We start from the raw sequence: 56,614 nt of genomic DNA, 5'->3' as shown, positions 1-56,614 counted from the left end.
CGGGGGTCTGTTTTGCCGCACTCGGAAATACCGTCGTCTGTGTAGATCAGAATGAGGATAAAATTCATCAGCTGCGTGCAGGTGGGGTGCCGATTTATGAACCGGGATTAAAGGCTCTAATTAAAGATAATGTAGAACAAGGCCGACTAAGCTTTACAACAGATACGGCTGCTTCGGTGGAGGCAGCCGAAATTGTTATTTTGGCGGTCGGCACGCCTTCGCTGCCAGGCGGAGAAGCGAACTTGTCCTATATTGAAGAAGCCGCCTGCGAGGTGGCAGACGCCATGAATGGCTACAAAATAATTGTCACCAAAAGCACGGTGCCTGTCGGAACGAACGAACGTATTCAAAATTGGATTGCGAGCCGCACAAACTATCCGTTTGGTGTGGCTTCGGTTCCTGAATTTTTACGTGAAGGTTCAGCAGTCATAGACACCCTACAGCCAGATCGAATTATCATCGGAGCTTCTGATCCGCATGTGTCCACTGTGCTGACTACACTGCACGAGTCGCTAACGACAAATATCGTAACCACGGATATCCGTTCGGCGGAGATGATCAAGTACGCGTCGAATGCTTTTTTGGCGACCAAAATTTCGTTTATTAATGAGATTGCAAATATTTGCGAAAAGGTGGGCGCAGACGTTACACGCGTGGCACACGGTATGGGACTGGATCAGCGGATCGGTTCCTCCTTTTTGTCTGCCGGTATCGGCTATGGGGGTTCCTGTTTTCCCAAGGATACACAAGCTCTGATCCAAATTGCAGGTAACGTGGACTATGAATTCAAGCTGCTAAAATCTGTGGTGGAAGTGAATCAGGGGCAACGTTTTAACGTGATTCGTAAACTGAAAGAGGCGCTGGGTGATCTGGAGGGAGCTACAATTGGTATATGGGGACTGGCCTTTAAACCGAATACAGATGACGTAAGAGATGCCCCGGCGCTGGATATCATGCAGTCGCTGCTGGAGGCAGGGGCGCAAATTCGTGCATATGACCCGATCGCGACGGCTAACTTCCGCAAACTGCTGGACAGCTCGGAAGTAACGTGGGCAGATAGCGCACGAGAAGCGGCAGAGGGATGTGACGCACTGTGTCTATTGACGGAATGGGAAGAATTTGGTGATATCGGGTTGGGTGAACTGAATGAGCTTATGAAGTATCCAATTATGATTGACGGACGCAATGTGTACAGCGAGGAGCAAATCAGACAATCCGCCTTTACATACTATTCTGTCGGCAGGCCACAGATGAACAATCTGGATGTAGATCGTCATCAGTCTGTAGTGAATCCGTAAAGGGGAGGCTGCGTATGAAACGATGGCTGAAGGTGACATTGGGGGCTGCGGCGTTATTGCTCGTAGGGGCTACTGCCTACACCGCTTATGTATATCATTCCTTTAAAACAGCGGCGAATGCGATGTATCATCCGCGCAGCATCGTGCAGCCTGGGGCGGTTTCTACCTTTGCAACGGGCGGAGCAGGGCGATCTGTAGGTACAAACACTGGATCAAGTACACCCAATCCGGCAGCCATCTCCCAGTTCAAGCCGTTCACCGTGCTGGTGCTGGGTGTAGATCGGCGGCCTCACGATCCAGGACGATCGGATACGATGATCGTCTTGTCTGTTAACCCTGCCGAAGGCTCTATGTTGATGTTCAACATTCCGCGTGATACGCGAACAGAGTTGATCGGCAAGGGGCGTGAGGACAAAATCAATCACGCTTTTGCTTTTGGGGGCGTGGATATGTCGATTCGTACGGTTGAGCATTTTTTGAACCATCCGATAGATTACTATGTGCAGATGAACATGGAAGGGTTTGCGAAAATGGTGGACCTTATGGGGGGAGTGGAGGTTCATAATCCACTTGATTTTCAATATGAGGGCCATCATTTTGCGCAGGGTAATTTGAACTTGAACGGGGCTGAGGCGTTGGCCTACGCTCGTATGCGATTCGATGATCCACGTGGGGATCTCGGAAGAAATGCCCGCCAGCGGGAGCTCCTCAAGCAAATTCTGGCCCAGTCCATCAGCAAGGAAGGTCTGTTGAGGGTAAAGCCGATACTGGAAGCAGCGGGGGAGCAGATTCGCACAGACATTACCTTTGACGATATGACCACTTTCCTGACCCGGATCGGTCCGTCCCTCAAGCAGACGGATACCGTTGAACTGAAGGGACATGGGCGTAAAATTAACGGTGTATATTATTACATTGTGGAGGAGCAGGAACGCCAGCGTCTCCATGAAGTGCTGGAGAAGCACATGCTTACCACGGCCATATCGCCTTAGGTAAGCCTTATGTAGACGGGTGCCCTATTTGGGAGGTCACCCGTTATTTTCTTCTAAAGACTTCTAAACAAGGCTTGTCCCACATACATCTGTAGAGAATTCGGTATAGTCCAACAGAGGGAGGGGCAATGTGTGCTGTTTAGAAGGAGAGCGGCTTCGGCGTTCGTCCGTAAGCTATTATATTTTGCCATCATATGTGGATTGTTATGGCTGCTGTGGTTGGGTCTGCGTGGGGTGATGTCTACAGGCGAGGGCGATCAAGCGGTAGAAGCACTGAACGAGTTCTACACTATGGAGCAATCGGGAAATTTCGGGGGATCATGGGAGTTTTTTCATTCGCAAATGAAAAAGAAATTCGAGAAATCTACGTATGTACAGCAGCGTGCGCACGTTTTTATGCAGGATATGGGGACGGATACGTTTACGTTTGAACTGGGGGAGCCGCAGGCTGAATATGACATTCGTACCGATCCGAATGGAGAAGAGTTAGGGAAGGTTTACCGTATTACGGTCACTCAGCATTACAAGACCCGATTCGGTAATTTTGATATCGTACAGCCTTGTTATGTGACACAGGAAGATGAGAAATGGCGGGTGCTTTGGATATACAAGGACAAGGAATAGAGGTTGCGTGGTGTTTCTAAAAGGTTAAATATGGTACAATACTTCCAAAACCGGAAATGTACAGTAAAATGGATAACAGCTTCACTCCGGATGGAAGGAGTTTCATAGTATGCAGCAAGCGACAGGACAGGTTCCCGTCATACGTATGGAGGGTGTGAGTAAAATCATTTCCTCAAAAGCGATCGTGGATGATCTGACGCTGGAGGTTCCAGCGGGCCAGGTATTTGGTTTCCTCGGACCCAATGGTGCGGGAAAAACGACTACCATCCGTATGATGGTTGGCCTGATTTCGATCAGCAAGGGCGATATTCATATTTGTGGAGACAGCATTAATACCGATTTTGAAAAGGCCGTTTCCCATGTCGGCGCAATTGTTGAGAACCCGGAGATGTACAAGTTTTTGACAGGCTATCAAAATTTGCAGCATTTTGCGCGAATGTCTCCTGGGGTGACCCAAGAGCGCGTGGATGAAGCGATTCGTTTGGTGGGACTCGGAAACCGAATTCATGACAAAGTAAAAACCTACTCGCTCGGGATGCGGCAGCGACTTGGGGTAGCTCAGGCAATTTTGCATCGACCGAAGCTGCTCGTGCTGGACGAGCCGACCAATGGCTTGGACCCGCAGGGTATTCGAGAACTGCGAGATTATTTGCGTCAATTGACCCGTACGGAAGGAATTACCGTGTTCGTATCAAGCCATTTGTTGTCCGAGATGGAGCTGATGTGCGACCGTGTAGCCATTATTCAGAGCGGACGGCTGGTTGATATCAAGCAGCTGAAGAATACAGGGGAGGAAGTGCAGACGGCAGAAATTGCTTTTGAGGTAAATGATGCCGAGCAAGCTTATGCGCTTGCTGGAGCAGGGCGCGTCGAAGGCAATCAACTGCTGCTTCACTTGGAGCGGGAACAGATCGCAGAGATGAACAGCCTGCTGGCTGCAAACGGAATTAAAGTATATGCGATTCGCCCGATTGCCCGTACGCTGGAAGATCAATTTTTGGAAGTGACGGGAGGCGGGTTCATTGGCTGATTTTTTCAAGTTGGTACATAACGAAAATCTGAAAATTTACCTGCGTGTGCGCACATGGATTATGCTGGGTCTGCTGGCGGTCATCACGGCTGCGATTCCGATGCTGATTTCCCTGGTTTCCGATCAGGTCAGTGTGTGGGATGGGATTGCGTTGACGACGTTGTTTACATTTTTCCTCAATACGACGTTTACGGTCATTGTAGCCGCTGATTCGGTGGCTGGTGAATTTACTTGGGGAACGATTAAGTTGTTACTCATCCGACCTTGGACTCGCAGCAAAATATTGTTGTCCAAGTATATATCCGTGATTTTGTTCAGTTTGCTCGGAACGATCATTTTGATCTTGATGGTTACGCTGTCCTCATGGCTGATGTTATCCAAAGATGCACCAGCGGGTTCTGTTCCGCTGTTCAGTGATCCGATATCTTATGTAACGCTGAACTTCTTGTATAGCTATATCGCCTTATTCGTGACGATGGCCTTTGCATTTATGCTATCCGCAGTTTTCCGTTCCAGTGCCTTGGCGATTGGGCTGTCGTTGTTCATGATGTTCACCAAAACAGTCTATAACTCTATTGGCTTGTTCAGCACAGATCGTTATGAATGGACCAAATACGTACTATTTACACATATGGATCTGAAAAAATATCTAGATATGCCGCCGGGAACAGTAAGTTCCAGTCTAACCTTTTCGCTCACCGTGCTGGCCGCCTATTATGTGATTTTTATCGCCATTGCCTGGGTGGTTTTCGTAAAACGGGATGTTTCGACCTAAATGGAAGTGCCATAGAGTAACACAAAGGACGTTCAAATGCCTAGCATTTGGACGTCCTTTTTATTATTTCAGGAATTTGCAAAATATTCATTTTACGCTATTTTATCCTGTATCTATGTTATTTTTGCTGCACATTCTGAGCGTAGGGGTATATTGTAATCTATTTTCAGCAACAATCAATCAATAGGGTCATTTTGCGTTTAAAGAGGTAGAGAGAACAGAACAGAGGGGGGCCGCATGATATGCTGCAAAATAATCGTTTTTTTCGTCTGACTACTGGTATTGTCATGCTATTACTCATCATTTACTTGGGTACCAAAGTAAGCTTTATATTCAGTCCTCTCGTATCGTTGGTCAGCTTGCTGGTTGTACCGTTGATGCTATCTTTTTTCCTCTATTATTTATTGAGGCCGATTGTAGATGTAATGGAACGTAGAAAAATCAAACGATCTATCTCCATCTTGCTGATTTATTTGGTCATTGGAGTGTTATTGTTTGTTTTCTCATGGGGTGTGTGGCCTACGCTGCGTGATCAGGTAACCAATTTATTTGAAAATGCGCCGAAGCTCATTAAAAGTCTGGTTGATCAATTGAGCCAATGGCGGCATAATCAATCCTTGAGACAAGTGCTGCCTCCGGGTGAAGACCCGCTGTCACAACTGTCAGATACGTTGAACGAAGCTTTTTCGACACTGTCTGATTACTCGGTAAAGCTAGTATCGTTCGTATCCTACTTTTTTATCGTATTGGCTACTTTTCCCATATTGCTCTATTACATGCTGAAGGAAGGAAGCAAGTTTGGCCCTAAAATGCTAAACTTCTTTCCTAAAAAATATCACAAAGACGCGTTGGAGGTCATGGAAGATATCGATAGCGCGCTTAGCAGCTTTATCGTGAGTCGGGTGCTGATCAATGTCGCGTTGGGTGTGATGATGTTCCTTGGATTTTTAATTATTGGTTTGCCTTATGCCTTGCTGCTCGCCGTTATTTCGATTTTTCTTAATTTTATTCCCTATGTGGGGGCAGTGGCTGCTTCTATACCTGTAGTTATTATTGGATTTCTCGAATCACCTTCGATGGCGCTCTGGTCGCTGGTCGTGGTGATTGCTGCACAGCAAATTCAGGATAATTGGCTGTCACCTATAGTTTTTGGCAAACAGCTGGATATTCATCCGTTGACTGTCGTTATTTTACTGTTGGTTGGTGGCGACCTGCTCGGGATTCTGGGCATCATTTTGGTGATTCCATTGTATATGTGCGGAAAAATTGTCATACGTAAGGTGTACCAATTATTTTTGGAACGCAGAGTGGAGGATATTATGGAATGAATGGAGTGTATACTGATTTTACCCTGCTTCGGATTGCAGATCGGCTTGGCTGTCCTCCCTGTTTTTGCTGAAACTAGATTGGGTTTCGTCGTTTGACTCATCCGTAGAAGTTGACAACTCTACATCCTTTGTTCGGTTCATTTGACTTGTGCCGTCCAGTACACCGCCTTCAGATATGACCAATGCAGCGGTCGCCGTATTTCCGTACAGTTCACCTGTCGGCGTAATGGTCAGTCGTCCTTCTGTAGTAATGCTGCCGAACACCTTACCGGCAAGAATGACGTCTTGTGCGATGATGTCCGAACGTACCACAGCAGATTCTCCAATGACGACAGTACGAGTGCTGCGGATATCGCCCTGAAAATGACCGTCAATCCGAATATTGGCCTCTGCCTCAACTGTACCTTCAAAGCTGGTGCCATTAGCGAGCAGTGTATCCATAGCTGGGGCGGAGAGCTTTTTTTTGGATTCCTTGAACATGATGGTTTTCCCCCAATCTTTTATTGTAAGGATTTTGAAAAGTCCTCATTGTACATACAGTAATGGATCGACAGGTTGGTTATGCTTGACGATCTGAAAATGCAGATGAGGTCCCGTGCTTCTCCCGGTACTTCCTAACAGACCGATGGTCTGTCCTTTGTGGACACGATCTCCTGGAGCCACCTGCATGCCGCTCAGGTGCATATACCAGCTCTGGAGTCCGTCAGAATGCTGGATGATGATGCACTTGCCGCGGGCTCCGCTAGAAGCAGCCTCCAAGACGGTGCCTGCTCCTGCTGCATAGACAGGATCACCGGTTTGTCCGGCAATGTCCACGCCTGAATGAAAGGCAGATCTACCCGTAAAAGGGTCGCTGCGATAGCCGAAGCTGGAGGTCATTCGCCGTGAACCAACAGGCCAAACGGAGGGATTCCCTTGTTCGGCAAGAGCCAGCCTACGGGTCTGGAGTAGCTGTGCGGCTTGTTTGCGCTCCAGATTCTGCTGTACGGCATTTGCTTGCTGAATAGAGCGGGGAACCGTACGTTCCACCGTGTCCAACAGAGATTCGATCTCCTGAAAATCATCCATTGCCTGGCGAGTTAGGAGGGCAGTATTTTCATGCACTGCGATCAGTTCACCTCCAATATGGCCGGAAGCATCCCAGGAGAGCGGCGTCATGGTCTTTTTATGGTTACTTGTGGCAGATGAGTTTCCGTGTTTACGAATGAATTGCTGCATTTGTTGTTCCAGCTCTGTTACGCGCTGAAGGCGTTCACGAATATTGGTGGCTTGATTCGTCAGCTCCATGACTTCCTGCCGTAGTCGCCCAATGGCTGCATCCTTGTCCGCTACCGTGACCTCCATCTGCAAACTCTGGACAGCAAGATTCGTTTCCATTTGGGAGATAATATGGGAAGAACGGATTTGCAGCCCAATCACGAGTGTAGAGATAGACGCGATCACAAGAGTCGGGACGAGAATGACAGCGGCAGTAGAGCATTGTAGCTGCTTGGGCGGTTGCTGTGCATCCCGAATAACAAGCAGGGTCATCCGGCGATTTAGGCTTCCTTTTTTCATAATCGCTCCTTTCCGGACATCGCTCCTATAGTGCTTGGTTACTATCTATTCAGCTTAAGAGGCAAACATGTCAAAAAAATTGGAGCTTAGTATAAAACGTAGATGAGGATTTTGCAAAATCCTAAGATATATAAGGAGGCTTAGACATGCTGTGGTTGCTGTTGGTTTTAATTGTTTTTATTTTTCAGACCGGGACGATCCTGCTCTTTGAATTTCGCAAGCCGTCCAAAGCGGTAGCCTGGCTCTTTATTTTGTTTTGCTTCCCGCTCATTGGCTTTGTCGTGTACTACTTTGTTGCACAGGATTATCAGAAGCGCAAAATGGTCCGAAAAGGGGGATCGCAGCTGTTTCGTGAATTTCGCGAGCGTCTGTGGGCGCAATCCAAAGTGATTGAACATGTGGAGCAAATGCATAATCCTCATTTCAAGCATCAGGAGCGCCTGTTTAACCAGTTAATTCGCATGTCGGAAAACCCGTTGACTGGATGTAATCGCACACGTGTGCTGACGAACGGTGAAGAAACCTTCGAGGCTATGCTGACAGCGATGGAACAAGCCCAACATCATATCCATGTGGAGTTTTACATATTTCGGGCCGATGAAATCGGAAGAAAGTTTCAAGAGGTCATGATCCGCAAGGCACGTGAGGGAGTAAAGGTACGATTCGTTGTGGACGGTGTAGGAAGCTATAATTTGCCTTATTCCTTTATTCGTACCTGTAGTGAGGCGGGAGTGGAATTTCATTATTTTCTACCTCCGTTTTTCGCCACGTTGGATCGCCGGATCAACTATCGCAATCACAGGAAAATCGTGGTGGTGGACGGCATGATTGGATTTGTGGGTGGGATTAACATAGGCGACGATTATCTCGGAAAATACCCCAAAGTGGGATTTTGGAGGGATACGCATTTGCAGATTGAAGGAGATAGCGTCTATTTTCTCCAAAATGCATTTCTTAGCGACTGGAAGCTGGCTTCAGGGGAGAGATTGATGGATGTGAATTTATTTCCTCCACATACCTGCACCGGGGATGAGGAAGTACAGATTTTGAGCAGCGGTCCCGATCAGGTATGGGATACGATTCAGGAAATGTGTTTTGGTGCGCTCACGGTTGCCAAAAAGCGGATTTGGATTACGACGCCGTATTTTATTCCTGATCCGGGGATTCATGAGGCGCTCAAGCTGGCAGCAGTCAGTGGCGTAGATGTGAAAATCATTATTCCCTACCAATCAGATTCGAAGCTGGTTCATCTGGCGTCTTTATCCTATGTGCAAGAACTGTTGGAGACAGGGGTGGAGTTCTACCAATATCGAAAAGGATTTATTCACGCCAAAGTGGTGATTGTCGATGATTTACTCGGCTCGGTCGGGACCGCTAATATGGATATGCGCAGCTTTTTCTATAATTTTGAGTTGACCGCTGTAGTTTTTGCTAATTCAGCGCTGGAACGGCTTTCGGCAGATTTTGCAGAGGACATTTCCAACTCCTCACGCATTGATTTGAACGTGTTCCGCAGACGGCCTCGATCTCAGAAAACAGCTGAAATTCTAACTCGCATGCTCTCTCCACTCCTTTAAAGGCGATTTTCGACGTTTTTATCGCTATAATCCCACTTTATTGTGATTTATGTGCTCTTTGCTAACTTTTTTGCGCAAAATCGCAGTTTTATGGTATACTATTCATATAACACAAGCGCGGTAAAGGAGAGGGGACTGCGGATAGCAGCCCCTTTTTCGGTCCAATATACCATACTGTAACGGGGGGATTTATATATGAGTGTAGTGAGCAAGGAAGTCCAAAATCTGTCTGAGATCACAGATGTGACCGGAGAGTTGACCAAGATCAGCAAAATTCCAGCTAATCCGAAGAACAAAGCAAAACGCCTGTTTCAGCGTGCGGCCATGATTATTTTCGGTGCGGCGCTTATGGCAGTGGGCCTCGAAATATTTCTGGTTCCTAACGGCGTTATTGACGGAGGCGTTACAGGTATTTCCATCATGGCCTCCAAGATTACTGGCTATCCACTCGGCATTTTCCTGACCCTGTTGAACCTTCCATTTTTACTTATCGGCTATAAACAAATCGGTAAAACCTTCGCTTTATCCACATTATTCGGCATTATTGTGATGTCCATCGGTACCGCGTTACTTCACAATGTAAGTGCATTGACTCCTGGCGAACCGCTGCTCGGCGCTATTTTTGGGGGCGTCATTCTCGGTGTTGGGGTGGGTCTTGTAATTCGGTCCGGCGGCTCGCTGGATGGGACAGAGATCGTAGCTATTCTCGTCAGTGAAAAAACTCCTTTTTCGGTCGGTGAGATCGTACTGTTCGTTAATATCTTCATTCTGGGAAGTGCAGGTTTTGTGTTCGGTTGGCCGAATGCCCTGTATTCCATGATTGCTTATTATATCGCCATGAAAATGATTGATATTACAATTGAGGGTCTGGATCAGTCCAAATCGGTCTGGATTATTAGTGAAAAATACCGTGATATCGGGGATGCCCTGACAGACCGTCTTGGACGGGGCGTCACTTATCTGGAAGGTGAAGGCGGCTTTACGGGCGAAAGCAAGAAAGTGATTTTCGTTGTCATTACCCGACTGGAGGAAGCGAAGCTGAAGAGCATCGTTGAAGATTGGGACCCGCACGCTTTCGTTGCGATCGGTAACATTCACGATGTGAAGGGCGGACGCTTTAAGAAAAAAGGAATACACTAGCGCAAGGGGACAATTTCTCAGCCTAATGGCTGCGGGGTTCGTCCCCTTTTTTGTTCTTCCAAGCATGGATCAGGTTCGGTGTGCCTTGGTGCGCATATGCTTGAGGACGTCTTCTACGGGCTGGGGAGGAACCTTGTCGATTAAGTCGCCTACCTGGTTTAGTCGTTCCTCAATATTCAGCAAATGGTAGTCAAGTGGTGAGACATCTTGCCGTACCTCTTCCCAGGTTAGCGGAGTAGAGACCGTAGCACCGGGGCGTGCCCGCGGGGTATAAGGAGCGGCCAGAGTTTTCCCCTGATAATGCTGCAAGTAATCAAAATAGATGGCTGTTCCACGATCCTTCTTTAACCGTTCGAGTGTGAACAGATGCGGGTGCTTTTCTGTCACAAACTGCCCGACTAATAGCCCAATGCTGCGAAGTTCATCGAAGGTTATGCCTGTACGGATCGGAACGATAATTTGTACACCTGTAGCCCCGGATGTTTTGGGGACGGAATCCAAACCAAGCGAAGCCAGTACTTCACCGACAATAGAGGCGGCCTCCATAATACGTGGCTCCACCTCTCTGGATGGATCAAGGTCTATCATCCATTCACAGGGCAGCTTGCTTCCCGTTTCATGCAGAGAGGGATGGAATTCCAACGCAGCTTGATTACCAAGCCAGAGAAGTTGTGGCAATTTGCCGAGCACAATATATTCAATACCATCATGCAGAGCGGTTTCAATATAGTCTGGCCGAGGACGTGGGGCATTTTTTTGGTAAAAAAAATCACCATGAATCCCATGTGGCCAGCGGATGACGGTCAGCAGACGATGATGGCAATATTTGAGCAGGAAGGGAGCCAATACCGCGAGCTTGCGAAGATATAGCGCCTTAGTCACGCCTGCTTCAGGCCACAGCGGTTTATCTGGGTTTGTGATAGGAATTTCCTGACCTTCAATGGTAATTGTACCTTTAACAGCTTGTCCCATAGTGCTATCCTCCTTTGGCTAATATGCAGCAAAATCTTTATTTATAGGCTGATTGTTGAGCTCATAGATCTACATATGGTTTAACATGAACGTGAAGTGCTGAATTTATCCATCAAAGGGATTGACAAGATACACTATGTATCATAAATTTATAATAAAAAATACGATATGTATCTATTAAAGGGACTTGAGCAGAGGTAGAGGAGGAGTTTGCTTGATTGAAAAGCAAGGCGGAGGGCTGGTATTCCTGTTAAGTGTCCCTCGGAGTGGAAGCTCGCTGCTTACCGCCATTTTGCAAAACCATTCCCGCCTGTTTGCCACGCAGGAAATGTGGTTTCTGCTCAGTTTATATGATCTTCCTCAGTCACATGCACGGCCATATGGAGGAACAGGGATACTTCGGCAATTTTTTGAAGGTATGGTCCCCCCCGATGTATTGGAGCAGGCCTCCCGTTCGTATGCACTTGAAATATATAATGGTCTGCTTCAAGGAACAACAGCAGATATGCTTATCGACAAATCCCCGCGTTACTATACGGTTTTAGAATTTATAGACCGTTTATTCCCTGCTGCCCGCAGGCTGTGGCTTATCCGGAATCCTTTGGCCATTGTGGCCTCATTCAAAAAGGTTAATCAGCTACGGCATGGACGTTTTCAACTGCTGGAGGAACTGGGGGGTCCGCATTTTAATATGAAAATGACGGATATTACGGTTGGTTTATTCCGTTATGCTCATTATTTTGCTACACCTCATCCACTTGCATACCCGCTTAGGTATGAACAACTCGTATCCAATCCAACGATGGAGATCGAGAAGCTGTGCGGTTTTCTGGGAATCAAGTATGAGCTGGGGATGGAAAAGTACGGGGACTTTGTGGATACGCCCAAATCCAGTCTTTTTTATAGTATGGGAGCGGGTGATCCCTTCGTAGGAGAGCATGAGCAGGCGCATCAAGATTCGGTACATAGCTGGCAACACTTGTTGAGTAAAACGGAAATTGAGCTGTATTGCAGAAGCATTGGGTCCCGCATGTTTAAGCAGCTTGGTTACGCGGAAGAGCTGGAGCAGGCTGAGCAGATGACTGGAGTCCGCTTTGAGGATGAGCCGGATATAGAGTTGCTGAGTCGACGTACACAACAATTCCTCCAGCAAAGCGGCTTTGAATGGAAGGCAGCTTATCGGATGCTGCAAGAACAGGATGCAGATAACAGAGAACTCGTGATAAATGCAACCCGTCATGCTGCATCTCAAGATCCGGCAAGGATGCATGTGGACCAGATCGTGAACGATCGGCGGATTCAATCCCTGGAAAACAGGTTGGCACATAGCTATGAGGAGCGGAACCGTCTTATCGCTCAGCTCCAAAGCTATCAACGCCCAAATCAAGGTCTCCGATATCGCAGCCTCTTTGCCCGTAAGCTCGGGCGCTTGGCGTCTGTAGTGTTATCAAGTATAGGAAAAGAAAAAGGGGGAAGAACGTGAGTGCGATTGCCGGAATCTATAGCTTTGGGCATGAGTCCGTATGCACCGAAGAAGGCGGGAAAATGATGCAAGCCTTGCGAAAATATCCCGCTGACCGCGTATGCGCTTGGTGTGAAGGCTCTATTTTTTTGGGTTGTCATGCCCAGCATGTGACCCCGGAATCTGTTCATGAGCGTCTTCCCTTCCATGATGAGCTAAGAGATTTGGCAATCACAGCGGATGCAATTATTGACAATCGTTCCGAGTTGTTTGAACGGCTGGGAGTTGAGCAGGAACGGCGACAAGATATCACGGACAGCGAGCTGATTTTGCTGGCATATGACAAATGGGGAGTGGATGCAGCCGGTTATCTGATAGGTGATTTTGCCTTTGTTATTTGGGATGCCAAGGAACATCGATTATATGGTGCTCGAGATATGACAGGCAATCGTACGTTGTACATCTACCAGCATGACCGAGGATTCGCGTTTAGCACGGTAGTCGCTCCGCTTTTGGCCCTGTCCTCTCTGCGAAAAGAATTGTATGAGCCATGGCTGGCCGAATTTTTGTCCATCCGCGCCATGCAGGAATCCGTCGATATCGGAACGACCGCATACAAGCATATCAACCAGCTTCCTCCTGCACATTGGTTCACTATGGAGGAGGGAAAGCGAACCCTTCATAAATATGCATGTCTGGATGAGGTAGAGCCACTGCGGCTCAAAACAGGGGGCGAGTACATAGAAGCTTTCCGCGAGGTGTTCACACAAGCGGTCACTGCCCGACTACGGACGCATCGCGCTGTAGGGGCTGCCTTAAGCGGAGGGCTGGACTCTGGAGCGGTTGCCAGCTTTGCCGCGCCATCGCTGCACTTGCAACAGAAGCCGCTGCATGCCTACAGCTATGTGCCTGTTCAAGATTTTACAGACTGGACACCGCCTACATTGCTGGCGAACGAACGAAGCTATATTCAGTCTACGGCTCGCTATGTGGGCAACATTCACGAGAGTTATATGGATTTTGAGGGAAAAAGTCCGTTTTCAGAAATTGATATTTGGCTGGAACTCATGGAAGCACCCTATAAATATTTTGAAAACTCCTTCTGGATCAGAGGTTTTTACGAAAAAGCACAGGAGCACAATGTCGGTGTACTGTTGACCGGGGCACGAGGCAACTTTACCGTATCGTGGGGCCCTGCACTAGACTATTATGCCCGGCAGTTTCGTCGTTTGCACTGGTTGCAATCCTTTCAGGGATTGTGGCGGTACAGTAAGCTTACGGGCAGGCGCATGTCACATCTACTCCCCGTAATGTTGAAAAAAGCGACTTCACTTGAATCTCATTCATGGTTGCGGCGTAGCAATCGAAGTCCCGTTCCTTCCCTGATTCACCCGGAGTTTGCCAAACGGATGCATGTAGAAGATATTCCTGTATTGAGCGGAACAGGTTGGATAAAAAATGCCGATCAGACGAGAAAAGAGAAGTTCTCAAATTTGGCGATTGCCAACAAAAATGGTGTGGTCGCGACCAAACTTTCACTACGTTATGGCCTATGGGAACGTGATCCGACCGGGGACAGCAGGGTAATTCGTTTTTGCTTATCGGTGCCTTTTGAGCAGTATGTGCAAAACGGTCGGGACCGTGCCCTCATTCGTAAAGCCATGCGTGATCATCTACCTGATGATGTTCGGTTGAACCAGCGGGTACGCGGCGTGCAGCCTGCCGATTGGCTACATCGTATGCTTCCTTGCTGGGATACGTTTATGGGGGAGCTTCAACTGATGTGTCATGATTTACGAGCGGCTGAATATCTCAATATTGAGTTAATAAAGACGGCTATGGCGAAACTTCGCCACCCCCGCCCTGAACAGGCGTCTGATCCAAATATACGACTACTAATGCATAGCCTGATCGTGTACCGTTTTCTCTGTGGATTGAACTGATTCAGATTGATCTGGGCGGACAGTTCGTCATTCGTTGGAGGGGAGGTGATGAAATGAGTAAAAAAGAATGGCAGGAACCGACGATAGAGGTGTTGGATATTAGTCAGACCATGGCGGGGAAAGGCTGGAGACAGATTGATTGGGTGTCCGACCACGATGCCGATATTTATAATCCAAGCTAATAGATGGTTATACATGCAGCCGGTGTTGGACTGGAAGCCAGACAGCTCGGCCGATAACGATTGAATGAACGAAAATAGCATAATCCATTGGACTCGTATTCAATACAGAGCCGTCTTTATTTCTTTCGGGTTAGAAGTTTTGCCCAAGAAATAAAGACGGGATTTTTAAGGACAGAGGAGTGAGTCCTACCGTGCATGACAGGAGTGCAAATGTTAGTTGGACGAAATATACAGCCTTTGGACTCAGGATTGCCAGTGAACTGAATCTGCCTGAGCTACTCCTGGCAGCACCGGAAGCAGTAGAGGATGTAGTCATTCGACAGGCTGATTTGACTACATGGAGTGGTCAGCTGGAACAGGCCAATTTTGTGATGCTGGATGAACGATTTATGTTCCAAATACCAGGCACGGCCATTTATGCCGTCAGGGAAGGCAAGGAAATCGAGGTAAGCATATTCTCCGGGGCCGATCCTGACACCGTGCGGCTATTTGTGCTGGGTACATGCATGGGTGTTCTGCTGATGCAAAGACGAATATTACCTATTCACGGAAGTGCGGTCGTCATTGGGGGGAGGGCCTACGCATTTGTGGGTGAATCGGGTACGGGGAAGTCGACACTGGCGGCTACTTTTAGGCAGGCAGGTTATCAGATGGTTAGTGATGACGTGATTGCTGTAGAAGCTACGGCTTCCTCAGCCATCGTGTATCCAGCTTATCCGCAGCAAAAGCTGGGGTTGGATAGCTTGCTCCAACTGGAGGCTTTACGGGAGAACAAGCATGCACGCACAATAAATCACATACGGTCCCTAACGGATGGCAATTCTGTAATGCCACAATACAGAGATTTTCGTATGCTTGCAGATGAGCTGAATAAATATGCCGTACCCGCCGTAGATGAATTTTTTAACGATCCGCTGCCCTTAGGAGGCGTATTTGAGCTAGTGGCAGATTCACCAATCCGTGCGTTGATGCGCGAAGGGGAGTTAGTGGCAGTTACGGAACAGCCCTTGAACGTTCTGGAGTGCTTGCATACATTACTACAACATACATATCGTAGGGTGATTATTCCGCGAATGGGTTTGAGTGAATGGTCGTTTGATACAGCGGCTAGGATGGCTCGTAAAGTAGAGGGCTGGCGGCTGCTGAGGGATAGTTCCGTCTTTACTGCGTCCGAGGTTGTACAACGGGTACTTGATATCATTCGTAAGGAGGAAAAGAGTTATGGGAGCCACTAATCCAGCTAAAGATCAGTATCGCGTCATTTACGGTGAAGAGGTCTACGTCAGTGATATGGACGGGGAAAAAGTGATGATGAGTATTAACACTGGTAAATATTACAACTTAGGCTTCACAGGAGGACGAATCTGGGAACTGGCAGAATCCGGTCCTTCACTTGGCGATATCGTAACTGTCCTGACCAACGAATATGAGGTGGACGAGGAACAGTGCAGACAGCAGGTACATACCTTTGTGGCTGAGTTGGAGCGGGAAGGACTGTTAAAGCTTCTACGGGAGTCGGTATAATATGCGGATACAACGGCTTCTTCTCCTGTCTCCAGAGGTCAGGAGATTGTTGCCGGAAGCTTGGCTGGAGCTGGGATGGGCGAGGCTGCGCCAGCGTCGTTCTTTTGGGGATTACTCAAGGGTTTGGGGTATATGTACGGAAGAAACTCCATGGCAGTGTGATGTCAGGCAGGAGAAGTCCATTCAGCAGATCTCGCACGCTGTGGAGCTGGCAAGTCGTTATACTCCTTGGCGCAGTAGTTGTCTTGTACAAGCCGCAGCGGCGATGACGTTGCTGGGACGTAGAAAACTGGACTGCACGCTGTATCTGGGCACAGCTAAAAATGCCGCTGGACGTTTGGCCGCACATGCATGGGTACGTAGCGGACCGATTTATGTTACGGGGAAACGGGAGATGGAAGCATTTACGGTGGTGGGGATATTCGGAAGACGTGCTGTGACGGATACAAATACAAAAATGGGGGATAAAGGTAGTTCTTTGCTTTAATGCGATGAGACAAAAGAAGTCCAAAGAATCGAAGGAGAAGAATGCATGCCCACCAAGTCTGTTTTGGAACTTGCGAATTGGAATGAGGATCAGGAATTAACGTTGTTACTCTCTCTATTAGGGAAAGACTTTTCTCATTGGCAGGATAAGACTGCTGCTACCCAGCTGCGTGAGATGGATTGGGTCCGCTTTTTACGTCTGATCGAGCACCATCGAGTGGTACCTACGGTGTATCTCCAACTGAAAGCATTGAATCATCCGTTCATTCCCGCAGAATTGTTGCGAAACCTTCAGGCGCAATATCATCGAAACACGCTTCGCATGCTTCATCTTCAAGCAGAAGCCGGGCGTCTGACCAGGCTGCTCATAACTCATGGAATCCGTGTGCTTATGCTGAAGGGTCCTGCTCTGGCACAGCAATTGTACGGGGATGTTTCTCTGCGTACCTCCAAGGACATCGATTTACTCATTGCCCCTGACGATATGGATGAGGCTGAGCATTGGATGAAGGAAGCCGGATATGCGTCCAAGAGCGGAGAAGTGCGTGTCCTTGGCAGTTGGAAATGGAAGGACCATCATGCATCCTACCTCCATCCGCAAAAACGGGTAGAGATAGAGTTGCATTGGCGTCTTCACCCGGATGGGGGTGGGGAACCCTCTTTTGACGAGCTGTGGAGCTGTCGGCAAATGGGTAAAGCTACAGGAGCCAGTCGGATGGTATCGTTGGCACCTGCCGACAACAGGATTGCCATGACGTCCTGTATGTATACGCTTGGCAGCGAGCATCAATTTCTGTACTTGAGTGCGCATGGTGCGCGTCACGGCTGGTTCAGGCTGCGCTGGCTGGTTGACATCGACAGGCTTGCGGCATGTGCTGTCGATTGGGAGGCGCTACTGCCGATGATGCGCCGCTACGGGGGCCTGCCTGCTGGCGGGCAGGCCTGGGCGCTCGCCGCTGCGCTGTTGGGTACGCCGATACCAGAGCCGATGCGTCCGGTATCGGCTACCCGGCAGGCGCACAGGCTCGCGCTGAGCGCGCTGGCCTTCATGCAGGCCAGCGTTCCCGCACCATACCCGATTGCCCACGGGTCGGGTACAGGTAGGCTTGCTCCATCAGAGCTGCTGCGCAGCAGAGCTTTGGCGGAGCAAGCGGAGGCCGCCCCTCTGGATGGCGGTCCTTCATTGTGTAGTACCTGTGGCGAAGCAGCCATGCTTGCCACCGGTGGCGTTGCTAGCATCACAGAAGATGCCAGTAACGACGACTATAGCCCGATGAGCACCGCTACCAGTTGTGCCCCCATTACTCCAGCTGCCGCCTCCAGCCAAGTCATGACCAGAAACACGGCGGCTGCCCATCAGCCGGTCAGCCGCACTTACTTGCTTTCCTTAAAAGAGCCAAGACACAGACTAAGTTACCTCATCAGCCGTTTGTTTCCTTCTACGGGGGATTCGGCCGTTTTTCCACTGCCTCGCCAGCTGCATTTTTTGTATATCCCTTTACGTCCATTTCTTTGGCTGAAGCGGCGATTTTCAAAGCACTGACTCGATAAGGAGTGTGCATTATGGTTCACCTGCGATTATATATGACAAAGCTGTATAGCGTGAACGGCGGTGCGTTATTTCTCAATATTGGATGTATGATCATTGTTAGCCTGCTGGAGGGTTTTGGCATTTATATGCTTGTTCCTATGCTGGCGGCCATCGGCGTATTTGTCGGTCATTCAGGGATGCCATTTCTGTCTGATGGATTGGATCATTTTTTGGCGTTCATTCCTAAAAGCTGGCTGTTGCCGGGGATGTTGATGGTTTTTGTAGTGCTGCTTACAGGGCAGGCTTTGCTTCAGCGTTACCAATCCATCCTGAATTCGCGGATTCAGCAGCGTTTTATGCGTTCTCTGCGAGTAGACGTGTACACTTCCTTTATGAAGGCGCAGTGGGCTTTTTATTTGCGTCAGCGTAAATCTGATTTTAGCCATGTGATGACGACTGAGCTGGCGCGTGTCAGTCAGGGAACGAATTTGCTTCTTCAACTGACTACAGCCGTCATGTTTACGCTGATCCAGATTGCGCTGGCTTTTTGGTTATCCCCCTCTTTAACCGGACTGGTATTTCTGAGTGGATTGGGGCTGTTTGTCGTGTTCCGCCGCTCCATTCGAAATGCCAAACAATTAGGTGATCGTACGACTGAGCTATCGCAGGTTTATTTTGCTGGAATTACGGATCACATGAACGGCATGAAAGATATTAAAAGCAATCTGTTGGAAGCGGCGAATATCCATTGGTTTCGCTCCCTGACACAACGAATGGAGGATAATACGACCCAATTTGTCCGGCAAAATGCGACCACACAGTTTTTTCATCGTACAGCGGCAGCTGTTTTTGTCGCTTGTGTCATATTTATATCGTTGCAGTGGCTGCATGTTACATCTGAAAAACTGATTGTGCTGATTCTTATATTTTCCCGCTTATGGCCCCGATTTGCCCTTATTCAAGCGAGTCTGGAATACATCATGTCTATGATTTCCGCTTTTGAAAGTGTCACCAAGGTGCAACAGGAGTGCGAAGCTTTCTCCGATCCATCGGTATTCAATCTATCATCTGCAGCTGTACGGCAACCCCTGTCCCTTCGTCATGGAATTGAATGCAGCCATCTGGGTTATCGCTACGATGGTGCAGCAGAGCCTGCGCTGCATCGTATCAATTTGTTCATACCCGCGCGGGGAATGACAGCCATAGTAGGGAAATCGGGAGCAGGTAAAAGTACAATGGTCGATGTCCTGATGGGTTTTTTACGTCCAACTGGGGGGCAGATTACAATAGACGGGCTTGTTCTGGACGACGAATTGTTGCCCCAGTGGCGGCAGTCGTTTGGCTACGTGTCACAAGACCCATTTTTATTTCATGCGACTGTCCGCGAAAATTTGATGCTGGCAGATAAGGATGCTAGTGAGCAGCAACTATGGGAGGCGTTACATTTTGCAGCCGCAGACAGCTTTGTATCCAGACTGCCCGAAGGGCTGGACACGGTCATTGGAGATCGCGGGATTCGTCTGTCTGGAGGAGAACGTCAACGGCTAGTATTAGCACGGGCTGTCTTGCATCATCCTCCGGTACTTATACTAGATGAAGCGACAAGTGCGCTGGATGGTGAGCATGAAGCTGCAATTCAGGCAGCACTGGAACGGATGAAAGGTCAAATGACGTTGATCGTCATCGCTCACCGCCTGTCAACCATCAGACATGCAGATCAAATTGTCGTACTGGATCAAGGCGAGGTCATACAGCAGGGGAACTACCGCCAACTGGAACAAGAGGAGCGGGGGGCGTTCAGTCAGCTACTATCGTATCAAAGCAGTCTCACCGCCACCCCTTAGCCAGACTTTTCTGTAACTCAGCTTAAGTTTCTTTACGTTTGGCAGTGCTTCTTTTCTTTTTGACTGGAGTCGGAGAGATGTTCTCGCCTGCAACAGCCTGCTGTGCTGTTGGGGCTGCTGGTTTACGCGCAGGACGTTTTTTCGCAGCAGGGCCGGGATCGGTAACGACAGGTTGCACTGCCTCGATGCTGGCCTGAAGGGCGGCCATTAAATCTACTACGTTGGTCTGAGGTTGTGTTGGGGCGATTCGCACCTCTTCACCAGCCACTTTATGCTGAATGAGATCCAGCAGACGCTCGCGGTACTGATCCGTATACTTCGCTGCATCAAAAGGTGTAGATAGCTGCTCGATCAGCATTTTTGCCATAGTTAGCTCCTTCTCTTTAACCTCCTCCTGCCCCGGTAAGTTAGGAACTTGAGCAATGGGGCGAATTTCATCTGGGTAAAACATCGTCTCCACCGCCAAGCATTCATCCAACACCCGAATAGCCGCCAGGCTGCTTTTAGAGCGGATGGAGATTTGGGCAATCCCGATTTTCCCGGTATCCTTCATCGCATTCATGAGCAGCTTATACGCATTGGAGCCAGCTTGATCCGGGGACAAATAATAGGTTTTCTGAAAGTAAATCGGATCAATTTCCTGCAAATCCACAAAATCCAAAATGACAATATTTTTATCCGCTTGTCCGCTAACTTGCTCCAGTTCCTCCTTGTCGAACATGACAAATTTTCCTTTTTCATATTCGTAGCCTTTTCCAATTTCCTCCCACTCAACCTCTTTATCACAAACGGGACACTTTCGTACATAGCTAAGTGGGCTTCCACACTCCTTGTGAATATAACGCATGGAAATGTCCTTATCCTCCGTCGCTGAAAACATTTTAACGGGCACATGAACCAGCCCGAAGCTGATTGCGCCTTTCCAGACCGTATGCATACCGCCAGTCCCCCTTTTCTTAAATCCGCATTTTGCACCTTCGATTCCGGTCACCCCGGGATATGAGCATATGATTTTTCACTTAGTATGCTTCGTACAAGTGATTGTATGAGGTGCAAATGAAGACTGCGATTTACTTCTGCTTGCGCATGGTTACAGCAATTTTGGTGCATAGTAAGGCATATCCGATTCAAAAGGAGGTACACAATTTATGTCCGGAAAATCCTTTCCTCGGCAAATCAGGCATCGTGTAGGTCAAAACCATGTCGCCTTTCGGGGACCCGCCGGAGGAGAACAGGATGCATTGCCGCCAGAGTTTGCTCTTTCCCATGGAATCCAACCGCCTTTTCCCATAGCTGTGGCTCATGTGGATTTGGAGGCTGTAGTTTCAACTTCGCCTTCTCATAGCATCCCTTCATTAGATGTTGAACGGATTATAGATGAAGACTAGGTGAACTATATTTCTGAATGAATGCAGACAACAACAATCAGGAGGGGAAGAATAGCATGAACGTGGAACGAGCAAAAGCTATTTATGATTCGCCCGATACCATTGCCGTACAATTGGATGGTAAACCGATCTGGATTGAGCATGTAGACGAAGCGAACGGTATGGCCACTGTACAGATAGGCAGCAGACCCACCAATACCCAAACCGTCCGTGTGGATCGTCTGGAAGAACAATAGAAGAGGAGCACCAAAACAGATTTTTTCCATAGTATGGGGTATAGCTGTAGAAAGATCTTAGACAGCTGTAGTCTTTCATCGCAGAATGCTGCTTGAAAGGTCCCACTCCAACAAAAAAAGGCTCGCAATTGCTCAATGAGCAATTAGCGAACCTTATTTGTAATAATAAATGCGGTCGAGGGGACAAGTTAAGCGCCAGACCAGTTAATTTGAAGGTACAGCTGGTTCCTTTCTATGACCTTTATACTGCTATGGCCCTCAAATGTGGTGAAACCATCAGTTTAGCCTCTGTTGCTAATTGAACATCTTCCACCGACAAACCCGGAGCAATTTCTTTTAGCATCAGCCCTTGACCCGGAATAACATCGATGACAGCCTTTTCGGTTACTATGGTCTTTACAACATTTACAGCAGTCAAGGGCAGCTTACATTGTTCCAGTATTTTCGGAGCTCCATTTTTGTTCACATGCTCCATGGCTACAATCACTCTCTTGGCTCCGACCACCAAATCCATGGCTCCCCCCATGCCTGGCACCTTTTTCCCTGGGATCATCCAGCTTGCAAGGTTGCCTTTCTCATCGACCTCCAGAGCACCCAGCACGGTGATATCCACATGCCCTCCGCGGATGATGGAAAATGAAAGTGCACTGTCAAAAAAGCATGCTCCTTCCATAGTTGTAACGTAGTTTCCGCCTGAATCGATACAATCGAGCCTTTCTTTTCCCTGAGCCGCTTTGGGGCCTACACCGAGGATTCCGTTCTCCGCCTGCAGCATAATATGAATGTCCTCGGGGATATAGTCCACTACCATTGTAGGCAATCCGACACCAAGGTTGACCACTTCACCATTTTTGAATTCCTGGGCTATTCTTCGAGCAATAAATTCTCTGTTATTCATGCGTTTTCACCCACCTTTACAATTGCGTCGACAAATATTCCGGGAACGTTGACATGATTGGGGTCAATTTCACCCGTCTTTACGTATTCGTCTACCTGAGCAACTACATACTCTGCCGCTGTAGCCATAACCATATTGAAGTTACGTGAAGAGCCGTTGATGACAAGATTCCCCGCTTCATCAGCCTTATGGGCTCTAATTAATGCCACATCGGCTTTGAGCGGCAGTTCGAGCAAGTATTCCTTTTCATCAATTTTGATTTTCTGTTTTCCTTCCTCTACAACGGTGCCTACACCTACAGGTGTTAAAACCCCGCCCAAACCGGCTCCTCCTGCGCGTATTTTTTCAGCGAGCGTGCCTTGCGGGAAGAGTTGAACCTCCGCTTCTTTCGTCATCAGGAGCCTTCCCGTTTCTGGATTGGAGCCGATATAGGATGCAAAAATCCGCTTTACTCTGCCGCTTTTAACAAGTCTATAGATAGATAATTCCGGTGTGCCTGTATCATTGGAAATAATCGTAAGATTGCTGGCAGGATTGGTGTCGACAAGCGCACGAACCAGGTCCTCTGGAAAGCCTCCTGCCAGAAAACCTCCGACCATCACCGTGTCTCCGTCTTTGACCTTCTTAACTGCTTCTTCAGCGGAGATTACTTTGTTATTCATGGTTCCTTCTCCTTATATATATATTTTTAGGAAAGCAAACTTTATTGGAGATAGTCGTAGAGGACTCTTCCATATGGAAGCGTTAAATCAGCAATAAAATGTTTCCCGCCAATATAAGCTTTAACCGGCAAATCTGCCACTGGAGCGTTGACATGGGGGATCAAGCTTAATCTGGCAGGCCCTGACCAGGCGCCTTTTACCGTAATGTTCTCGAGATTATACGCTACTAATTGAGCGATTTTGGGGGTACCGTCAACATCAGGAATTAGCTTTAAATTAACTTGCGTTTTTGCGATGGCTTTTGCCGTTTCCTTTTCATCAAGAATGTTATATTTGAAAGGCATAGTTCCCGTGGCCACCAGGACGTGATTATAATGCAATGTACCCGTCAGCGTCTCCGTTTCCTCCACGCTCAGGCGAGGCTTTGCCCATTTTTTCGGAAATCCCCAGACTTCGCGTCCCCCCAGAATAGCAGGCGCGTTATCCAAATACATTTGGGCGACAAAATTGCAGGGTTCTCCTTGAAAAGTACACGGAATGACAATACCGCTTTCCTCATAGCATCCTAAACCGGATGAATCGGGCATCTTGATCCATTCATAGGAGACCGTATTGCTTCCATCCGGTTCAAGAGGCTCTGGGACCGCCTGTCTAATCGCAGCAGGATCGGTCTCATAGGTAATGATAAAAAATTCCCGGTTGATGAAGCGGTATGGTGGGCGCCCGTAGCTACCGCTAGCCGCAGGCATAGATTGGAGTGAAAGTACATCTTTTTGATTCATAGCGATCTCCCTTCCTTTTAAGAGATAGTTCTAAAAGTCATCCTGAACACGCACTTTAAATGAGCGCATTTTCAACCAGCATCGCTATTCCCATTCCTGTTCCGATGCATAACGAGGCTATGCCGTAGCGTGAAGATCTTCGCACCATTTCGTGAACCAACGTAGTCAATATCCTAGCACCGCTGGCACCGACAGGATGCCCGATTGCGATTGCGCCGCCATTGACATTCACCTTCTCCGGACTGACACCTAGCTCTTTTACTACCGCTAATGCTTGTGAGGCAAACGCTTCATTAATTTCAAAAAGATCAATGGCATCGATGGATATACCTTGCTGCTTAAGAAGTGTCGAAATGGCTTTCACTGGCCCCATTCCCATATATGCAGGGTCAACGCCAACAAGTGAATAACCCTTGATATATGCCAATGGTTTTAATGCATGTTCCTTGCATTTGTCTTCCGACACTACAAGCACGGCCGCCGCGCCATCATTGATTCCTGAAGCATTTCCGGCGGTAACCGTCCCGTTCTCTTTAAACGCAGGTTTTAATTGAGAAAGTTTTTCTTGCGTTGTATTTCCTCTTATGTGTTCGTCCTCTGTGAAAGAAATAGTTTCTTTTTTGGTTTTGATCATGACCGGAACAATTTGCTCTTCAAAAAGCTTCTTGTTTTTTGCTTCTACGGCTTTTAGCTGGCTATGATAAGCAAATTCGTCCTGTTCAAGTCTTGAAATTCCATATTTCTCGGCAACATTTTCTGCGGTAATTCCCATATGGTAATGGTTGATCGGGCACGTAAGGCCATCGGCCACTAGGGAGTCTACCAACTCACCGTTGCCAAGTTTGTAGCCGTTTCTTGCATTCCTTAGCAGGTAAGGGGCGTTCGACATGCTCTCCATGCCTCCGGCCAAGACGATGTTGCCTTGTTCAGCCAATATTGAATTGTAAGCTAAAGCAACGGCATGAAGTCCTGAACCGCAAACCGTGTTTATCGTTGTTTCGGGTACATCAATAGGGATACCGGCTTTTAATGCCGCCTGTCTGGCAGGATTTTGTCCATTGCCCGCCTGAAGAACATTTCCCAAATAAATCTGATCAATCAAAGAAGGCTCTAATTTACTTTGCTGAAGGCATGCTGTCATCACAGTTGCCCCCAGTTCGGAAGCGCTTAGAGGCGCAAGGGTTTTGTTAAAAGAGCCGACCGCTGTTCTCAACGGGCTTACTAAAGCTACTTTTTTCATTAAAAACTCACATTCCTTTCGCTGTGTTCAAAACACAATACATCCATGATTGCACTTCAATTCGTAATTTCCGCTCTTAACCTACGAGAAGCAGCGACTGCAAGATACATTTGCATGCGGGCATATCATGGTGCCTAAGACAGTGAGTGTGACGGTTCGATCGCCTTCTCTCATTGGAAATTAAAACCATTTTCATCATAGTTCTAATGCAGATTTTGCTCAATGTCCAAATATTTACACATATCTATGTACAGATGTTTATAGGGCCATATACTCCACAATAATTAGGCCATTCTAACGTTTTCTGTTAATTTCTTAATTTTTCTGAAAATCATGATCATTAATTGAATTTTATGTTAAAAATGAAAGTTGCAATCCATACGTGAGAAAGTTTTCCTCGCAATATCATCTAACTCATCGCTGGGTAATAAAAAAAGCCTCCAGAATTTTCTGAAGACGGCTTTGCCTTTCAATATTCATGATCTTCGTTATATTGTGCTAGCTCGCTTCTTGTTAACAGTGTCACCCGAAAGTGCGCTTTTTTCGCATGAACAAAAAAAGAAGCCGACTTGCTTGAAAGCAATCGGCTTGGAACATTAAACTTCAACAACTCACGAAAAATGTACATCTTCCGTCGCAAGTAAACGCACAAAACGATTGCCAAGCATACCATTATGATGAGCTACGATTTGTTCACCGCTCAGCACCTTGCTATCAAATGTACTATGCGCATCCAATACGAGTACGTTGTTCTGGTATCCCAGACTATAGGCGCTTCGGCAAGTCGTGTCGAGGCAAAACTCGGTCTGCATCCCCGCGATTACGAGTTGATCGGCCCCCAGTTCCTTCAGTACATGGCCCAATTCGGTTTGGTAGAAGCTGTCCCAGGATGATTTACGGACAATTCGTTCATGAGGAAGAGGACGCACTACGTCGGCGATGGCCCAGCCTACACTGTTTTCTCGGAAATCCTCATCCGCTTCATCGGTATGCTGTACAAAAATCACCGGTGTACCTGTAGCTCTGGCTTTGTCCAAAAGCTGCTGCAAATGCGCTACAACTTCCTGCTCACGATACAGCTTCTCATCATACATGAACATAGCCTGCTGAACATCAATCATGAGTAAAACGGTTTGCCCCATCGTTTCAATCCCTCCCTGTGTGTATCACTAACTTACAATAGCATGTCTTCATGCCTTGCGGCGACATAAGGTGAACTATATAATAAAGAACAAGTTGGAACGGTCCGATTCGGACGAAAGGTGATTAAAATATATGACAATTTCGCAGGAGCAGTTTACGTTCCGTTCTGTCTCAGAGGCACAGACCGGGTCATTGGCTGGTTTTTTGGCAGCCAAAGCGGTTCCCGGAACGGTGATTGTGCTGGATGGAGATCTGGGAGCGGGCAAAACTGCTTTTTCCAAAGCTTTTGCCGGTCATTTAGGTGTGCCGGGTATCGTTAATAGTCCAACCTTTACCCTTATTAAGGAGTACGAGGGCCGATTGCCTTTGTATCATATGGATGTGTACCGGATTTCCCAGGACGAGGCGGAGGATCTCGGGCTGGACGAATATTTTTACGGGACAGGAGTATGTCTGGTGGAATGGGGTAGTATTATACCGGATATATTGCCGGAGCAGCGGCTTCACATGTATATAGAAACAACGGATGTGGGGGAGCGCTTGATTCACCTGACCGGGTACGGCGAGCCTTATGAACAATGGTGCCGCAGTTTGCGGGAGAATGGAGTTTGAATCATGCAAAGAGAGCATACAGATGTGAATGTAAAGCCGCGTGAGCGGTTTTTGACGTTAGATACAGCGACGACCGTGATGGCGGCCGCTCTGATGAACGGAAGAGAATTGCTGGGAGAAAGCAACGTCTATGGCGAACGTAATCACTCCGTGCATGTGATTACCGAGCTGGAACGACTGCTGAATGAAGAAGGGCTGACACGAGATGATGTAGATGGTATTGCAGTTGGTGTTGGACCGGGGTCTTATACCGGTATCCGGATTGCGGTGACCGCAGCCAAAACACTCGCTTGGGCCTGGGGTATCCCGGTGACGTCCATATCCACTTTGCATGCTTTGGCGTGGGGTGGTTGGAATCGCGGCATCGAGATGAAGGGACAAGAAGATAAAAATGAGTCTGTGAATAACGGTTCAACCGGAGCGCAGGCAGCAGACTGGATTGTGCCTGTGCTGGATGCGCGCCGTGGTCAGGTTTACACGGGGCTGTTCGGCGTGAATACAGTTGACGACACCGAGAGCCCTCAACGGCTGGAGCCAGATGCAATTCGCTTGATGACTGCTTGGACCGATGATCTGCTGCAACGGCTGGAGGCTTTACCTTCTGAAGAGCGTCCTCCGGTCATTTGGCTAGTCGGTGAAACGGCGGTTCACGCCGAAACAGCCGAGCGCCTGCGTGCTTGGAGCGAGCTGCGTATCGTACCTTATGAGCTGGAGGGAAGATGGGTTGGCCGCCTTGGGGCGGATAAGCTGCTTCGTCAAGAACATGACGAGCTACATACGCTGGTTCCCAATTATACCCAGCTGGCGGAGGCGGAAGCCAATCTGCTTCGTCAGCGCTGAAGAGAGCGGTGAACAACATGGCAAAGAACATACAGCGGGAAGAGAAACTTGAGTTTCGCTTGATGCAACTGGATGATATTCCCGATGTGCTGGAGATTGAGCATGAAGCGTTCACGCTGCCGTGGACGGAGGAAGCATTCCGCAATGAGCTGACGATGAATCATTTCGCTAAATATATGATTATGGAACTAGACGGACGAGCCATTGGTTACGCAGGCATGTGGACGATTATGGATGAGGCCCATATTACGAATATTGCGATTCGTGAGGCTTATCGCGGACGCAAGCTTGGGGACAAGCTGTTGGATGAGCTGATGCAGACGGCCTCTTATTTAGGGATGGAACGTATGACGCTGGAGGTGCGGGTAACGAACCGGATCGCTCAGGGCTTGTATGAGAAAAAAGGCTTTAAGCCCGCAGGTGTGCGCAAAGGCTATTATTCGGATAATAACGAGGATGCCGTGATCATGTGGGCGGATCTTCCCGCGCATGGGGCATCCGGTGAACAGGAAGGAAGCGTGCAGAAGCAATGACGCAAGAGGAAAAAGCAGGTACAGGCTCCGCCTCCGGCGAGCCTTGCTATATACTGGCAGTGGAAACGAGTTGTGATGAGACGGCTGTTTCCGTCGTGAAAAATGGTACAGAGGTGCTCTCAAATTTGATTTCCAGTCAGATTGAAACACACAAAGCCTTTGGTGGTGTTGTGCCAGAGGTGGCTTCACGCAAACATGTGGAGAGCATCACCTACATGCTGGACGAGGCCATGCAAACATCGGGAATTACCCCTCGTGAGATTTCGGCGGTTGCCGTGACACAAGGACCAGGACTGGTTGGCGCATTGTTGGTTGGAATTGTCGCTGCCAAGAGTGCTGCCTTGGCGTTCGGCAAGCCATTAATCGGGACGCATCATATCGCGGGACATATTTATGCCAATCAGCTGGAGCATGATATCGTATATCCGTGCATTGCTCTCGTTGTGTCAGGAGGACATACAGAGCTGGTGCTGATGGAGTCCGAAGGCCATTTTCAACTCATTGGTCGTACAAGAGATGATGCGGTTGGGGAAGCCTACGACAAAGTAGCGAGAGCGATTGGGTTTCCGTATCCGGGTGGCCCGCATGTGGATCGTGTGGCTCATGAATCGGAGGAAGTGGTTACTTTGCCGCGTGCATGGCTGGAGCCGGATTCTTATGATTTTAGCTTTAGCGGTTTGAAATCTGCGGTGCTGAATGTAATTAACCAGACGAAAATGCGCGGAGAAACCGTTCATGTGGGAGCGATCGCAAGAGGCTTTCAAGAGTCGGTCGTCGAGGTGCTGGTGGAAAAGGCGATTCGTGCCATGCGTGAATACGGTGCGAAGCAGCTTCTGCTTTGTGGCGGTGTGGCTGCTAATCGCGGACTGCGTACAGCATTGCGGGAGCGCTGTGAGCGCGAAGGAATCGAGCTGCTTGTACCATCGATGAAATATTGCACAGATAATGCAGCGATGATCGGCGCTGCGGCCTACGCCAAATGGAAGCGCGGGGAATTTACCTCATTGGATATGAAGGCTGATCCAGGGCTGTCTCTGGAAGAATGGTCTGTCCAAACTTAATTGAAGAAGAATGAGCAAGACACGGCACAGTTGAGTCGTGTCTTTTTTGTCCGCTCCAAAACTATCATAAAAATATAAATTCAAGAGGATAAAATACAGGAGTTTGAGCAAATGAAAGGCAGCCTCTCATTCACTCGCATTATTCGTCACAATTGTTCACGATTTTTCATGATCCATCAAAAAAATCTGGAATTTTGATATTGCCCGAATAATGATGTGATTTGTCAAGTTGTGAACAAAGTTATCCACATATACCGCTTCGAATGTGGATAACCGGGTCCGAAGCAAGCAGGCTAAGACTTTTTGGAGATAGCAAGTTGGGGGATATGTAACACCTTTAGTTCTTGTGAAATCTGTGGATAATGTGGATAAAAAGGTGGATAAATTTGGTTTTCATTTGAAAATGGCTTTTTATCAATAAAAAAATGGCCCAAAAGGCCATTTTTTAATCTCATTCATACACATAAGCTGTGGATAATCTTGTGTACAAAAATATAGAAGAGGAAAATGTGAAATTTTTAAGGCTAAGATTTTATGCAGTAGTTTTTATTCTTCTAACAGCTCTTCCCAAGAGGTATAGGTTTCAGTCAATTCCTGTTTATGGGTGTCGAGTTGTGCCTGAATATTCTGAAGCGCTGTGTAATCCTGATAAATCTCAGGCAGGGTCATTTGTTCCTCCAGCCCTAAAATTTGTTCTTCCAGCGTTTTGATCTGGTTTTCCAATGCCTCCAGCTTGCGTTGACGGCTACGTTCCTCGCTTTTGGCTTGTTTGTCTGCCGCATAGGTGGCGGCGCGTGATTTGGATGTGGTCTCGTCTGTCACGGATGCAGAGGTAGCCGATGTTTTGCCGCGTGTGGCCTGATTTGCCTCCAGAGCTTCCTGTGCAATTTCCTCTAACTCCTGTTTTTTGGCTACATAGTCATCATAATTCCCCAGGAAATGTTCTATCCCCCCAGGATGAAGCTCGATGACACGTTCCGCCATTTTGTTCAGGAAATAACGGTCATGGGAAATGAACAACAGCGTACCGTCATAGTCCATCAAAGCCGCTTCCAGCACTTCCTTGCTAAACAGATCCAGATGGTTGGTAGGCTCATCTAGAATTAACACGTTGGCTTCGCGCAGCATGAGCTTGGCCAGAGATACACGGGCTTTTTCCCCTCCGCTTAATGCAGCTACCTTCTTAAGTACATCGTCACCGCTAAACAGGAAATTACCCAGCACTGTACGAATCCGTGCTTCCTCCATATGAGGGTACTCGCTCCACAACTCCTCCAGTACGGTATTGGCGGGGTTCAGGTTCGTCTGCTCCTGGTCATACAGGCCGATTTTGATTTTCGTGCCCCAGTGGATGGAGCCAGCAGCAGGTTTAAGTGATCCGGTCAGACATTTGAGCAACGTCGATTTTCCGATCCCGTTCGGACCAATCAGTGCCACGGTATCTCCACGTTTTAAATCGAACGATGCATGCTGGAATAAAGGCTTTTTACCTTCATACCCCACAGAGAGGTCACGTACCTCCAGTACTTCCTTACCTGACATATGGGCTGTTTCAAAGGAAAAATGAGCCTTTTTCAAGTCTCCCATGGGCCGATCCATACGCTCCATTTTATCTAGCTGCTTGCGTCGACTTTGAGCGCGTTTGGTCGTGGAAGCCCGCACGATATTACGTTGTACGAATGCTTCTAAACGGGCAATTTCTCCTTGCTGCTTTTCGTAATGCTTCAGATTCGTTTCGTACTCGGCAGCCTTCAGCTCCATGTAGCGGCTGTAGTTGCCTGTATATCGAGTAGAACGATGGCGTTCAATTTCAATAATCGTCGTTACCAGTCGGTCCAGGAAATAACGGTCATGTGATACAACCAGCAGAGAACCGGAGTAGCCGCGCAAATAATCCTCCAACCAGGTCAGTGTTTGAATATCCAGATAGTTGGTAGGCTCATCGAGCATAAGGACATCTGGTGCGAGCAGTAGGATGCGCGCTAGCGCAAGCCGAGTTTTCTGTCCTCCGCTCAGAGTAGCTACGGGCGTCTCAGGTGCAAATGAACCAAAGCCCATACCGTGCAGCACGCTGCGAATACGGGTCTCCATTTCATAACCACCGTGATCCTTGAACCAGTCTGAGCGACGTGCATAGCGTTCCAGCAGATCTGCGTAGCGTTTTTCGTTTTGAGCATTGGCCAGGTCAGCGATGTCCTGTTCCATTTGCCGCAGTTCCCGTTCCGCTTCAATCAGGGGAGTGAACACCAGCATCATTTCCCCCCAGATAGAACGGTCAGAATTCAAGCCGCTGTTTTGCGCCAGATAACCGATGCTGGTCTCCTTCGCCTTGAAAATTTGTCCACTGTCATAGGATATTTCACCAGCAATAATTTTGAGCAGGGTCGATTTGCCTGCACCGTTCACACCTACGAGTCCAATACGTTCACGTTCCAATATTTGAAGGTTAATCCCGTCCAGAACGGGCTCAATTCCATAGGATTTAGTAATTCCGGTTACTTGCAATAGCATAGCGTATCGTTCCTCCATTACATTTTGCACAGTTCTCCCTGCTTTCTTCGCAGGTACCTTCCTTCCAGTTTACATGAAATTACCCACTATTGCACTGCTTTCACCCCGTAAACCCTTGAGCCGCGTGTAGTCAATTTGTATAAACAATGATAAACTTAAACGAGAAGTGAAAAAGAATGAAAAAAACTTGCAACGTACAGCACTTACTGACAAATGGGACAATAGTAACGTTTTAAAGATTATCGACGATTGTGCGGGAGGGCGGATGTGATGGATGTCTGTAATGTGAAGAACGCGCTGCGTTTGCAGCAACGGGAAGCGCGTGACTCCATGGACCCGCTGACAAGGCAGAAGGCATCGGCTGTGGCCTGTTGGCATGCAATCGAGGCATGGGAGCAGCTTAGAATAGACAGAAACGGAGATAAGCTAACCTTATTTAGTTATCTCTCTTTTGGCAGCGAGATTTCGACGACTCCCCTCATTGAGCATTGCTGGTCACAGGGAGATCGTGTCCTAGCCCCAAGAGTGGATCCGGTAACTCGGACTATGGAGCTGAGGGAGATGGATCAGTACGGAGATATTGTACCCGGCATCTGGAACATCCCTGAGCCTGCTTTGACATGCAAGGAGTGGTCGCCTGAAATGTGGACGGGAATTGACTGGGTTGTTGTGCCCGGCTTGGCCTTTGATCGTCGTGGGGGCAGGATCGGCTACGGCGGAGGCTATTATGACCGCTTTACCGTACAGGTAGAGGCAGAGAAGCGTAACAACAGCCATGCAGGTCCGCTTTATGTCTCGCTGCTGTTGCCGGGACAATTGCTGACACAGGTGCCCATGGAGCCAAGGGATTTGCGAGTGGACGTGCTGTTTACTCTGGATGGACGCTTAGATTGTGATTATTGACAAATGATGAATGAAGTAAAGTTGGGTATGTGAAAGGAGTTGTGAGGGAGTCGTGGATTCCTTTACTCATTTTAACGAACAGGGACGGGCTCGGATGGTAGATATTTCGGGTAAAACGTCTACGATTCGTACAGCAGTTGCCGTGACTCAGATTACGATGAATCCGGCTACATTGACGGCTGTAAAAGAAGGAAGAATCGGCAAGGGTGATGTTCTTGCTGTGGCCCAGGTCGCAGGGATTCAAGGCGCGAAAAAAACGTCAGACTGGATACCGATGTGTCATCCACTGGCCCTGACAGGCGTGAACATTACTTTTTCCGATAATGGACATGATGTGCTTCATATTGAAGTTGAAGTGAAGACCGAAGGTAAGACAGGTGTAGAAATGGAAGCTTTGACAGCGGCTTCAGCCGCAGCGTTAACCGTGTATGATATGTGCAAGGCGCTGCAAAAAGATATGATCATCGGCCCTACCATGCTGCAATCCAAAACAGGTGGCAAGCATGGGGATTTTCAAAGGGAGGACCACCGGGAACCTTGACATAGACAACATTGTCGCCGAGAGGGTACTGTGATGTGATGGAGGATGCAGCGTGGCTGTTTCTGATTTTCAGAAGAGAAAGTATTCTTTCATGATAGGAGAAGGGTGATCTTATGGTGTGGAAAACGGCGATCCTAACAGCCAGTGATAAAGGGGCAAGGGGAGAGCGTGAGGATACAAGCGCACAGGTCATCCGGGAACTCATCGAAGAAGAACTGGGCGGAGAGATTGTGGAATACCGGATCGTTCCCGATGAACCGGATGAAATTATTGCAGCTTTAATCGAAATGACCGATTATTTTCATGCAGACCTGGTACTAACTACGGGTGGAACCGAGCTGGCGATCCGTGATGTGACACCGGAGGCGACTAGGCGGGTTGTGGAACGGGAAGTGCCAGGCATGGCGGAAGCCATGAGAATGATCGTGATGCAGAAAAATCCAGCGGCTATGCTATTCCGTGGAATCGTAGGAATACGCGGACGTACACTGATCGTCAATTTACCAGGAACGCCCAAAGGTGTGCATGAAAATTTGGCAGCGATAATGGACCAACTTCCAGAAGCGCTACTTATGGTGACAGGCCAGTTCCGGTAGAAGGCAGCACATCGTGTGTGGTATGATACCTATAAGAATTTATAAGGCCGTATACGGACAAAGATTGTTATTTTGTCCGTCAACATAAGGAGGATTACTACACATGCCCAATATTGGAGCACCGGGTTATATTTTGTTGATCATTCTGGCGCTGCTGTTATTTGGTCCGAACAAGCTGCCTGAGCTGGGTCGAGCTGTAGGGCGTACATTCCGTGAGTTTAAAAACGGGGCACGCGATATTTTATCAGAAGATGAACGGACTGAGCGTAAAGACAGCAAAGATAGTGTGGTCAAAGCATCACAGACGACGTCTTCAGAAGTTCAACCTCAGCCTGAGGATAAACGCTTGTCATAGATTTAGTGATCGATTCTTGATGCTTGTACAATAAACAAAAGCCTCTTCTTCAGTGAAGGGCTTTATTTTTTAGGAGGCGCTGCTGCGTTCCGTTCAGAAAGGAGGAGTGGACTTGACCCCATCAGAGCATGAAATGCCGCTAATGGAACATCTGGGAGAGCTTCGCCGCAGAATTATCTATGTGCTAATTGTATTTGTATTGGCACTGGCTGGTGGTCTGTTCGCGGCGGGTTCTGTCTATGACTGGCTTATTCGCTCCGGTTCGGCGCAAGCTTTTCAGTTAAACGCGTTTTCCTTTTGGGACGGGATCGGTATCTACATGAAGATCGCCATGATCATCGGGATTGCGGTGGCGCTACCGTTTGCTTGCTACCAACTGTGGAAGTTTGTCAGCCCGGGCTTAAGACCACAAGAACGAAGTGCGACTTTGCGGTATGTGCCTTATGTGCTGCTTTTGTTCATCATTGGGACAGCTTTTGCTTATTTCATTATTTTCCCGATGGCGATTCAATTTACATCGTCGGTCACCAAAAGTATGGGATTACAGGAAACGTACGGGATCGCACAATATTTCACCTTTATGTTTAATATTGTACTACCTGTAGCGCTACTGTTTGAGCTCCCCCTGCTTATCATGTTTCTGACGGGGATTCATGTTTTAACACCAATGCGGCTTCGCAAGTGGCGGAAGATTTCGTATTTTCTGCTTGTGTTCGTTGCGGTTGTCATTACCCCGCCGGACTTTATTTCCGATTTTTTGGTGGCGATTCCGTTGCTGGTGCTATATGAAGTGAGCGTGTATTTGTCTTTGGTCGTGTACCGCAGGCAGCTGCGTGCACAGGAGGAACGTGAGGCCCAATTGCGTGTAGCTTCAGAATAATAAGGCAGGACCTGAATGGCTCAGTAAACAATTTATTCGGGTCCGCGCTACATGTCACTTGCAGATGATGAATGGCATTTGTATATCATGGCTATTTATAGAGCATAACAGCAGCAGCTTAGCTGCCTTAAAAATAACCATAGCGCTGAGTTAACGGTTATTTTTCAGATAGATGGATATAATCGGGAAGGGCTGTCCATAAAAATTCCCATAAAAAATACATTAGGGACTTGAAATTCAATCCCAAGTTGAGTATCATAAAGTTGGTTGTTAGCACTGACGACTGTCGAGTGCTAATACATACAACATAACAACCAAATTACAGGATAAAACACTTAATAAGGAGGCTATTTTTTCATGATCAAACCTTTGGGTGAACGCGTATTGGTGGAAGCAATTGAGCAAGAGACAACGACTTCCTTCGGGATCGTACTTCCTGACTCTGCCAAGGAAAAGCCGCAAGAAGGCAAAATTATCGCGGTTGGCGCAGGCGCATTGAAAGACGGTGCCCGTATTCCTCTGGAAGTAAAAGAAGGCGACCGTGTCATTTTCTCTAAATACGCTGGAACGGAAATCAAATATGAAGGTAAAGAATATTTGATTATGAAAGAAAGCGATATCCACGCGATCATCGGTTAACCGGAACCCGGACAAGACCTGAATATAGGAATTGAAACAAATCATTCATAATCCATAGGGAGGTTTATCACAAATGGCTAAAGATATTAAATTCAGTGAAGACGCTCGTCGCTCTATGTTGCGCGGGGTTGACGCATTGGCTAATGCTGTTAAAGTAACACTCGGACCGAAAGGCCGTAACGTTGTACTGGAGAAAAAATTCGGTAGCCCGCTCATCACCAATGACGGTGTAACGATTGCAAAAGAAATCGAGCTGGAAGACGCGTTCGAAAACATGGGCGCTCAACTGGTTAAAGAAGTAGCAACCAAAACGAACGATGTAGCTGGTGATGGTACGACTACTGCTACTGTTTTGGCTCAAGCCCTCATCACAGAAGGCCTGAAAAACGTAACTGCTGGCGCAAGCCCAATCGGTATCCGTAAAGGGATCGACAAAGCGGTTAAAGCGGCTGTCGCTGAACTGCAAGCCATCTCCAAACCAATCGAAAGCAAACAATCCATTGCTCAAGTAGCCGGTATTTCCGCTGCTGATGACGAAGTAGGCGAACTGATCGCTGAAGCTATGGAAAAAGTGGGCAAAGACGGTGTAATCACTGTTGAAGAATCCCGCGGTTTTGCAACAGAGCTGGAAGTGGTTGAAGGTATGCAATTTGACCGTGGCTACATTTCCCCGTACATGATTACAGATACGGACAAAATGGAAGCTGTACTGGACAATCCGTATATCCTGATCACAGACAAAAAAATCACAAACACACAAGAAATCCTGCCATTGCTTGAAAAAATCGTACAACAAGGCAAGCCACTTGTTCTGATCGCTGAAGACATCGAAGGCGAAGCACTGGCTATGCTCGTTGTTAACAAACTGCGTGGTACATTCAACGCTGTAGCTGTTAAAGCTCCAGGCTTTGGTGACCGTCGTAAAGCAATGCTGCAAGATATCGCTGCCCTGACAGGCGGTCAAGTGATTACAGAAGAACTGGGTCTGGACCTGAAAACAGCTTCCGTAGACCAACTGGGTACAGCACGTCAAGTGCGTATCACTAAAGAAAATACGATTGTGGTTGACGGTGCTGGAAACAAAGCCGACATCGACGCTCGTGTTAGCCAAATCCGCACGCAACTGGAAGAAACTACTTCCGAGTTCGACAAAGAGAAACTGCAAGAGCGTCTGGCTAAATTGTCCGGCGGCGTAGCAGTCATCAAAGTTGGTGCGGCTACTGAAACAGAATTGAAAGAACGCAAACTGCGCATCGAAGATGCCCTGAACGCAACCCGTGCTGCGGTTGAAGAAGGTATCGTATCCGGTGGTGGTGTAGCGCTCCTGAACGTATACAAAGCAGTTGCAGCTGTTGAACTGCAAGGCGACGAGCAAACAGGCGTGAACATCGTGTTGCGCGCTCTGGAAGCTCCAATCCGCACTATTGCTGCTAACGCAGGTGAAGAAGGCTCTGTAATCGTTGAGCGTCTGAAACGCGAAGAAGTTGGCGTAGGCTTTAACGCAGCTACTGGCGACTGGGTAAACATGATCGAAGCTGGTATCGTGGACCCTGCGAAAGTAACTCGTTATGCTTTGCAAAACGCTGCTTCCGTAGCAGCAATGTTCCTGACTACCGAAGCGGTTATCGCTGACAAGCCAGAACCAGAAAAGGCTGCAATGCCTGACATGGGCGGAATGGGCGGCATGGGTGGAATGATGTAACAAAGCCAAAAACCCGTGCTGTAATAAGGGTTTAGGTGATTGCTATATTGATTTGTTAACGCTCAGTTGTTTTTTTAGAGGCTCTCATTAGTTCTCCGAACTTATGGGAAGCCTCTTTTCTTTTTGGTTTTGTAATATGCAGATATATTCTTTTCGTTATGTCGTCGTTCGAATGGCCGAGTCGATGCATAATCTGTTCTAAGCTAATGCCGATCTCAGCTAGTAGTAAAGTGTGAGTGTGTCTAAGTGAATGAGGTGTTAATTCCTGATTGAGTCCGGCTAACTTAAGCAACCTTTTCATTCGTAGTAACGCGTTTTGATATTCTTCCGCGTTACATCCAAAGATTTTCGCTTAGCCAAATGGATGAGCAGATTATCCCTCTCGTTATTTCTAATTCTGATTGTTCCTTCCGCTTTCGGCTTCCCGTGCTTACTATAAAGGCAACAAAGGTGACGGCCAACTCATCCCAACGCCGTTGGTTCTCAATCAGCTCGCAGCAGAGCTCCTGTAGTTTTTGAATGTGGTGGCGGAAGAGAGACGCTACAACGTAGGATGACGCCTGTATACTAAAGGCTGATAGCCTCGATGATCCTGCAAGGGGATAGAGGGACAAACAGCTCAGTGCGCGCAAGGGAAAGCCCAAATATGTGGCCGCGAACAAGGATAGATCCTTGCATCCCTTAGGGGCACCCGTAACGCACAGCGGTAGATCGGCACAGTTTGCAGATTGCGGTTAAACGGTAAGTCATTTCATGCGGGGGAGAATGGCCCCCGCCCACATTATTCATGGCACGCGCAGGCGGCAAGGAACCAGTTAACCAGCGGAAACATGAAACAGCTTGGTCAGAACCCTTGCGCGGTTCAATTCCGCAGCGTGTCTTATATTTTTCCATCGATGGGAGCGGTACTGTGAAAAAGAGTCCGAAAACAGGAAAATGTATGCTTTGCAATGACCCTAATCCGAACCCGGAGAACACAACAATGGGCGCATCCTTTTGTGATACGTGCTGGGAAACCATGAAGTCCGGTGATGAGGATAAACTGGGTGAGAGAATTGCTGGGACGAGTGTTTGATGGAAATAAAGTGTTAGACCGTGAAAATATAGTTCTAGACTGGCAGCGGCGGCGTTAAGCCAACGGGCAGGATGGTAGATAAAATATGTTATTATTGGATTGTGCAAAGCTTATTCCGCCTATTCGAAGGGAGATTAGTAGAAATGCAAAGTGCTCAACAGGTGCTAACAAATTATTTTCAAGCATTAGGAAGCAAACAGATTGATAAAGTGATCGAATTGGTTCATGATGAAGCGAAATTTATTATTCTTAAAAAAGAGCCTTCTAATAAAATTCCTTTATACGGCACATTTCATGGAAAAGAAGGTGTTAGAAATTATTTAAACTTATTAGAAGAAGCAGAACAAATAGAGAGTTTTGTCCTTCACAAACTCATCGGTAATCAGGAAGCAGCGTGTGCATGGGGGAATTTCCGCATCAAGGTCAATGTAACCGGGAAAGTGTTCGAGAGTGATTGGGCAATTATTTGCGAAGTAGAACAGGAGAAGATAAGGTTTTTTCAAATCTTCGAAGATACTGCCGCACTAGAAGAAGCTTTTGATTTAAGAGACTGTTGATATGTTAGTGCACCTACACATCACTATGCTGAGTAAACATACGAAAACGTAGGTTATTGGCCGGCAACATATCGAATTTGGTCAAGTAATGCGCTACGCTAACGAAGAACGTTAGTTGAATGATAACAGCGGCAGTTTAAGACTTTATTTTTACTTAATAGCGAGTAATATCGAGAAAGTGAGCAAAAGCCAGCTTATAATGGTTTAATTGCCCATTTTCCGGTATTGTCCGGTCTTAGTTCTTTGACGGCCATTTTCTAATATCAGTAAAATGGTCTTGTTCTTCCTCTCTTGTTACTAAGTACAAATGCTTTTATGCAACAGCGTAGCGTTTTGCATCCCGCTTGCGGGAATAGACCCAATCGCTGTTTATTTTTTAGGGTTTTAGATAAGCGCCTTAGTTCATTTGGTGCTGTAAATACATAGGCAGATACAAGTCACTCATTTGGGTGGCTTTTTTAATTGCCTTGAAAGGATTTTTGGTTTGAAGAAGCAGAAGAAAGGAATTTTGCTATACATGAAAGGCCCACCAAAACAGCCGAAAAAATGCAAAGGTTGTGTATGGGGTAGATGGGATGGTGTTAAACAGTTTTGTTTGAGACCATGTGTTAAAGAGGATAATTCTTCCTAATTGTCGAAATATGGCGTAAAGGAGGGATATCAAATGAAGATGGTTACTAAAGAAATCAGTAAAGCTAACATCAAAGAGTTTGAATGGGCAATGGATGATTTCTTGAAGTTCAAAAGAGAAGAAGATATTGTTTCCATAAACTATTCTGCTAAGGAAGCTACTTCTCAGCGCTTATTGTGTATAAAGCGTAGTTATTCTTTCAAAATGAGCATCCTTCGGGGTGCTTTTTCTTTTCCCCCATACGACAGAATGTGAGCTATTCTGAGCCTGCTTTATTTTATTTTACTCAGACGAATGCCGGAAGGAGTACTGCAGAAAGCAGAGAGAGGGCATACACACGCTCTGACAGCCTGTTATCCTGCTACCCGAATAGTGGAAACCAACTCAACTCAAATAGCCTTTTGAACATTTACACTACCTCTTTCATAGTATATGGCAGTTGATAAAGAGAGGTGGCTACTGATGGAAATACCAATAACAGGTTATGTTGTTCATTCCAGTAATTCCGACTCTAACCATTCGCATAAGCTTTTTATTAGTTCGTGGGACGGTAGACCAGTTAATGTTCACGTACATCCTTTTAATGGGAATACATCACTTGATGTAGGACACTACCACCATTACGCTGGAGTAACAGAACCAGCTCCAAGTGGTGTTCCGCATGTTCATAATTATTATGCAGAAACATCATTTAACGATCAACATACGCATCTAATTAGAGGAACTACAGGGCCAGCCATTCACTTGACAGGTGGTGGGCATTACCATCATTTTGAAGGGTATACAACAGTAAACGGTAGAATTCCTCACGCTCATAGGTACAGTGGAAATACTGGAGATGAGAAAGACTACCGATATTAACCAATTTGAAAAACTCATCCCCATACAAATAGTGAGACTGATGGAGTTGGTTATGGCGGTATGTTTACCAGTGTCGGGGTTATTCTCATACTATTTATACTGCTTGTAATACTAGGGGGTTGTAATGCTTAAAGGACTCAGCAACAGGTTACTGAAGATTCGACTTTATGAGTACAGTGTAATTGGCCAAACATTAATATCAATAGTAACAATGACGAGCTACTACTGGCTCGTCTTTTCTTGTTCCAAGGTGCTGATGCTTAGAAAGCAATTTGGATGGGAGTTTCAATTTAGAAAGCACTAGAAAATAAGGAGGTCGTACAAGTGGAAATCAGAGTCCTACCAATTGAGCAAATCAACGCAGCAGCATATAACCCACGGGTTGATCTTCAGCCAGGTGATCCAGAATACGAGAAGCTAAAGCCAGCATCGAATCATTTGGTTATGTGGAGCTAATCGTCTGGAACGAACGCACCGGGAACATGGTGGGCGGCCATCAACGCTATAAGATCATGGTTAACGAGCTGGGTCATACGGAGCTGACTGTAAGTGTTGTTGATCTGGACGAACAGCAGGAAAAGCTTCTCAATCTGGCGCTTATAAGGTCAGTGGGAACTGGGATGATGAAGCCCTTTATCGATTGCTTGATGATCTGCAGGTGAGTGGGGCTAATCTGGCCCTGTCCGCCTTCGATTTGGAAGAGTTCGAGGATCTGGCCGCAGAGTTTGCTGTGCCACAGGATGAAGCCTTGGACCTCCCGGTTACCGATGATGACTTTGACGTCCAGCGTGCTCTAGACGAAATCAAGGAGCCGGAGACCAGGCGCGGGGATGTGTGGCAACTAGGGCGGCGTCGATTGGTGTGTGGAGATGCGACCAATCCTGATGATGTTGCACTTTTGATGGATAGAGCTAAAGCAGCGCTGGTCGTTACTGATCCGCCTTATAATGTAGCGGTAGAGAGCACTTCTGCCCGTTTGGCTGCTGATGGTCGCGGCTCCATAATGAACGACAATATGCCCGCTGAGGACTTCGCGGGCTTTTTGCATGCTGTCTTTTCAAACTATGCAGTGATGATGCAGCCAACTGCAGCTATATATGTATTTCATCCTTCGACCTATCAGCGGGAGTTCGAGGATGCGATGAACGCAGTTGCATCGTCATCCGGACACAATGCGTCTGGGTTAAGAATGCAGCCACCTTCGGCTGGGCACAGTACCGCTTCAAACATGAGCCGGTCTATTATGCCCACCTGGAAGGGAAATCCCCTGCTTGGTACGGTGATCGGACACAGACAACGGTATGGAAGGCTGGCCTACCTGTTGAGGACCCACTCCCCGAGACAGTATGGGAGGTCTCACGGGGCGATGTGAACAAGTATGTTCACCCCACTCAGAAGCCTCTTGACCTGCTTGCTATTCCAATTAAGAATAGCAGCCAGCGTGGTGACGAGGTTGTCGATTTCTTTGGTGGCAGCGGCTCCACGCTTATGACATGTGAGCAGATGGACCGGACATGCCGGACGTTGGAACTGGACCCGATTCTCTGCGATGTTATTAAGAAACGATTTTTGGAGAGCACTGGTATTGAGCCAGTCCTGTTGCATCGGGCTGAACCAGTAGCATAGGAAAAAAGGAGGACGCGCTAACGTCCTCCTCCCCAATCCAGGGTATTCCCCGGCTGAGATAGCGGCGCGCCACGCGTGGCTTTTCGGATCATCCGCTTTCTCGCATTCCATAATAACGGAACCGAGGGATACGACAATGGGAACAGACAACGAACAGTATAATGCATCACTGCAACGAGAAATAGAGATCGTCGAGGGAATCCTTGAATCCAAGGCACAGTACCGGAAGATTGTCAAAGCAGGAATCGCACAGTGGGTCAAAGACCTATAGGCTGGAAATATAAAAATGCAGACGGTCCAGGACTTGGATCGTCTGATTGAGTTGGATATTAAGTTGCAAAAGGATGAGCTGTAAATCCATATTATAATATTGTTATTCAATTCATAAAAATGGATTTATTAAACAATATTATGATTTTATTGTAATAAAAATTAAAAACATGGAATCTTTTAGTAGAATGAGGAGGTAGTTTAATATACAAATATAGGAGGAATAATCTGTGAAGAAAAAACATTTTATTGCACCAGCCTTGGCACTAGGTTTAATAGGGGGAGCTATTGCTGTACCCAGTGCGATTTTTGCAGATTCAGATGCTGTAACTGATTCTGCAAATACATCCACTACGGCGACCCAAGCTCCAGCTACAACAACTACGGGTGACCATGTAGTAACACCTCAAAGGGGATTAGATGCTATTGATGTCGGAATAACTGGGGGCGCTACCGCATCAGGTTCCTTTGATATTCCTAAGGGATATGGACATGTCAAACTCCGTATAAAGAACTATTCAGACCATACAGTCAAAGTTAGTTTGACACACGACGGTTCGAACAAAGAATACATTAGTGCTTTAGCAATCGCTCCTCATGACACAGTCATTTGGAGAAGCACAGATGAAGGCTACTCATCTGGTGTGCGTTCTGGAGATTACACAATTCAATTCCGTGGTGGCGATTATAAAGTAGACGGGCATGTTTGGGGAGTCGTTGGTACACAACCTGGGGATGTCCAATAGGTTTGAATTAAATTAATTCAAAGAGATATAAGGACGACGACTACTGGCACATATACTTATACTGCAAACAAGGCAAGGAAAGCTTCAGGCCATTCGGTTTGAAGCTTTCCTTGCTTCGTTTATGACTCAAAGGAGAAATGATATTTGTTGAAAAAGAAAAAAATACTTTTTTCATCAGCTTTATCTATTAGTTTGTTGGGGGCTGTTGTTGTGCCGAGTGTGATCTGTGCAAGTTCAGATGCGTCTGATTCTGCAAATACATCCAGTATTGCGAGCAAAAATGCTGGTAAATCAACTATTAGTGACCAAGTCATAACTCCTCAAAAATCAAGAGATGTTTTTGATGACATTTTCGACAAAAAGGACCCAGTATCACGTTTTGTATTAGATCCGGGATACGGGCATCTTAAAATTTTTGCCAAAAATAGAGGTGGTTCAACCATTACCTTTAGCCTGGTGCATACAGACAGTGGAAAACAATATATTGTTAAGACTATTGGCGCTCATAAAAAATTGTTCTGGGATAGTGTAAATTCTTTTTCACAAGGGCTGCGCTCAGGAAATTATGAAATACAATGGAGAGCTAACGGCGACATTGTGCATGTCACAACATGGGGTGTATCAGGAAATGATTCTGCAACTACATCCACTACGGCGGCCCAAGATGCTGGTAAAACAACTACTGGTGACCATGTCATTACTCCACAAGCTACTGATGGACAAATTGTTATTCGTCAGTAGCTGGATTTAATGATTCTGCTGATTTTGACGTTAAAGGAGGATATGGATATGTAAGATTGTACTTGAGAAACACAGGAGACACTACTATAACTTTTACTGTGAATCAGGGAAGTGCATCTGGTGCGGAAAAGTACAGTGGAACAGTAAAACCTGGTAAAACATTCGATGACATATTAAATAAAAGCAAGGCATGGTCCACAGGGAAATTTTATGTTAGTTTAAGTAGCGGTTCTGGTTCCATGTCTGGAAAGCTCGGAGTTCGGACTAGTACTAATACGAATTTTTAAATATATTTCTGAGAATTCGCCTTACTTTTCCCATCGACCGGCAGAGATTCAAATAACCGGAGGCAATGAAGTTGAAACCTTTACCGTCATAACTGGACATGAGCGCACAGGGAAACCCGTCTCGAAAGTGAAACGGGTTTCTTTTTCTACTATCCTTCCGCGCTATTGGGAGAGAAAATTTGGGAGACGGATAGCAAGCAAACAGTCACCTACAAAACGCCCGAGGTGACGTGGAAGCTGATGGAGCAATGGAAGGGTAAGCCGGTTGTGCTCAATTTTGAAAATCTGTTTGTAATCCCACCCTGCTGGCTAAAGCCAGTGGGGTGTTTTTTGTTTACAGGAGTGCTCTTATGACAAACGCAGTATTTCCGCATGATTCGCAAAAAAAGATTGACAACTGTTAAGTGCTGGACAAAAATAGTAAATGATTATAAAATACTGGGATTTCTGTATGAAGGGTGGCTATGATATGAAGCATACACCTACGATTCGAGCAGAATTAGATAGATACTTACAACAAAAGGGTTTGAGCATAGCGCAATTTGGACAACTTGCAGGCATGAATAGGGGAATAGTAAGTGCTATTGTGACAGGGAATAAGTCAATGTCTGTTAACCAGCTTGATCTAATCACTGAGGCTATGGGTTTACCAGAAGGGGATTTTTACGATCTGTTTATAGAAAACTACATCATCGACCATCCTCCGAATATGAGGCGAATCGAGCCATTTTTGTTTCGCTGTGCGGAGTTGGACAAGTTGGATGCGATCCGTCGAGTGGTGGGAGCCATCATGGACAATCTACTATATTCACCCAAGCTATTTGAAATTGCAGAAGAATTGTTGGCGCAGGGACGACATGAGGCTGCGCTACTGCTCTATGAGGGTGTGGCTGAAGCGGAGAAATATCAACATTCTGAGCGCTTAGCCATCTGTCAATACCGCATATTCACAATTCAGATTGGTGACGACCAAAGCCGCAACCACAAGGCAGCTATACTATTTGAGCCTTATGTCGAGCGCCTAGATGATTTAGAACAACTTGATGCGTTAAAGGATTTAGCTAATGTGTACAGGTCTTTGCGTAAATGGGACAAGGTTGATGAAATAGCAAGGGTGATGAGAGCTAAGCTGAAATCCAATACAATTGGAAACATCAACAGAAGAACCAAGAACGCAATGAGGCTGCTAAGAAACTAAGTCGTCCGATGTTTGTGTACATCACGTATGCCGACTTACTATGTGCGAGTGTCTGTGATGCCCGAGGCGATTACCAACAAGCTCTACAATATACATACGCCTATGCTGACTTGGATTGGGTTAGAGAGACCGATGATGATACCCTCTATTGGGTAGAAATGTATCAAGATTGGGCACGATGCAATATTTATGTAAATAAGCTCTTGTCTGGAGATGTCAGCGTGCTTTCAGATTATGTTGAATACATAGCCGAAACAGCAGATACTATGGAAGGTGAGAAACTTTCAAAGCTGTTAAACGTTATGATAGCTGCTAATCAATATAATTTGGATGTTGATGATGTACTTTCAAGGTTTAAAAAAGAGATTGATGCCTTTACTCAACTCCCGACATCTACTGATATGTACAGCCAACAAGTAGTACCCGACTACATTGCATGGTTTGGTTACGAAATGGCCTACTATTATTTAAACAGAGAAAGGTACAGTGATGGTTTTAAACAATTGTTATTTGCAATGGTAAAGTCACATATAATAAATAATGAGACTTACTTTATAAATTGTATTGGCTTGTTTATGCGTTTCCAAGTCTATGCGACTCCTGAAATCAAAACAGAGTTCTCCAATCTAATTGAAAAGGTGTGGGTAGGTAATGTTGAGAAAAATAGGACTGTTAATTGTTGCGAGTAGCTTTTTAGTTTTCATGACTGTACCTGGTATCCAGATCCTTGTGCAAGTTGGAGGTTCCTAAACGTCAGTACAGCAATCCCCGCTAACCTTAATTGGTCGGCGGGGATTTTTAGTTGAAGAACTGCTTACAGACGGATATTTCTAGGTGGAACTGGTATAAGGCCACAAAAGAAACAACGGTAGGCGAGGACGGGGAAAATAAAGTCCTAGACTGTCGCTGTTTCATTGAACTAACGTGTCCCGTTAGCTCAATGGTTTATCTTTCCCTTGAGGGATGTTAGAAGCTCAAGTTCTCTTTTCGTTGCAGGATGAACAACTATGCTATCTGTAAGGTTTAGGGTAGATTCTTTTACCTTTCTCCCCCATCTCCTTGAAAAGGAGCGCCAATCACATACCATCTCGACGACATACTTCCTCGGCATGGGTAATACCTCTTTGGTGTCGGGATTAACAACCCAATATTCCCAATGATGCTTGTTTTTACGTTGGTGACGAAGCCATGCGTATTTCCAATTCAACTCATCTTCTAAATTCAAAGGTTTTCCAGAGTGAAATTTTTTTGCGTAGGGAAAGAACTCAGCCGGTGAAAATTTCGACCAATCATGAATAATCCCCTGAATATACAAGCCTTCCTTCCAACATTCAATGAGAACATTCAATTTGTGATTAAGGATGTATAAGAAATATTTCAAATAAGCTTTCATCATTGGATTCATATCTCCTTTCCATAATAACCTTCATTTTGCTTGAAAGGCCCCCCATGATTATTAATGCTAATTGGCTTTCTACTTCTCCAAAAAGATAAAAAATCCCACCTCCAAGAACGAAGTCTTGGGGACGAGATCTCGTCGTGGTACCACCCCAGTTCGCTAATCTGTCTTCAGATTAGCCTCATCGAGTACGGCATGCCAACACATACTTATACTCTAGCTCTGTAACAGGAGCTCCTGTCACACCATCCCCCGAACTAGTTCAAGTTTCGATGTGATGCTCAGAGACTTGATTCAATAAGATCTCCTTTACTCCTTTTCAGCTACCAGAGTTCTCTGTTAAAGTAAACCTTATTTACTCTTCTCGTCATTGCATTTGTGTAATTTTACCAAATACCTATTGAGTTTGTAAATACAAGAATGTTGGAACTATCCTGCCCGTTAGCTTAACGTCGCCGTTCAGTCTACAACGGATTGCTCCGGGGTTCATTCATTTTGTGAAACTAACTTTATCTTTGTTTTTATTCAGATAGCATTGAACTGCCCTGTTTTCGTCCGGGAACCCTTCTGTGAATAAATTGATTCGGGTGCGTTCATTTGAGTCAATGGATTGCCTAGCTTTTCCACAACTTTTTTTACTGTATCACCCACCACGACCTTGCTTTTGATACCTTTCCCCTTTTGGTAAACACTTACATATTCAAGAATTCCCTTATGGAAATGAAGGTACTGATTGTTATCAAAAAAAGCAACATTTCCACTGTATGCGATCTGATAATATTCCGTTTCTATTTTCATGTTTTTGAACTTTGGTTGTAGATCGGAAAAGGCGGAGCCTAGCGTCCAACCACCTATAGTAGTGTAATTTTCGTAAGGTTTTTGAGCATATACGCCAGGAAGAACGAATGAACAAAAAACGATTACTGTAAAAATTGCAATACATATTTTTTTTAACGATATTGACATTCGATTATTCACCTCAGTTTTATTTTAAGATAGTCTATCAGTCCTAGGAATATTTTTCTATATATTCACAAAATAGACCAAATGAATTACGCTTATAACAACACATACGAAAGCATCGGTGACACCCTGCTGGCTAAGCTGGTTGGATGTTTTTTGATTTGCTGTTTAGCCCTGTCAATTTCTTTAAGGACACATACTATATACCGTAACTTAAAAAAAGGAGGAGTTCATGTGAGTGAATGTGGACATGAGCATAAGGCCAAACAATTTTGTCCTTTCACATCGACGGGTGCAATTTTGGTGCTCTTTATCCTGTTAGTCATAATTACTAAAGCGTGTTGGATTTAATTATGTGAAAAGAATTGTTGGATAATACTACTTCACTTGACTTGACTCATTTTTTTTAGGATGGTAAAAAGTAGAGCCCAACAAGCGTATTTGGTAATAGCCTATGCGCTTGTTTGGTTTTGTCGGCAGGGGAATATTTTATTGAAGGATTTCTCAGATCATTCATCGAATGAATGACCGAGGTGATCAGCATGAAGCATACATATAAAGTGTTAAAATCGGATTTAGAACTATTTGCTGCTGCATTAAGCCAGGCAAGAGTATATATGGTTCAGCCGTTGAACGAGGGTTTGATAGATATTGTGGATTACAGTGGAGCAGTGGAGAATATTACACCGGAGTCGGTTAAGATTAACGGAACCTTTTTCATGAGGAATCAGTTTGAATTTAGAGTAGATGTAAAGGGCTCAACTGGGTAACTGGTATGAGTCTACTTTTTAAAAGTTCGTTGATAACTACAACAAAAGAAACAATGGTAGCCTAGGACGGGAAAATAAAGCCCTAGACTATCGCTATTTCATTGAACTAACGTTTCCCGTTAGTTCAATGAATTCTGTTGCCATCGTATATGCTGGTGGTGAACCAGGTCTTCTACATTACTATATCGTCTTTCGTAAGTTTTTGGTACAAGGCTATCTTCTCGTTAGCAAGGGAAATCATGCACTCAAGTTCCTGCCGCTTGGATTCCAGTTCCACCAGATGCTTTTCAAGAATTTCTATCCGCATGTGTAAGGCAGGAGTAAAATTAGCAACTTCTTCCCCTTTTTGAATTTTATCCAGTACACATCCGTCACGAGTAAATTCCGTAATCTCCTCAAGCGACAATCCCAATTTTTTTAATCTAATTAAACATTGTATATATGAAACCTCACTTTCGGTATAAATGCGTGTCCTTCCATTTCTTCGATTTGGTTCCTGTAGTACTCCAATTTTTTCATAATAGCGAATCGTATAAGGAGTTAGCCCCGTTCTTTCTGATACTTGACTTATAGTAAGCATTGTTTTTTATGTCACTCCTTTTTTCTAAACCAAAATTTAAAACTATTATACATCTTTAACTCAACTCGAAGTCGATATTTGCACCTCTAACTTCATTTCAAAAATTTGTGCTTGATTTCTAGTTAACTCTAACTTGTAAGCTAAAGTTGCTAATTGATATACATGAAACATAAAAAAACTAAAGATAAAAGGAAATGGTGTCAAACTTATTTTGATGGAGGCATAAAGAATGAACAACAAATACTTCACGATTCAACAAGCAGCGGAAGGTATCTGGGGTGCTATTTCGGTACCTGGTAGTGGTTCGCTGGGGAATGCAGCAATTATTGACATTGGGGATTTGACCGTTGTTGTGGACACAACCAACCTACCGCATTCTGGTACTTTGTTACGTCAAACCGCAGAACAATTAACGAATAAACCAATTAAATATGTGATCAATACTCATTTCCATGGAGATCATGTCAACGGCAATCAGGAATTCATGGAAAGTGATTTTATATCTACCGTTTGGACAAGAGATTTGCTATCTAAAATGGGTAAAGTGAATATTGATCTAATGCAACAAAACATTCAGAAGTTAATAAATAGCCTACATCAAGTACGTTCACAAGAAAAAAATCCGCACATGTTAACCGAAATCGGCTATGATCTTTCCGTGCAGAGAGCCCTGTATGATGCTGTCCCTTCCCTTCGTAGGGTGATACCCACGATAACTTTTGACGATAAACTAGTTATAAAAGGAGCAAAACGCACTGTCGAAGTTTTATCTTACGGAGGCGGCCATTCTTTAAGCGATGCCGTTATTTACGTGCCTGAAGAACGAACCTTGATTGCTGGTGATTTAATAACCAACAAGACGATTCCGGTCATGCCATACGGTAATCCCTACGCTTGGATACGCATCCTTAGACGCATTCAAAGAGATCTGAATATAGATACTGTCATTCCCGGGCATGGAGATGTGTCCACTCCAGATAAAATCCTAGATGCCATTCGCTTTTTAGAAAAAACGATCGCTTATGTGTCTGAAGCTGTGACGAGCGGAAAACCAGAGTCTTACTGGTTAAATGAAGGTGTATTAAATGGCTATGAAGATTGGCATCTAGCTCAGTATTTCAGATGGAATTTCCGCTGGCTCTTCAATACAATGCTTGTTCAAAATAATAGATGAGACACAACTAGCACTCCCTTTAACTCCACCAGATTCACAAGGCCAGTTCTGAATGTCAACCCGGCAGCACGTTTGGGTATTTTTAAACGTAATTGGCAGTCTGCTTGTTAGGTTAACCTGCCACGTTAGCTTAACATCGCCGTTCAGTCTACAACTTTTCAGCAGGTTGCCGTAATATGTTAGATCTGGAGATAAAGACGCGGAGGTGTACAGAAAGCATAAATGTTAGTTGCTTGCTTTAGAGCAAAATAACTATATTATGGGGCCGGATAAGTCTACACTACGAGATATCGTCATTCTGGAGAGTTGGGAGCGGGATAGGGCATACCTATGCGGCCAAGAGAAGGTGAGATATTTTAGAAAATCAAATTCTCAGAAATATCATTGCTACTTTGTATACCCCATTATACAATTGCAAGGAAGTTGTTAATTAGAATGAATTATTATAAGACCTTTTCGTTTATTACGCCTTGAATGAAAGCGTTGACATGATTTTCAACTCGCTATATACTTAGCTTAATTAAATGAATAGCACTAGGATTGTAACTGTTACGCAGGCAAAACCTAAGGAACAAAATGTTAAGATCTAAGGATCTTATGTATTTTGTTATACTTAGGTTTTTTTGTTTATAGAGAAAGGAAGGTTAAATACAAGTGGTTTCGGCACTTTGCTGAAGCCATTTTCTTCTATTTATGAGTTCACATCTGAGAGGAGCGACAAACTTGGAATACAAATATGAGCTGGTCCAGGCAGACAATCATTTTCCGTTAAAAATTATAGTTCATTCCTCCAATGAACCAGCGTACATACCTAGGCATTGGCACGACAGCACCGAAATATCCTATGTGCTTTCAGGAAAAATCGATAATATCTATATTGATGGCGCGAGTTATAGCTCCAAAGAAGGAGATATTGTGCTCATTAATTCGAATGCTATTCATTCCTTTTCTGTGGCTAAGGGACAAGGAAGAGAGGCTATAACTGTTCTGATTCCTTCTGAATTTATTAGAGCAAATGTTAACGGCAGTAATCCCATCTCATTTGACTGTATTTCCATTTTCGAAACTAACGAGCAGAGATTACAGCATTTTGCGGAGTTGCGTGATTTGTTAAACACCTTATTTGTGGCTTATCTCAACCGGCATAATGACCCTTTAGCGCATATCCATTTAACATCACTATCTTATAAACTGGTGTATCTGTTATTAATGCATTTTAAAATGGATCATGAATCTATCCGTGGCTTTAACTCCGATAAATATTTGGAGCGGCTGACGTTGATAACCGATTATATCAAAAAGAATTACGATCAAAGTTTATCCTTGGATTCGATAGCTCAGGTTTTTGGGTTGTCTCCCGAATATTTGTCCCGTTTTTTTGTGAAGCATGTAGGGATGACCCTATTTCAATATATCAATGCCATCCGTCTGGAGAGATCTTTTCGAGTTCTCATGAATACGGATCATTCCATCATACAAATTGCGCTGGAGCATGGATTTCCGAACGAGAAGTCTTTTGCCAGGGTATTTAAAAAGGTTTATCAGGCAACACCGCATCAATATCGAAAAGAGAACAAGAGGTATTCTGGAGCAAGGAGTCAGTAATTGACCTGAAATAGGCTAATAAAAGACAGGATACAAATAAAAAAATCATTAAAATAAATAATGTAAGCGTTTTACTAATGGACCCGGGAGGTAAGACATCATGTTTAAACGGTTTCAAAAGGCTGCTAAAACAACTATGTTATTCACTTTAGCTATCGGTACGACCCTTGCTTTCAATTCCGCTGCATGGGCCAAGGATGTAAAGATACAGCCCACCTCGTACCGGACGGTTGCGGAGGTTAAGGATTGGGGAGCAGCCATTACGAAGATCATTGTTAACCTGGGTAAGCCAGTACCTAAAGATGCGATAACAAAGGATACATTTAAGGTGCACGTGGGAAGAAGCGACAATAGGCTGGTAAATCCCTTTATTGAGAGTGGCAACCGGAAAGTCACCAAGGCCTATGTATCGGACAAAAGTGGCAACCCTGTAAATAAAACCGGAAGCTACGTTGTATTAGAAATGGAAGTCGGCCCAGCCTTAACACTAAGCTCAGCTATTCATTATGATGCGGCAGGTTCCGGGTTTAACGCATGGAATGATAACAAATACACAATCACGCAGCAAAAAGCTATTAAAACCACATCAGGAACGATTTCCGGCTTGAAAATTGATACTTCCGCAGGTCAGATACGGAAGCTAGTTGATCAATTTGCAACCGGCAAAGCTACTTTTGACGGGATTACTTTAACCTATGCGGACTATACACCGTCAAAAGACAAAGTGAAAAATCCCTTGGTGATCTGGCTACATGGTATGGGTGAGGGAGGTACAGATCCGACGATTCCGATTTCCGGAAATAATGCAGCGAATTTTGCATCTAAAGATATTCAATCCTATTTTGAAGGGGCTTATGTACTGGCACCTCAGACTCCAACCTACTGGATGGATGGTTTTACAGGCTTCGGAGACGGCACCTCCAAATACGAGCAAGCATTGATGTCCTTAATTAAGGAGTACGTGGCCAAGAACAAAGACATTGATACAGATCGAATCTACATTGGCGGAGACTCCAACGGCGGTTACATGACTATGCTGATGATCCGTGATTATAAAGACTATTTTGCAGCCGCTGTGGTGGCCTGTGAAGCCTTGAAGGACAGCCTTATAACCGATGAACAGATTAACGAAATGAAGGACCTTCCGATCTGGTTTGTGGCTGCCAAAACCGACACCGTAGTACCGCCGAACGATTATACGGTTCCGACCTACAACCGTTTAGTGAATGCTGGAGCAAAGGATGTTCATATGTTGTTATTTGATAGCGTAGTAGATACCTCTGGTTTGTACAAAAAGAAGGACCAAACACCGTATGAATACAATGGCCACTGGTCTTGGATTTACGTTTATAACAACGAAGTATCGAAGGTGATTAACGGAAAGAAAATAACGATGATGCAATGGCTAGCCTCCAAAACGTTGGACTGAAAGGTACAGCTAGCAAATGGAAATAGCAATATGATGTAATAGGCTTCTTTAAAGTTCAAGCCAGCCTTACCGTACATTCTCTGAGTCATTCGTTAACAACACGTTATCGCTCGGAGAATTATCAGTTCCTTATTGGGTTTTCGCAAAATCCTCATGTATAAAACTCCGTCAACAAATAATTGACGGAGTTTTATTGCTCTCTTTTACTTATTCACTTCAATGAGCCCATCCGGTTTCTCCCGATTAGAGAGTAATTCGGATACCGTGACGAAGGTAAACCCTTTCTTCTTGAGCTCCGGTAAAATGATTTTCAGGGCTTCGACGGTTTGTATACTTTGATGTACATAATCGTGCATCAGGACAATGTCGCCATTACGGGCGTTGCGAAGCACCCTATTAGCGATACGGTGTATGCCTGGTTTTCGCCAATCCAAGGTGTCCTGATGCCAGGACCATAAAATAATTTTCAATCCCTTCTCTTTGGAGAGCTTGACTAACGAATCGGTATAGGAGCCGCCGGGGGGCCTAAAAAGATGGGTTCCCGCACCAGTTGCTTGAACGATGCTCGCTTGGCCTTGATCCAATTCTGATAGAGCTTTGTTACGGGAAATATACTGAAAAGATGAATGATAAAAGGTATGATTGCCTACTTCATGCCCTTCTGCTCGTTCTCGTTTCACAATATCAGGAAGCTTTTCTACACGGCTGCCGACGACAAAAAAGGTCGCTTTAGCATTGTACTCTTTAAGCAAATCCAAAATGGCAGGCGTATTGCTTTCGTCCGGTCCGTCATCGAATGTGAGAGCGATAAGCTTACGATGGGTAGGAACTTCCCACACAATGTCGCCCCGTTCTTCGTAATAGGCCCTTCCCTTTGTAGGAGTGGGGGAGGCGGATGATGGGGCTTGTGCATTGGTAGATGGAGTGGGACAAGAGCTGATACACAGTAAAGAAACAGCGATTCCAGCGCACAGCAAACGGTTGTATTTCATAAGGCTTCTTCTCCGTTCTAACGTATTCTCACATTAGCTTGCCAAGAAGAAGCGTATACCATTCCTCGTTTCTGAAATTCATCCATTCCAATCACTTAAAATTAGATCTAATTGCTTCTTCAGCAATGCGTAGATTACAAAGTTATGCTGAAAAAGAGTGATAGCTTGCTTGTTGATAACATCCTGTACCCATGTTAAGTTGTACATATCCATCCTTGGTTTCAATGTGCAGTTGAGGTAGGTCATTGTCCAGTTCGTGAGAGTGTTAATCTGACGAAAAATGAAGAGGTCGACGGGACAAGCCGCAAAAGCTGATCTGAGGTCAAGGAGCTGCGACTCGTTCCTGAACTTCGAACAGGAGATGAGACGGGATGCAAACAAATGAAAAAGAGTTGCGAGCTATTAGTCTGACGTTAGAAGCGGGCGAACACATCCGATCATGTATGGGGTGTACGTATGATTTGCAACAGAGCTCCCAGAAGATATCGCATCATGGAATGCTGGCAGTGACATCCCAACGAATCATCTTTTATTCCTGCACTATGGGTACTCCTTGGGTCAAGTTCATCAATTATCACCATATTTCACTGGCTAAGCTGGATAAGGATTTGTCGGATTTTAGGGGGAACATCACGCTGATCAATCAGGGTGTGAACGAGGTGTTCACCCACCTGCCGAGTGGAGATTGTATAGAAAGGTTTATAGCTGTACTAGAGCAAGAAGCAGGTATCTCTTGTGAGAACTAATGATTATGAAAAACAAATAACTAAAACCTCCAACTTCGTAATGTGCCAAGAAGGATTCTTACAGAATTTGGAGGTTTTTTTGTCTTTTAATTAGAGAGATGTGGATCGAGCGTCAGCTCAACAGAGTTATAACCAATAAATTATATAACACCAACGGCAGAATGACATTGTTGTAGGCATAGGAGCGATCAGGGGTGGTGTTGCCTGAGAAGGGTGAGTGATATTGCTGAGGGACTCTTAAATACAAATGATCCGCATCGATGTGTATAATCGTTCCTTCATATACTTGATGATCCATCGTTTGCACCCTAACCGTGTGATTCATGTAGGGGCTTAATTGATAATGCAAATGATCGCGGATCTTTTTGAGTTCCGCCTGTAATTCCGGTCTAGCTTGATATAACGTTTGCGGACTGACGGTGTTGTATGGCATTCGCCTCTAACCTCCATACCCTGTAATGATGCATTATATGTAGGAGTCTATGTCCTTGTGCTTATACCTATAGAGAGTTGCTTTTACAAAAAGAAAAAACATTAACATTTTACTCCAGTCCACTTGACGTTCCCTTTACATCAAAACGATACACTTACTGAGGTTGGTTTGAAAAGAAAGGGGCGCTCCGTTTTGGGTGAGCTTAACAAATCTATGGGACTAGGGACGAGGAGTCAGCAACAGACTTCGTCTAAAGCCCGCATACGCACGGGTTCGCTAAAAATTCAAAGATTGCGCGAAAACGCGCTGGCGTATACCTTTTTGGCTCCATCGCTTATTTTGTTTGCTGTATTTATGTTTTACCCGATGATCAAGTCCGTATATCTCAGCTTGCATTCTACAGATCCCGCAGGAAACGTTGCAGCTTATGTGGGGTTAGATAATTTTACTACACTTTTCAGCTCGGGACTGTTTCTACAAGGAATTAAAGTCACACTCCTGTTTGCACTGTTAACAGTACCAGTAGGTATTTTATTGGCGCTGGTACTGGCTGCACTTACACACAGTAAATTGCGGGGAATGCGTATCTTCCAGTTTGCCTTTTCGCTGCCGATGGTGTTGTCGGTCGGTTCATCTGCGGTCATTTGGAAATTTCTTTTTCATCCGACACTGGGGATGTTCAACTATGTGCTTTCCCTGCTACATATTAATCCGGTTCCGTGGCTGACCAGCCCGGATTGGGCG

Annotated in this window: 62 protein-coding genes, 2 pseudogenes and 1 other annotated feature (2 of these 65 only partly in view); of the genes and pseudogenes, 48 read left to right on the top strand and 16 right to left on the bottom strand. The window is 45.9% G+C overall.

Annotated features, from left to right (window positions below; translation table 11 throughout):
- The 6 genes from ACL9RM_RS12450 to ACL9RM_RS12425 all read left to right on the top strand — a co-directional run.
- Positions 1–1,298 carry the 3' portion of a UDP-glucose dehydrogenase family protein gene (locus ACL9RM_RS12450; RefSeq protein ID WP_414126335.1) on the top strand. 43 nt of this gene lie to the left of the window's left edge, so the window shows 1,298 of its 1,341 coding nt (coding positions 44–1,341); the start codon falls outside the window, past its left edge; the stop codon is at positions 1,296–1,298.
- 14 nt (positions 1,299–1,312) lie between these two features.
- Positions 1,313–2,290 carry an LCP family protein gene (locus ACL9RM_RS12445; protein ID WP_414126334.1) on the top strand — a complete coding sequence of 326 codons (978 nt, stop codon included), beginning with the start codon at positions 1,313–1,315 and terminating at the stop codon, positions 2,288–2,290.
- Positions 2,291–2,422: 132 nt separating this feature from the next.
- Positions 2,423–2,914 carry a hypothetical protein gene (locus ACL9RM_RS12440; protein ID WP_061830260.1) on the top strand — a complete coding sequence of 164 codons (492 nt, stop codon included), beginning with the start codon at positions 2,423–2,425 and terminating at the stop codon, positions 2,912–2,914.
- 109 nt (positions 2,915–3,023) lie between these two features.
- Positions 3,024–3,944: an ABC transporter ATP-binding protein gene (locus ACL9RM_RS12435; RefSeq protein WP_069291337.1), complete on the top strand. Its 921-nt coding sequence runs from the start codon at positions 3,024–3,026 to the stop codon at positions 3,942–3,944.
- The gene (locus ACL9RM_RS12430; RefSeq protein WP_061830258.1) at positions 3,937–4,719 is read left to right on the top strand and encodes an ABC transporter permease; all 783 of its coding nucleotides are present in this window, start codon (positions 3,937–3,939) and stop codon (positions 4,717–4,719) included. Before ACL9RM_RS12435 ends, ACL9RM_RS12430 begins: the two co-directional genes overlap by 8 nt.
- A gap of 242 nt (positions 4,720–4,961) precedes the next feature.
- Positions 4,962–6,047, top strand: coding sequence for an AI-2E family transporter (locus ACL9RM_RS12425; RefSeq protein ID WP_061830257.1), 1,086 nt, complete (start codon positions 4,962–4,964; stop codon positions 6,045–6,047).
- An 18-nt stretch (positions 6,048–6,065) separates the two neighbouring features.
- On the opposite strand, the gene ACL9RM_RS12420 is transcribed toward ACL9RM_RS12425, so the two are convergent.
- Positions 6,066–6,527, bottom strand: coding sequence for a bactofilin family protein (locus ACL9RM_RS12420; protein WP_061830256.1), 462 nt, complete (start codon positions 6,525–6,527; stop codon positions 6,066–6,068).
- Between the two features lie 45 nt (positions 6,528–6,572).
- The gene (locus ACL9RM_RS12415) at positions 6,573–7,604 is read right to left on the bottom strand and encodes a M23 family metallopeptidase (protein WP_250267685.1); all 1,032 of its coding nucleotides are present in this window, start codon (positions 7,602–7,604) and stop codon (positions 6,573–6,575) included.
- Positions 7,605–7,750: 146 nt separating this feature from the next.
- Here ACL9RM_RS12415 and cls point away from each other — a divergent pair, with 146 nt between their 5' ends.
- On the top strand, positions 7,751–9,181 hold the full coding sequence (cls, locus tag ACL9RM_RS12410) for a cardiolipin synthase (protein WP_250267687.1): 1,431 nt from the start codon (positions 7,751–7,753) through the stop codon (positions 9,179–9,181).
- A 195-nt stretch (positions 9,182–9,376) separates the two neighbouring features.
- Positions 9,377–10,321, top strand: a complete 945-nt coding sequence (locus ACL9RM_RS12405) for a YitT family protein (protein ID WP_013309188.1) — start codon at positions 9,377–9,379, stop codon at positions 10,319–10,321.
- 69 nt (positions 10,322–10,390) lie between these two features.
- On the opposite strand, the gene ligD is transcribed toward ACL9RM_RS12405, so the two are convergent.
- The gene (gene ligD / locus ACL9RM_RS12400) at positions 10,391–11,293 is read right to left on the bottom strand and encodes a non-homologous end-joining DNA ligase (protein WP_061830254.1); all 903 of its coding nucleotides are present in this window, start codon (positions 11,291–11,293) and stop codon (positions 10,391–10,393) included.
- Between the two features lie 214 nt (positions 11,294–11,507).
- Here ligD and ACL9RM_RS12395 point away from each other — a divergent pair, with 214 nt between their 5' ends.
- The 8 genes from ACL9RM_RS12395 to ACL9RM_RS12360 all read left to right on the top strand — a co-directional run bounded on the left by ACL9RM_RS12395 (position 11,508) and on the right by ACL9RM_RS12360 (position 20,265).
- Complete coding sequence (locus ACL9RM_RS12395) at positions 11,508–12,776, top strand: sulfotransferase family protein (protein ID WP_250267688.1); 1,269 nt, start codon at positions 11,508–11,510, stop codon at positions 12,774–12,776.
- A complete protein-coding gene (locus ACL9RM_RS12390) occupies positions 12,773–14,698 on the top strand; it encodes an asparagine synthase-related protein (protein ID WP_250267690.1) in 1,926 nt (641 codons plus the stop codon). Before ACL9RM_RS12395 ends, ACL9RM_RS12390 begins: the two co-directional genes overlap by 4 nt.
- Before the next feature lie 53 nt (positions 14,699–14,751).
- Complete coding sequence (locus ACL9RM_RS12385; RefSeq protein ID WP_134902123.1) at positions 14,752–14,880, top strand: paeninodin family lasso peptide; 129 nt, start codon at positions 14,752–14,754, stop codon at positions 14,878–14,880.
- Positions 14,881–15,071: 191 nt separating this feature from the next.
- Positions 15,072–16,115: a dephospho-CoA kinase gene (locus ACL9RM_RS12380; RefSeq protein WP_061830252.1), complete on the top strand. Its 1,044-nt coding sequence runs from the start codon at positions 15,072–15,074 to the stop codon at positions 16,113–16,115.
- The gene (locus tag ACL9RM_RS12375; RefSeq protein WP_061830251.1) at positions 16,102–16,404 is read left to right on the top strand and encodes a lasso peptide biosynthesis PqqD family chaperone; all 303 of its coding nucleotides are present in this window, start codon (positions 16,102–16,104) and stop codon (positions 16,402–16,404) included. Before ACL9RM_RS12380 ends, ACL9RM_RS12375 begins: the two co-directional genes overlap by 14 nt.
- Position 16,405: 1 nt before the next feature.
- Positions 16,406–16,891, top strand: a complete 486-nt coding sequence (locus ACL9RM_RS12370; protein ID WP_061830250.1) for a lasso peptide biosynthesis B2 protein — start codon at positions 16,406–16,408, stop codon at positions 16,889–16,891.
- A gap of 45 nt (positions 16,892–16,936) precedes the next feature.
- Complete coding sequence (locus ACL9RM_RS12365) at positions 16,937–18,433, top strand: nucleotidyltransferase domain-containing protein (RefSeq protein ID WP_250267694.1); 1,497 nt, start codon at positions 16,937–16,939, stop codon at positions 18,431–18,433.
- A 20-nt stretch (positions 18,434–18,453) separates the two neighbouring features.
- Positions 18,454–20,265: an ABC transporter ATP-binding protein gene (locus tag ACL9RM_RS12360; RefSeq protein WP_250267696.1), complete on the top strand. Its 1,812-nt coding sequence runs from the start codon at positions 18,454–18,456 to the stop codon at positions 20,263–20,265.
- A 22-nt stretch (positions 20,266–20,287) separates the two neighbouring features.
- Here the strand turns inward: ACL9RM_RS12360 and ACL9RM_RS12355 are convergent, their stop codons facing one another.
- Positions 20,288–21,202 (bottom strand): Ku protein, encoded by a 915-nt coding sequence (locus ACL9RM_RS12355; protein WP_013309197.1) that lies wholly within the window; start codon positions 21,200–21,202, stop codon positions 20,288–20,290.
- Positions 21,203–21,413: 211 nt separating this feature from the next.
- Between ACL9RM_RS12355 and ACL9RM_RS12350 the strand changes: the two genes are divergently transcribed.
- A complete protein-coding gene (locus ACL9RM_RS12350) occupies positions 21,414–21,653 on the top strand; it encodes a hypothetical protein (protein WP_061829618.1) in 240 nt (79 codons plus the stop codon).
- Between the two features lie 56 nt (positions 21,654–21,709).
- Complete coding sequence (locus ACL9RM_RS12345) at positions 21,710–21,889, top strand: H-type small acid-soluble spore protein (protein WP_013309199.1); 180 nt, start codon at positions 21,710–21,712, stop codon at positions 21,887–21,889.
- A 241-nt stretch (positions 21,890–22,130) separates the two neighbouring features.
- Here the strand turns inward: ACL9RM_RS12345 and ACL9RM_RS12340 are convergent, their stop codons facing one another.
- The 5 genes from ACL9RM_RS12340 to ACL9RM_RS12320 all read right to left on the bottom strand — a co-directional run bounded on the left by ACL9RM_RS12340 (position 22,131) and on the right by ACL9RM_RS12320 (position 26,613).
- Entirely contained in the window at positions 22,131–22,787 is a 657-nt protein-coding gene (locus ACL9RM_RS12340; protein ID WP_165176411.1) for a 3-oxoacid CoA-transferase subunit B, read from the bottom strand.
- Complete coding sequence (locus tag ACL9RM_RS12335; protein ID WP_250267698.1) at positions 22,784–23,449, bottom strand: CoA transferase subunit A; 666 nt, start codon at positions 23,447–23,449, stop codon at positions 22,784–22,786. The genes ACL9RM_RS12340 and ACL9RM_RS12335 overlap by 4 nt, the downstream gene beginning before the upstream one ends.
- A 41-nt stretch (positions 23,450–23,490) precedes the next feature.
- Positions 23,491–24,231, bottom strand: a complete 741-nt coding sequence (locus ACL9RM_RS12330) for an acetoacetate decarboxylase (RefSeq protein WP_250259069.1) — start codon at positions 24,229–24,231, stop codon at positions 23,491–23,493.
- A gap of 55 nt (positions 24,232–24,286) precedes the next feature.
- A complete protein-coding gene (locus tag ACL9RM_RS12325; RefSeq protein WP_250267699.1) occupies positions 24,287–25,471 on the bottom strand; it encodes an acetyl-CoA C-acetyltransferase in 1,185 nt (394 codons plus the stop codon).
- A gap of 611 nt (positions 25,472–26,082) precedes the next feature.
- A complete protein-coding gene (locus tag ACL9RM_RS12320; protein WP_061829613.1) occupies positions 26,083–26,613 on the bottom strand; it encodes a cysteine hydrolase family protein in 531 nt (176 codons plus the stop codon).
- A gap of 133 nt (positions 26,614–26,746) precedes the next feature.
- Between ACL9RM_RS12320 and tsaE the strand changes: the two genes are divergently transcribed.
- From tsaE to tsaD, 4 genes are read left to right on the top strand one after another with little or no spacing between them, the layout of a single operon-like run.
- A complete protein-coding gene (gene tsaE, locus ACL9RM_RS12315) occupies positions 26,747–27,226 on the top strand; it encodes a tRNA (adenosine(37)-N6)-threonylcarbamoyltransferase complex ATPase subunit type 1 TsaE (protein WP_023987468.1) in 480 nt (159 codons plus the stop codon).
- Positions 27,227–27,229: 3 nt separating this feature from the next.
- A complete protein-coding gene (gene tsaB / locus ACL9RM_RS12310) occupies positions 27,230–28,066 on the top strand; it encodes a tRNA (adenosine(37)-N6)-threonylcarbamoyltransferase complex dimerization subunit type 1 TsaB (RefSeq protein ID WP_250267701.1) in 837 nt (278 codons plus the stop codon).
- A 17-nt stretch (positions 28,067–28,083) separates the two neighbouring features.
- A complete protein-coding gene (gene rimI / locus ACL9RM_RS12305; RefSeq protein ID WP_039269584.1) occupies positions 28,084–28,599 on the top strand; it encodes a ribosomal protein S18-alanine N-acetyltransferase in 516 nt (171 codons plus the stop codon).
- Positions 28,596–29,660, top strand: a complete 1,065-nt coding sequence (tsaD, locus tag ACL9RM_RS12300; RefSeq protein ID WP_023987471.1) for a tRNA (adenosine(37)-N6)-threonylcarbamoyltransferase complex transferase subunit TsaD — start codon at positions 28,596–28,598, stop codon at positions 29,658–29,660. Before rimI ends, tsaD begins: the two co-directional genes overlap by 4 nt.
- 546 nt (positions 29,661–30,206) lie before the next feature.
- Here tsaD and ACL9RM_RS12295 read toward each other — a convergent pair.
- Entirely contained in the window at positions 30,207–32,171 is a 1,965-nt protein-coding gene (locus ACL9RM_RS12295; protein ID WP_039270134.1) for an ABC-F family ATP-binding cassette domain-containing protein, read from the bottom strand.
- A gap of 270 nt (positions 32,172–32,441) precedes the next feature.
- On the opposite strand from ACL9RM_RS12295, the gene ACL9RM_RS12290 reads away from it, so the two are divergent.
- The 7 genes from ACL9RM_RS12290 to groL all read left to right on the top strand — a co-directional run bounded on the left by ACL9RM_RS12290 (position 32,442) and on the right by groL (position 37,787).
- Complete coding sequence (locus ACL9RM_RS12290) at positions 32,442–33,074, top strand: 5-formyltetrahydrofolate cyclo-ligase (protein ID WP_250268892.1); 633 nt, start codon at positions 32,442–32,444, stop codon at positions 33,072–33,074.
- Between the two features lie 52 nt (positions 33,075–33,126).
- Positions 33,127–33,615: a cyclic pyranopterin monophosphate synthase MoaC gene (gene moaC, locus ACL9RM_RS12285; protein ID WP_013309211.1), complete on the top strand. Its 489-nt coding sequence runs from the start codon at positions 33,127–33,129 to the stop codon at positions 33,613–33,615.
- A 113-nt stretch (positions 33,616–33,728) separates the two neighbouring features.
- A complete protein-coding gene (locus tag ACL9RM_RS12280) occupies positions 33,729–34,211 on the top strand; it encodes a MogA/MoaB family molybdenum cofactor biosynthesis protein (protein ID WP_013309212.1) in 483 nt (160 codons plus the stop codon).
- Between the two features lie 103 nt (positions 34,212–34,314).
- Positions 34,315–34,566 (top strand): twin-arginine translocase TatA/TatE family subunit, encoded by a 252-nt coding sequence (locus tag ACL9RM_RS12275; RefSeq protein ID WP_013309213.1) that lies wholly within the window; start codon positions 34,315–34,317, stop codon positions 34,564–34,566.
- 112 nt (positions 34,567–34,678) lie between these two features.
- Positions 34,679–35,446, top strand: coding sequence for a twin-arginine translocase subunit TatC (gene tatC, locus ACL9RM_RS12270; RefSeq protein WP_250267703.1), 768 nt, complete (start codon positions 34,679–34,681; stop codon positions 35,444–35,446).
- Positions 35,447–35,803: 357 nt separating this feature from the next.
- Positions 35,804–36,085 (top strand): co-chaperone GroES, encoded by a 282-nt coding sequence (groES, locus tag ACL9RM_RS12265; protein WP_007429271.1) that lies wholly within the window; start codon positions 35,804–35,806, stop codon positions 36,083–36,085.
- Positions 36,086–36,158: 73 nt separating this feature from the next.
- Positions 36,159–37,787, top strand: a complete 1,629-nt coding sequence (gene groL / locus ACL9RM_RS12260; RefSeq protein WP_013369880.1) for a chaperonin GroEL — start codon at positions 36,159–36,161, stop codon at positions 37,785–37,787.
- 55 nt (positions 37,788–37,842) lie between these two features.
- On the opposite strand, the gene ACL9RM_RS12255 is transcribed toward groL, so the two are convergent.
- Positions 37,843–38,133, bottom strand: coding sequence for a tyrosine-type recombinase/integrase (locus ACL9RM_RS12255; protein ID WP_414126378.1), 291 nt, complete (start codon positions 38,131–38,133; stop codon positions 37,843–37,845).
- A gap of 441 nt (positions 38,134–38,574) precedes the next feature.
- Between ACL9RM_RS12255 and ACL9RM_RS12250 the strand changes: the two genes are divergently transcribed.
- From ACL9RM_RS12250 to ACL9RM_RS12190, 13 genes and pseudogenes are all read left to right on the top strand, one after another.
- Positions 38,575–38,862 carry a hypothetical protein gene (locus ACL9RM_RS12250; RefSeq protein WP_250267706.1) on the top strand — a complete coding sequence of 96 codons (288 nt, stop codon included), beginning with the start codon at positions 38,575–38,577 and terminating at the stop codon, positions 38,860–38,862.
- 143 nt (positions 38,863–39,005) lie between these two features.
- A complete protein-coding gene (locus ACL9RM_RS12245; protein ID WP_250267708.1) occupies positions 39,006–39,419 on the top strand; it encodes a nuclear transport factor 2 family protein in 414 nt (137 codons plus the stop codon).
- A 664-nt stretch (positions 39,420–40,083) separates the two neighbouring features.
- Positions 40,084–40,305, top strand: coding sequence for a hypothetical protein (locus ACL9RM_RS12240; protein ID WP_250267709.1), 222 nt, complete (start codon positions 40,084–40,086; stop codon positions 40,303–40,305).
- A 207-nt stretch (positions 40,306–40,512) separates the two neighbouring features.
- Entirely contained in the window at positions 40,513–40,911 is a 399-nt protein-coding gene (locus tag ACL9RM_RS12235; protein WP_250267710.1) for a YmaF family protein, read from the top strand.
- Between the two features lie 324 nt (positions 40,912–41,235).
- Positions 41,236–41,367, top strand: a complete 132-nt coding sequence (locus tag ACL9RM_RS12230; RefSeq protein WP_323873142.1) for a hypothetical protein — start codon at positions 41,236–41,238, stop codon at positions 41,365–41,367.
- Positions 41,358–41,573, top strand: coding sequence for a hypothetical protein (locus tag ACL9RM_RS12225; protein WP_414126332.1), 216 nt, complete (start codon positions 41,358–41,360; stop codon positions 41,571–41,573). The genes ACL9RM_RS12230 and ACL9RM_RS12225 overlap by 10 nt, the downstream gene beginning before the upstream one ends.
- Positions 41,552–42,283 carry a hypothetical protein gene (locus ACL9RM_RS12220; RefSeq protein WP_414126331.1) on the top strand — a complete coding sequence of 244 codons (732 nt, stop codon included), beginning with the start codon at positions 41,552–41,554 and terminating at the stop codon, positions 42,281–42,283. The genes ACL9RM_RS12225 and ACL9RM_RS12220 overlap by 22 nt, the downstream gene beginning before the upstream one ends.
- On the top strand, positions 42,280–42,537 hold the full coding sequence (locus tag ACL9RM_RS12215) for a DNA methyltransferase (protein WP_323873145.1): 258 nt from the start codon (positions 42,280–42,282) through the stop codon (positions 42,535–42,537). Before ACL9RM_RS12220 ends, ACL9RM_RS12215 begins: the two co-directional genes overlap by 4 nt.
- A gap of 136 nt (positions 42,538–42,673) precedes the next feature.
- Positions 42,674–42,892, top strand: a pseudogene (locus ACL9RM_RS12210) (hypothetical protein).
- A gap of 145 nt (positions 42,893–43,037) precedes the next feature.
- Entirely contained in the window at positions 43,038–43,553 is a 516-nt protein-coding gene (locus tag ACL9RM_RS12205) for a hypothetical protein (RefSeq protein WP_250267711.1), read from the top strand.
- Positions 43,554–43,697: 144 nt separating this feature from the next.
- Positions 43,698–44,294 carry a hypothetical protein gene (locus tag ACL9RM_RS12200; RefSeq protein ID WP_250267712.1) on the top strand — a complete coding sequence of 199 codons (597 nt, stop codon included), beginning with the start codon at positions 43,698–43,700 and terminating at the stop codon, positions 44,292–44,294.
- A gap of 452 nt (positions 44,295–44,746) precedes the next feature.
- On the top strand, positions 44,747–44,935 hold the full coding sequence (locus ACL9RM_RS12195) for a hypothetical protein (protein ID WP_235307701.1): 189 nt from the start codon (positions 44,747–44,749) through the stop codon (positions 44,933–44,935).
- Positions 44,936–45,050: 115 nt separating this feature from the next.
- Positions 45,051–46,468, top strand: a pseudogene (locus tag ACL9RM_RS12190) (helix-turn-helix domain-containing protein).
- A 248-nt stretch (positions 46,469–46,716) separates the two neighbouring features.
- Here ACL9RM_RS12190 and ACL9RM_RS12185 read toward each other — a convergent pair.
- Entirely contained in the window at positions 46,717–47,175 is a 459-nt protein-coding gene (locus ACL9RM_RS12185) for a DUF5662 family protein (protein WP_250267713.1), read from the bottom strand.
- A 123-nt stretch (positions 47,176–47,298) separates the two neighbouring features.
- Positions 47,299–47,558: a binding site (T-box leader), on the bottom strand.
- 145 nt (positions 47,559–47,703) lie between these two features.
- A complete protein-coding gene (locus tag ACL9RM_RS12180; protein ID WP_250267715.1) occupies positions 47,704–48,144 on the bottom strand; it encodes a hypothetical protein in 441 nt (146 codons plus the stop codon).
- A 539-nt stretch (positions 48,145–48,683) separates the two neighbouring features.
- Between ACL9RM_RS12180 and ACL9RM_RS12175 the strand changes: the two genes are divergently transcribed.
- The gene (locus ACL9RM_RS12175) at positions 48,684–48,911 is read left to right on the top strand and encodes a hypothetical protein (RefSeq protein ID WP_250267716.1); all 228 of its coding nucleotides are present in this window, start codon (positions 48,684–48,686) and stop codon (positions 48,909–48,911) included.
- Between the two features lie 172 nt (positions 48,912–49,083).
- Here the strand turns inward: ACL9RM_RS12175 and ACL9RM_RS12170 are convergent, their stop codons facing one another.
- Positions 49,084–49,491, bottom strand: coding sequence for a MerR family transcriptional regulator (locus tag ACL9RM_RS12170; protein ID WP_250259026.1), 408 nt, complete (start codon positions 49,489–49,491; stop codon positions 49,084–49,086).
- Positions 49,492–49,720: 229 nt separating this feature from the next.
- Here ACL9RM_RS12170 and ACL9RM_RS12165 point away from each other — a divergent pair, with 229 nt between their 5' ends.
- The 3 genes from ACL9RM_RS12165 (at position 49,721) to ACL9RM_RS12155 (ending at position 53,699) form a co-directional block, all read left to right on the top strand.
- On the top strand, positions 49,721–50,665 hold the full coding sequence (locus ACL9RM_RS12165; protein WP_250267718.1) for an MBL fold metallo-hydrolase: 945 nt from the start codon (positions 49,721–49,723) through the stop codon (positions 50,663–50,665).
- A 723-nt stretch (positions 50,666–51,388) separates the two neighbouring features.
- Positions 51,389–52,270, top strand: a complete 882-nt coding sequence (locus ACL9RM_RS12160) for an AraC family transcriptional regulator (RefSeq protein WP_250267720.1) — start codon at positions 51,389–51,391, stop codon at positions 52,268–52,270.
- 100 nt (positions 52,271–52,370) lie between these two features.
- The gene (locus ACL9RM_RS12155) at positions 52,371–53,699 is read left to right on the top strand and encodes a prolyl oligopeptidase family serine peptidase (RefSeq protein WP_250267722.1); all 1,329 of its coding nucleotides are present in this window, start codon (positions 52,371–52,373) and stop codon (positions 53,697–53,699) included.
- A 203-nt stretch (positions 53,700–53,902) separates the two neighbouring features.
- On the opposite strand, the gene ACL9RM_RS12150 is transcribed toward ACL9RM_RS12155, so the two are convergent.
- Positions 53,903–54,691, bottom strand: a complete 789-nt coding sequence (locus tag ACL9RM_RS12150; protein ID WP_250267723.1) for a polysaccharide deacetylase family protein — start codon at positions 54,689–54,691, stop codon at positions 53,903–53,905.
- Between the two features lie 371 nt (positions 54,692–55,062).
- On the opposite strand from ACL9RM_RS12150, the gene ACL9RM_RS12145 reads away from it, so the two are divergent.
- Positions 55,063–55,437, top strand: a complete 375-nt coding sequence (locus tag ACL9RM_RS12145; protein ID WP_250267725.1) for a PH domain-containing protein — start codon at positions 55,063–55,065, stop codon at positions 55,435–55,437.
- 112 nt (positions 55,438–55,549) lie between these two features.
- On the opposite strand, the gene ACL9RM_RS12140 is transcribed toward ACL9RM_RS12145, so the two are convergent.
- Positions 55,550–55,870 (bottom strand): hypothetical protein, encoded by a 321-nt coding sequence (locus ACL9RM_RS12140; RefSeq protein WP_414126330.1) that lies wholly within the window; start codon positions 55,868–55,870, stop codon positions 55,550–55,552.
- 192 nt (positions 55,871–56,062) lie between these two features.
- Here ACL9RM_RS12140 and ACL9RM_RS12135 point away from each other — a divergent pair, with 192 nt between their 5' ends.
- Positions 56,063–56,614, top strand: the 5' portion of a protein-coding gene (locus ACL9RM_RS12135) for a carbohydrate ABC transporter permease (protein WP_043882098.1). It continues 414 nt past the right edge of the window; 552 of the gene's 966 nt are visible here — the first part of the coding sequence; the start codon lies at positions 56,063–56,065; its stop codon lies off the right edge, out of view.

It is taken from the genome of Paenibacillus sp. S29, assembly GCF_049319765.1.
GTDB lineage: Bacteria > Bacillota > Bacilli > Paenibacillales > Paenibacillaceae > Paenibacillus > Paenibacillus polymyxa_B.
This window is presented reverse-complemented; position numbering and strand designations above follow the sequence as displayed.

Excerpts from the sequence above, each read along its gene's own strand:
- ACL9RM_RS12445 (WP_414126334.1), top strand. The coding sequence starts at position 1,313 with ATGAAACGATGGCTGAAGGTGACATTGGGGGCTGCGGCGTTATTGCTC.
- ACL9RM_RS12435 (WP_069291337.1), top strand. The coding sequence starts at position 3,024 with ATGCAGCAAGCGACAGGACAGGTTCCCGTCATACGTATGGAGGGTGTG.
- ACL9RM_RS12425 (WP_061830257.1), top strand. The coding sequence starts at position 4,962 with ATGCTGCAAAATAATCGTTTTTTTCGTCTGACTACTGGTATTGTCATG.
- ACL9RM_RS12420 (WP_061830256.1), bottom strand. The coding sequence starts at position 6,527 with ATGTTCAAGGAATCCAAAAAAAAGCTCTCCGCCCCAGCTATGGATACA.
- ACL9RM_RS12415 (WP_250267685.1), bottom strand. The coding sequence starts at position 7,604 with ATGAAAAAAGGAAGCCTAAATCGCCGGATGACCCTGCTTGTTATTCGG.
- cls (WP_250267687.1), top strand. The coding sequence starts at position 7,751 with ATGCTGTGGTTGCTGTTGGTTTTAATTGTTTTTATTTTTCAGACCGGG.
- ACL9RM_RS12405 (WP_013309188.1), top strand. The coding sequence starts at position 9,377 with ATGAGTGTAGTGAGCAAGGAAGTCCAAAATCTGTCTGAGATCACAGAT.
- ligD (WP_061830254.1), bottom strand. The coding sequence starts at position 11,293 with ATGGGACAAGCTGTTAAAGGTACAATTACCATTGAAGGTCAGGAAATT.
- ACL9RM_RS12385 (WP_134902123.1), top strand. The coding sequence starts at position 14,752 with ATGAGTAAAAAAGAATGGCAGGAACCGACGATAGAGGTGTTGGATATT.
- ACL9RM_RS12375 (WP_061830251.1), top strand. The coding sequence starts at position 16,102 with ATGGGAGCCACTAATCCAGCTAAAGATCAGTATCGCGTCATTTACGGT.
- ACL9RM_RS12370 (WP_061830250.1), top strand. The coding sequence starts at position 16,406 with ATGCGGATACAACGGCTTCTTCTCCTGTCTCCAGAGGTCAGGAGATTG.
- ACL9RM_RS12365 (WP_250267694.1), top strand. The coding sequence starts at position 16,937 with ATGCCCACCAAGTCTGTTTTGGAACTTGCGAATTGGAATGAGGATCAG.
- ACL9RM_RS12360 (WP_250267696.1), top strand. The coding sequence starts at position 18,454 with ATGGTTCACCTGCGATTATATATGACAAAGCTGTATAGCGTGAACGGC.
- ACL9RM_RS12355 (WP_013309197.1), bottom strand. The coding sequence starts at position 21,202 with ATGCATACGGTCTGGAAAGGCGCAATCAGCTTCGGGCTGGTTCATGTG.
- ACL9RM_RS12350 (WP_061829618.1), top strand. The coding sequence starts at position 21,414 with ATGTCCGGAAAATCCTTTCCTCGGCAAATCAGGCATCGTGTAGGTCAA.
- ACL9RM_RS12345 (WP_013309199.1), top strand. The coding sequence starts at position 21,710 with ATGAACGTGGAACGAGCAAAAGCTATTTATGATTCGCCCGATACCATT.
- ACL9RM_RS12340 (WP_165176411.1), bottom strand. The coding sequence starts at position 22,787 with ATGAATAACAGAGAATTTATTGCTCGAAGAATAGCCCAGGAATTCAAA.
- ACL9RM_RS12335 (WP_250267698.1), bottom strand. The coding sequence starts at position 23,449 with ATGAATAACAAAGTAATCTCCGCTGAAGAAGCAGTTAAGAAGGTCAAA.
- ACL9RM_RS12330 (WP_250259069.1), bottom strand. The coding sequence starts at position 24,231 with ATGAATCAAAAAGATGTACTTTCACTCCAATCTATGCCTGCGGCTAGC.
- ACL9RM_RS12325 (WP_250267699.1), bottom strand. The coding sequence starts at position 25,471 with ATGAAAAAAGTAGCTTTAGTAAGCCCGTTGAGAACAGCGGTCGGCTCT.
- ACL9RM_RS12320 (WP_061829613.1), bottom strand. The coding sequence starts at position 26,613 with ATGGGGCAAACCGTTTTACTCATGATTGATGTTCAGCAGGCTATGTTC.
- tsaE (WP_023987468.1), top strand. The coding sequence starts at position 26,747 with ATGACAATTTCGCAGGAGCAGTTTACGTTCCGTTCTGTCTCAGAGGCA.
- tsaB (WP_250267701.1), top strand. The coding sequence starts at position 27,230 with ATGCAAAGAGAGCATACAGATGTGAATGTAAAGCCGCGTGAGCGGTTT.
- rimI (WP_039269584.1), top strand. The coding sequence starts at position 28,084 with ATGGCAAAGAACATACAGCGGGAAGAGAAACTTGAGTTTCGCTTGATG.
- tsaD (WP_023987471.1), top strand. The coding sequence starts at position 28,596 with ATGACGCAAGAGGAAAAAGCAGGTACAGGCTCCGCCTCCGGCGAGCCT.
- ACL9RM_RS12295 (WP_039270134.1), bottom strand. The coding sequence starts at position 32,171 with ATGCTATTGCAAGTAACCGGAATTACTAAATCCTATGGAATTGAGCCC.
- ACL9RM_RS12290 (WP_250268892.1), top strand. The coding sequence starts at position 32,442 with ATGGATGTCTGTAATGTGAAGAACGCGCTGCGTTTGCAGCAACGGGAA.
- ACL9RM_RS12280 (WP_013309212.1), top strand. The coding sequence starts at position 33,729 with ATGGTGTGGAAAACGGCGATCCTAACAGCCAGTGATAAAGGGGCAAGG.
- ACL9RM_RS12275 (WP_013309213.1), top strand. The coding sequence starts at position 34,315 with ATGCCCAATATTGGAGCACCGGGTTATATTTTGTTGATCATTCTGGCG.
- groES (WP_007429271.1), top strand. The coding sequence starts at position 35,804 with ATGATCAAACCTTTGGGTGAACGCGTATTGGTGGAAGCAATTGAGCAA.
- groL (WP_013369880.1), top strand. The coding sequence starts at position 36,159 with ATGGCTAAAGATATTAAATTCAGTGAAGACGCTCGTCGCTCTATGTTG.
- ACL9RM_RS12250 (WP_250267706.1), top strand. The coding sequence starts at position 38,575 with ATGGCACGCGCAGGCGGCAAGGAACCAGTTAACCAGCGGAAACATGAA.
- ACL9RM_RS12245 (WP_250267708.1), top strand. The coding sequence starts at position 39,006 with ATGCAAAGTGCTCAACAGGTGCTAACAAATTATTTTCAAGCATTAGGA.
- ACL9RM_RS12240 (WP_250267709.1), top strand. The coding sequence starts at position 40,084 with ATGAAGATGGTTACTAAAGAAATCAGTAAAGCTAACATCAAAGAGTTT.
- ACL9RM_RS12235 (WP_250267710.1), top strand. The coding sequence starts at position 40,513 with ATGGAAATACCAATAACAGGTTATGTTGTTCATTCCAGTAATTCCGAC.
- ACL9RM_RS12185 (WP_250267713.1), bottom strand. The coding sequence starts at position 47,175 with ATGATGAAAGCTTATTTGAAATATTTCTTATACATCCTTAATCACAAA.
- ACL9RM_RS12180 (WP_250267715.1), bottom strand. The coding sequence starts at position 48,144 with ATGTCAATATCGTTAAAAAAAATATGTATTGCAATTTTTACAGTAATC.
- ACL9RM_RS12175 (WP_250267716.1), top strand. The coding sequence starts at position 48,684 with ATGAAGCATACATATAAAGTGTTAAAATCGGATTTAGAACTATTTGCT.
- ACL9RM_RS12170 (WP_250259026.1), bottom strand. The coding sequence starts at position 49,491 with ATGCTTACTATAAGTCAAGTATCAGAAAGAACGGGGCTAACTCCTTAT.
- ACL9RM_RS12165 (WP_250267718.1), top strand. The coding sequence starts at position 49,721 with ATGAACAACAAATACTTCACGATTCAACAAGCAGCGGAAGGTATCTGG.
- ACL9RM_RS12155 (WP_250267722.1), top strand. The coding sequence starts at position 52,371 with ATGTTTAAACGGTTTCAAAAGGCTGCTAAAACAACTATGTTATTCACT.
- ACL9RM_RS12150 (WP_250267723.1), bottom strand. The coding sequence starts at position 54,691 with ATGAAATACAACCGTTTGCTGTGCGCTGGAATCGCTGTTTCTTTACTG.
- ACL9RM_RS12145 (WP_250267725.1), top strand. The coding sequence starts at position 55,063 with ATGCAAACAAATGAAAAAGAGTTGCGAGCTATTAGTCTGACGTTAGAA.
- ACL9RM_RS12140 (WP_414126330.1), bottom strand. The coding sequence starts at position 55,870 with ATGCCATACAACACCGTCAGTCCGCAAACGTTATATCAAGCTAGACCG.